Source organism: Escherichia sp. E2586 (genome assembly GCF_005781105.1).
Taxonomy (GTDB): domain Bacteria; phylum Pseudomonadota; class Gammaproteobacteria; order Enterobacterales; family Enterobacteriaceae; genus Escherichia.
The window spans coordinates 115,152-165,265 of record NZ_VATN01000001.1 but is presented as its reverse complement, the minus strand read 5'-3'; the positions used below and the strand labels follow the sequence as shown (position 1 = coordinate 165,265).

At 48.1% G+C, this 50,114-nt stretch carries 55 protein-coding genes and 1 pseudogene (1 of these 56 only partly in view); 31 read left to right on the top strand and 25 right to left on the bottom strand.

Annotated features, from left to right (window positions below; translation table 11 throughout):
* The 5 genes from FEK50_RS00825 to trmL all read left to right on the top strand — a co-directional run.
* Window positions 1-2,692 (top strand): YadA family autotransporter adhesin (locus FEK50_RS00825; RefSeq protein WP_171025400.1); only part of this gene is annotated, 2,692 nt, incomplete at its 5' end.
* A gap of 404 nt (window positions 2,693-3,096) precedes the next feature.
* Window positions 3,097-4,752 (top strand): L-lactate permease, encoded by a 1,656-nt coding sequence (gene lldP / locus FEK50_RS00820; protein WP_130215198.1) that lies wholly within the window; start codon window positions 3,097-3,099, stop codon window positions 4,750-4,752.
* Window positions 4,752-5,528, top strand: a complete 777-nt coding sequence (gene lldR, locus FEK50_RS00815) for a transcriptional regulator LldR (protein WP_131161552.1) — start codon at window positions 4,752-4,754, stop codon at window positions 5,526-5,528. Before lldP ends, lldR begins: the two co-directional genes overlap by 1 nt.
* Window positions 5,525-6,715 (top strand): quinone-dependent L-lactate dehydrogenase, encoded by a 1,191-nt coding sequence (gene lldD, locus FEK50_RS00810; RefSeq protein ID WP_130206682.1) that lies wholly within the window; start codon window positions 5,525-5,527, stop codon window positions 6,713-6,715. Before lldR ends, lldD begins: the two co-directional genes overlap by 4 nt.
* Window positions 6,716-6,882: 167 nt before the next feature.
* The gene (gene trmL / locus FEK50_RS00805; protein WP_000932351.1) at window positions 6,883-7,356 is read left to right on the top strand and encodes a tRNA (uridine(34)/cytosine(34)/5-carboxymethylaminomethyluridine(34)-2'-O)-methyltransferase TrmL; all 474 of its coding nucleotides are present in this window, start codon (window positions 6,883-6,885) and stop codon (window positions 7,354-7,356) included.
* A 52-nt stretch (window positions 7,357-7,408) separates the two neighbouring features.
* Here the strand turns inward: trmL and cysE are convergent, their stop codons facing one another.
* From cysE to FEK50_RS00780, 5 genes are all read right to left on the bottom strand, one after another.
* Complete coding sequence (gene cysE, locus FEK50_RS00800) at window positions 7,409-8,230, bottom strand: serine O-acetyltransferase (RefSeq protein WP_001277565.1); 822 nt, start codon at window positions 8,228-8,230, stop codon at window positions 7,409-7,411.
* Window positions 8,231-8,309: 79 nt separating this feature from the next.
* Window positions 8,310-9,329 (bottom strand): NAD(P)H-dependent glycerol-3-phosphate dehydrogenase, encoded by a 1,020-nt coding sequence (gene gpsA, locus FEK50_RS00795; RefSeq protein WP_131161551.1) that lies wholly within the window; start codon window positions 9,327-9,329, stop codon window positions 8,310-8,312.
* Entirely contained in the window at window positions 9,329-9,796 is a 468-nt protein-coding gene (gene secB / locus FEK50_RS00790; RefSeq protein WP_130206686.1) for a protein-export chaperone SecB, read from the bottom strand. The genes gpsA and secB overlap by 1 nt, the downstream gene beginning before the upstream one ends.
* Window positions 9,797-9,858: 62 nt before the next feature.
* A complete protein-coding gene (grxC, locus tag FEK50_RS00785; RefSeq protein WP_000024392.1) occupies window positions 9,859-10,110 on the bottom strand; it encodes a glutaredoxin 3 in 252 nt (83 codons plus the stop codon).
* A 141-nt stretch (window positions 10,111-10,251) separates the two neighbouring features.
* A complete protein-coding gene (locus FEK50_RS00780; RefSeq protein WP_001156181.1) occupies window positions 10,252-10,683 on the bottom strand; it encodes a rhodanese-like domain-containing protein in 432 nt (143 codons plus the stop codon).
* A 244-nt stretch (window positions 10,684-10,927) separates the two neighbouring features.
* On the opposite strand from FEK50_RS00780, the gene gpmM reads away from it, so the two are divergent.
* From gpmM to FEK50_RS00765, 3 genes are read left to right on the top strand one after another with little or no spacing between them, the layout of a single operon-like run.
* Window positions 10,928-12,472, top strand: coding sequence for a 2,3-bisphosphoglycerate-independent phosphoglycerate mutase (gene gpmM, locus FEK50_RS00775; RefSeq protein ID WP_064526112.1), 1,545 nt, complete (start codon window positions 10,928-10,930; stop codon window positions 12,470-12,472).
* Window positions 12,473-12,505: 33 nt separating this feature from the next.
* The gene (envC, locus tag FEK50_RS00770) at window positions 12,506-13,765 is read left to right on the top strand and encodes a murein hydrolase activator EnvC (protein WP_001626259.1); all 1,260 of its coding nucleotides are present in this window, start codon (window positions 12,506-12,508) and stop codon (window positions 13,763-13,765) included.
* A gap of 3 nt (window positions 13,766-13,768) precedes the next feature.
* Window positions 13,769-14,728: a divergent polysaccharide deacetylase family protein gene (locus FEK50_RS00765; RefSeq protein ID WP_131161550.1), complete on the top strand. Its 960-nt coding sequence runs from the start codon at window positions 13,769-13,771 to the stop codon at window positions 14,726-14,728.
* On the opposite strand, the gene waaH is transcribed toward FEK50_RS00765, so the two are convergent.
* From waaH to kbl, 3 genes are all read right to left on the bottom strand, one after another.
* Window positions 14,715-15,749: a UDP-glucuronate:LPS(HepIII) glycosyltransferase gene (gene waaH / locus FEK50_RS00760; RefSeq protein ID WP_130206691.1), complete on the bottom strand. Its 1,035-nt coding sequence runs from the start codon at window positions 15,747-15,749 to the stop codon at window positions 14,715-14,717. The genes FEK50_RS00765 and waaH overlap by 14 nt on opposite strands.
* Window positions 15,750-16,162: 413 nt before the next feature.
* Window positions 16,163-17,188 (bottom strand): L-threonine 3-dehydrogenase, encoded by a 1,026-nt coding sequence (gene tdh / locus FEK50_RS00755; protein ID WP_130206693.1) that lies wholly within the window; start codon window positions 17,186-17,188, stop codon window positions 16,163-16,165.
* Between the two features lie 13 nt (window positions 17,189-17,201).
* Window positions 17,202-18,398: a glycine C-acetyltransferase gene (gene kbl, locus FEK50_RS00750; RefSeq protein ID WP_064526086.1), complete on the bottom strand. Its 1,197-nt coding sequence runs from the start codon at window positions 18,396-18,398 to the stop codon at window positions 17,202-17,204.
* Between the two features lie 213 nt (window positions 18,399-18,611).
* Here kbl and rfaD point away from each other — a divergent pair, with 213 nt between their 5' ends.
* The 4 genes from rfaD to FEK50_RS00730 all read left to right on the top strand — a co-directional run bounded on the left by rfaD (window position 18,612) and on the right by FEK50_RS00730 (window position 22,956).
* Window positions 18,612-19,592, top strand: a complete 981-nt coding sequence (rfaD, locus tag FEK50_RS00745; protein ID WP_000587766.1) for an ADP-glyceromanno-heptose 6-epimerase — start codon at window positions 18,612-18,614, stop codon at window positions 19,590-19,592.
* 79 nt (window positions 19,593-19,671) lie between these two features.
* A complete protein-coding gene (gene rfaF, locus FEK50_RS00740) occupies window positions 19,672-20,718 on the top strand; it encodes an ADP-heptose--LPS heptosyltransferase RfaF (RefSeq protein ID WP_130206695.1) in 1,047 nt (348 codons plus the stop codon).
* A 3-nt stretch (window positions 20,719-20,721) separates the two neighbouring features.
* Complete coding sequence (gene rfaC, locus FEK50_RS00735) at window positions 20,722-21,681, top strand: lipopolysaccharide heptosyltransferase RfaC (RefSeq protein WP_131161549.1); 960 nt, start codon at window positions 20,722-20,724, stop codon at window positions 21,679-21,681.
* A gap of 9 nt (window positions 21,682-21,690) precedes the next feature.
* The gene (locus tag FEK50_RS00730) at window positions 21,691-22,956 is read left to right on the top strand and encodes an O-antigen ligase (RefSeq protein WP_130206699.1); all 1,266 of its coding nucleotides are present in this window, start codon (window positions 21,691-21,693) and stop codon (window positions 22,954-22,956) included.
* Window positions 22,957-22,981: 25 nt separating this feature from the next.
* On the opposite strand, the gene FEK50_RS00725 is transcribed toward FEK50_RS00730, so the two are convergent.
* The 10 genes from FEK50_RS00725 to rfaQ all read right to left on the bottom strand — a co-directional run bounded on the left by FEK50_RS00725 (window position 22,982) and on the right by rfaQ (window position 32,880).
* Window positions 22,982-24,055: a glycosyltransferase family 9 protein gene (locus FEK50_RS00725; protein ID WP_131161548.1), complete on the bottom strand. Its 1,074-nt coding sequence runs from the start codon at window positions 24,053-24,055 to the stop codon at window positions 22,982-22,984.
* 32 nt (window positions 24,056-24,087) lie between these two features.
* The gene (gene waaZ, locus FEK50_RS00720) at window positions 24,088-24,939 is read right to left on the bottom strand and encodes a 3-deoxy-D-manno-oct-2-ulosonate III transferase WaaZ (RefSeq protein ID WP_131161547.1); all 852 of its coding nucleotides are present in this window, start codon (window positions 24,937-24,939) and stop codon (window positions 24,088-24,090) included.
* A 73-nt stretch (window positions 24,940-25,012) separates the two neighbouring features.
* Window positions 25,013-25,711, bottom strand: a complete 699-nt coding sequence (rfaY, locus tag FEK50_RS00715) for a lipopolysaccharide core heptose(II) kinase RfaY (protein WP_131161546.1) — start codon at window positions 25,709-25,711, stop codon at window positions 25,013-25,015.
* A 17-nt stretch (window positions 25,712-25,728) separates the two neighbouring features.
* Window positions 25,729-26,745 (bottom strand): lipopolysaccharide 1,2-glucosyltransferase RfaJ, encoded by a 1,017-nt coding sequence (rfaJ, locus tag FEK50_RS00710; protein WP_131161545.1) that lies wholly within the window; start codon window positions 26,743-26,745, stop codon window positions 25,729-25,731.
* Between the two features lie 39 nt (window positions 26,746-26,784).
* Window positions 26,785-27,804, bottom strand: coding sequence for a lipopolysaccharide 3-alpha-galactosyltransferase (gene waaO / locus FEK50_RS00705; protein ID WP_130261169.1), 1,020 nt, complete (start codon window positions 27,802-27,804; stop codon window positions 26,785-26,787).
* Entirely contained in the window at window positions 27,804-28,883 is a 1,080-nt protein-coding gene (gene waaB, locus FEK50_RS00700; protein WP_131161544.1) for a lipopolysaccharide 1,6-galactosyltransferase, read from the bottom strand. Before waaB ends, waaO begins: the two co-directional genes overlap by 1 nt.
* Window positions 28,884-28,926: 43 nt before the next feature.
* Complete coding sequence (gene rfaS / locus FEK50_RS00695) at window positions 28,927-29,862, bottom strand: LPS core biosynthesis protein RfaS (protein WP_130206715.1); 936 nt, start codon at window positions 29,860-29,862, stop codon at window positions 28,927-28,929.
* A gap of 36 nt (window positions 29,863-29,898) precedes the next feature.
* Entirely contained in the window at window positions 29,899-30,696 is a 798-nt protein-coding gene (gene rfaP, locus FEK50_RS00690) for a lipopolysaccharide core heptose(I) kinase RfaP (RefSeq protein ID WP_130206717.1), read from the bottom strand.
* A complete protein-coding gene (gene rfaG / locus FEK50_RS00685) occupies window positions 30,689-31,813 on the bottom strand; it encodes a lipopolysaccharide glucosyltransferase I (protein WP_131161543.1) in 1,125 nt (374 codons plus the stop codon). The genes rfaP and rfaG overlap by 8 nt, the downstream gene beginning before the upstream one ends.
* Window positions 31,810-32,880, bottom strand: a complete 1,071-nt coding sequence (gene rfaQ, locus FEK50_RS00680) for a lipopolysaccharide core heptosyltransferase RfaQ (RefSeq protein ID WP_130206721.1) — start codon at window positions 32,878-32,880, stop codon at window positions 31,810-31,812. The genes rfaG and rfaQ overlap by 4 nt, the downstream gene beginning before the upstream one ends.
* Before the next feature lie 405 nt (window positions 32,881-33,285).
* On the opposite strand from rfaQ, the gene waaA reads away from it, so the two are divergent.
* A complete protein-coding gene (gene waaA / locus FEK50_RS00675) occupies window positions 33,286-34,563 on the top strand; it encodes a lipid IV(A) 3-deoxy-D-manno-octulosonic acid transferase (protein ID WP_131161542.1) in 1,278 nt (425 codons plus the stop codon).
* Window positions 34,564-34,570: 7 nt separating this feature from the next.
* Entirely contained in the window at window positions 34,571-35,050 is a 480-nt protein-coding gene (gene coaD, locus FEK50_RS00670) for a pantetheine-phosphate adenylyltransferase (protein ID WP_001171866.1), read from the top strand.
* Window positions 35,051-35,088: 38 nt separating this feature from the next.
* On the opposite strand, the gene mutM is transcribed toward coaD, so the two are convergent.
* The 4 genes from mutM to radC form a co-directional block, all read right to left on the bottom strand.
* On the bottom strand, window positions 35,089-35,898 hold the full coding sequence (gene mutM, locus FEK50_RS00665) for a bifunctional DNA-formamidopyrimidine glycosylase/DNA-(apurinic or apyrimidinic site) lyase (RefSeq protein WP_130261165.1): 810 nt from the start codon (window positions 35,896-35,898) through the stop codon (window positions 35,089-35,091).
* A 97-nt stretch (window positions 35,899-35,995) separates the two neighbouring features.
* The gene (gene rpmG, locus FEK50_RS00660; protein ID WP_001051798.1) at window positions 35,996-36,163 is read right to left on the bottom strand and encodes a 50S ribosomal protein L33; all 168 of its coding nucleotides are present in this window, start codon (window positions 36,161-36,163) and stop codon (window positions 35,996-35,998) included.
* Between the two features lie 20 nt (window positions 36,164-36,183).
* Complete coding sequence (gene rpmB, locus FEK50_RS00655; protein ID WP_000091955.1) at window positions 36,184-36,420, bottom strand: 50S ribosomal protein L28; 237 nt, start codon at window positions 36,418-36,420, stop codon at window positions 36,184-36,186.
* A 216-nt stretch (window positions 36,421-36,636) separates the two neighbouring features.
* On the bottom strand, window positions 36,637-37,305 hold the full coding sequence (gene radC, locus FEK50_RS00650; protein ID WP_131161541.1) for a DNA repair protein RadC: 669 nt from the start codon (window positions 37,303-37,305) through the stop codon (window positions 36,637-36,639).
* Between the two features lie 171 nt (window positions 37,306-37,476).
* Between radC and coaBC the strand changes: the two genes are divergently transcribed.
* From coaBC to slmA, 3 genes are all read left to right on the top strand, one after another.
* Window positions 37,477-38,697, top strand: a complete 1,221-nt coding sequence (gene coaBC / locus FEK50_RS00645) for a bifunctional phosphopantothenoylcysteine decarboxylase/phosphopantothenate--cysteine ligase CoaBC (protein ID WP_130215156.1) — start codon at window positions 37,477-37,479, stop codon at window positions 38,695-38,697.
* Window positions 38,675-39,133 (top strand): dUTP diphosphatase, encoded by a 459-nt coding sequence (gene dut / locus FEK50_RS00640; RefSeq protein WP_000976070.1) that lies wholly within the window; start codon window positions 38,675-38,677, stop codon window positions 39,131-39,133. Before coaBC ends, dut begins: the two co-directional genes overlap by 23 nt.
* 106 nt (window positions 39,134-39,239) lie before the next feature.
* Entirely contained in the window at window positions 39,240-39,836 is a 597-nt protein-coding gene (slmA, locus tag FEK50_RS00635) for a nucleoid occlusion factor SlmA (RefSeq protein ID WP_130206731.1), read from the top strand.
* A gap of 45 nt (window positions 39,837-39,881) precedes the next feature.
* On the opposite strand, the gene FEK50_RS00630 is transcribed toward slmA, so the two are convergent.
* The 3 genes from FEK50_RS00630 to rph form a co-directional block, all read right to left on the bottom strand.
* On the bottom strand, window positions 39,882-40,844 hold the full coding sequence (locus FEK50_RS00630; RefSeq protein ID WP_131161540.1) for a reverse transcriptase family protein: 963 nt from the start codon (window positions 40,842-40,844) through the stop codon (window positions 39,882-39,884).
* Between the two features lie 295 nt (window positions 40,845-41,139).
* Window positions 41,140-41,781, bottom strand: coding sequence for an orotate phosphoribosyltransferase (gene pyrE, locus FEK50_RS00625; protein ID WP_131161539.1), 642 nt, complete (start codon window positions 41,779-41,781; stop codon window positions 41,140-41,142).
* A 65-nt stretch (window positions 41,782-41,846) separates the two neighbouring features.
* The gene (rph, locus tag FEK50_RS00620) at window positions 41,847-42,563 is read right to left on the bottom strand and encodes a ribonuclease PH (protein ID WP_130206735.1); all 717 of its coding nucleotides are present in this window, start codon (window positions 42,561-42,563) and stop codon (window positions 41,847-41,849) included.
* Window positions 42,564-42,689: 126 nt separating this feature from the next.
* On the opposite strand from rph, the gene FEK50_RS00615 reads away from it, so the two are divergent.
* The 14 genes and pseudogenes from FEK50_RS00615 to FEK50_RS00555 form a co-directional block, all read left to right on the top strand.
* Entirely contained in the window at window positions 42,690-43,553 is an 864-nt protein-coding gene (locus FEK50_RS00615) for a YicC/YloC family endoribonuclease (RefSeq protein WP_131161538.1), read from the top strand.
* Between the two features lie 188 nt (window positions 43,554-43,741).
* Window positions 43,742-44,995 (top strand): site-specific integrase, encoded by a 1,254-nt coding sequence (locus FEK50_RS00610; protein WP_028120363.1) that lies wholly within the window; start codon window positions 43,742-43,744, stop codon window positions 44,993-44,995.
* Window positions 44,996-45,013: 18 nt separating this feature from the next.
* The gene (locus FEK50_RS00605; RefSeq protein WP_021563527.1) at window positions 45,014-45,964 is read left to right on the top strand and encodes a hypothetical protein; all 951 of its coding nucleotides are present in this window, start codon (window positions 45,014-45,016) and stop codon (window positions 45,962-45,964) included.
* A gap of 106 nt (window positions 45,965-46,070) precedes the next feature.
* Complete coding sequence (locus FEK50_RS00600; protein WP_001090781.1) at window positions 46,071-46,274, top strand: AlpA family phage regulatory protein; 204 nt, start codon at window positions 46,071-46,073, stop codon at window positions 46,272-46,274.
* Window positions 46,274-46,705, top strand: coding sequence for a hypothetical protein (locus FEK50_RS00595; protein WP_053900211.1), 432 nt, complete (start codon window positions 46,274-46,276; stop codon window positions 46,703-46,705). The genes FEK50_RS00600 and FEK50_RS00595 overlap by 1 nt, the downstream gene beginning before the upstream one ends.
* 12 nt (window positions 46,706-46,717) lie before the next feature.
* Window positions 46,718-47,551, top strand: a complete 834-nt coding sequence (locus FEK50_RS00590; RefSeq protein ID WP_131161537.1) for an antA/AntB antirepressor family protein — start codon at window positions 46,718-46,720, stop codon at window positions 47,549-47,551.
* Window positions 47,544-47,723 (top strand): DUF4222 domain-containing protein, encoded by a 180-nt coding sequence (locus FEK50_RS00585; RefSeq protein WP_000042978.1) that lies wholly within the window; start codon window positions 47,544-47,546, stop codon window positions 47,721-47,723. Before FEK50_RS00590 ends, FEK50_RS00585 begins: the two co-directional genes overlap by 8 nt.
* Window positions 47,720-48,355: pseudogene (locus FEK50_RS24775) on the top strand (ash family protein); the annotation flags it as partial. The gene FEK50_RS00585 and the pseudogene FEK50_RS24775, both read left to right, overlap by 4 nt.
* A gap of 2 nt (window positions 48,356-48,357) precedes the next feature.
* A complete protein-coding gene (locus FEK50_RS24365) occupies window positions 48,358-48,576 on the top strand; it encodes a host cell division inhibitor Icd-like protein (RefSeq protein WP_306464756.1) in 219 nt (72 codons plus the stop codon).
* 203 nt (window positions 48,577-48,779) lie between these two features.
* A complete protein-coding gene (locus FEK50_RS00575) occupies window positions 48,780-48,974 on the top strand; it encodes a hypothetical protein (RefSeq protein ID WP_001065738.1) in 195 nt (64 codons plus the stop codon).
* Window positions 48,971-49,234: a hypothetical protein gene (locus FEK50_RS00570; RefSeq protein ID WP_001024675.1), complete on the top strand. Its 264-nt coding sequence runs from the start codon at window positions 48,971-48,973 to the stop codon at window positions 49,232-49,234. The genes FEK50_RS00575 and FEK50_RS00570 overlap by 4 nt, the downstream gene beginning before the upstream one ends.
* Window positions 49,231-49,452 carry a hypothetical protein gene (locus tag FEK50_RS00565; RefSeq protein ID WP_000181940.1) on the top strand — a complete coding sequence of 74 codons (222 nt, stop codon included), beginning with the start codon at window positions 49,231-49,233 and terminating at the stop codon, window positions 49,450-49,452. The genes FEK50_RS00570 and FEK50_RS00565 overlap by 4 nt, the downstream gene beginning before the upstream one ends.
* Window positions 49,445-50,047, top strand: coding sequence for a hypothetical protein (locus FEK50_RS00560; RefSeq protein ID WP_131161535.1), 603 nt, complete (start codon window positions 49,445-49,447; stop codon window positions 50,045-50,047). The genes FEK50_RS00565 and FEK50_RS00560 overlap by 8 nt, the downstream gene beginning before the upstream one ends.
* 12 nt (window positions 50,048-50,059) lie before the next feature.
* On the top strand, window positions 50,060-50,114 hold the 5' portion of the coding sequence (locus FEK50_RS00555; protein ID WP_131161534.1) for a TOPRIM and DUF927 domain-containing protein. Its footprint extends 2,702 nt past the window's final position; only the first 55 of its 2,757 coding nucleotides appear in the window; it begins with the start codon at window positions 50,060-50,062; the stop codon falls past the right edge of the window.

Below are 50,114 nucleotides of genomic sequence, written 5' to 3'. Positions count from 1 at the left end.
TAATTCAAATACTGGTGCATTTAGCGCCGCACACGGTACCGATGCCACCAGCAAAATCACCAACGTACTGGCTGGCACAGTTTCTTCCAACAGCTTCGATGCCATTAATGGTAGCCAGCTTTATGGTTTAGCTGATTCCTTCACGACTTATCTTGGCGGTGGTGCTGATATCAGCGATACGGGCGTATTAACCGGACCAACCTACACTATTGGTAATAATGCCTACACTAACGTCGGTGATGCTCTGGCAGCCATTAACTCGTCATTTACCGATTCGCTCGGTGATGCTCTGCTCTGGGATACTGCCGCCAAAAAATTCAGCGCCAAACACGGTGGTACCGACAGCGTCATTACTGACGTCGCAGACGGTGCAATTTCTGATACCAGCAGCGATGCCATTAACGGCTCACAACTCTATACCACCAATGAGTACGTCGTAGATGCGTTGGGTGGTGGTGCCGAAGTCAATGCTGACGGCACCATCACTGCGCCGACTTACACCATTGCAAATACCGATTACAACAACGTCGGTGAAGCTCTGAACGCAATCGACACCACTCTCGATGATGCTCTGCTGTGGGATGCAACAGCAAATAACGGTCAAGGTGCATTTAGCGCCGGTCGCGGGATAGATAAAACGGCCAGCATTATTACTAATGTCGCAGACGGTGCAATTTCTGATACCAGCAGCGATGCCATTAACGGTTCGCAACTCTACGACACCAATAAGTACATTGCTGATGCCCTAGGTGGAGATGCAGAAGTCAACTCTGATGGTTCTATCACTGCGCCGACTTACACCATTGCAAATACCGATTACAACAACGTCGGTGAAGCTCTGGATGCGCTCGATGATAATGCCCTGTTGTGGGATGACGCTGCGGGTGCCTACAGCGCCAACCATGAAGGCAAAGCCAGTGTAATCACCAATGTGGCTGATGGTCTGATTGAAGCGGGCAGCACTGACGCCGTCAACGGTTCCCAACTGAATGCCGCTAACCTGCTGATCGAGCAGAATAGCCAAATCATCAATCAGCTTGCCGGAAACACCGACACGACGTACATCGCAGAGAATGGTGCAGGTATTAACTATGTGCGTACCAACGACGACGGCTTAGCGTTCAACGACGCCAGCGCCTCTGGTATTGGTGCTACCGCAGTAGGCTATAACGCTGTTGCCTCTGGTGCCAGCAGTGTAGCTATTGGTCAGGACAGCATCAGCGAAGTTGACACGGGTATCGCTCTGGGTAGCAGCTCTGTTTCCGACCGTCTAATTGTTAAAGGTTCTCGTAACACCAGCGTAACGGAAAATGGCGTAGAGATTGGCTACGACACCACTGACGGTGAATTACTCGGCGCATTGTCGATTGGTGATGATGGCAAGTACCGTCAAATCATCAACGTAGCCGATGGTTCCGAAGCCCATGACGCCGTTACGGTTCGCCAGTTGCAGAATGCCATTGGTGCAGTCGCTACCACGCCGACCAAATACTTCCACGCTAACTCAACGGCTGAAGATTCACTGGCAGTCGGTGAAGACTCGCTGGCAATGGGTGCGAAAACTATCGTTAACGGTAATGCTGGCATTGGTATCGGCCTGAACACTCTGGTGCTGGCAGATGCGATCAACGGTATTGCTATCGGTAGCAACGCAAGTGCAAATCATGCCAACAGTATTGCGATGGGTAACGGTTCTCAGACTACCCGTGGCGCACAGACTGGCTACACCGGTTACAACATGGATGCACCGCAGAACTCTGTCGGTGAGTTCTCTGTCGGCAGTGAAGACGGTCAACGCCAGATCACCAACGTCGCAGCAGGTTCGGCTGATACTGATGCGGTTAACGTGGGTCAGTTGAAAGTAACGGACGCGCAGGTTTCCCAGAATACCCAGAGCATTACTAACCTGAACAATCAGGTCACTAATCTGGATACTCGCGTTACTAATATCGAAAACAGTATTGGCGACATCGTGACCACCGGTAGCACCAAGTACTTCAAGACCAATACCGATGGCGTCGATGCTAACGCGCAGGGTAAAGATAGCGTCGCAATTGGCTCTGGTTCCATTGCTGCCGCTGACAACAGCGTCGCTCTGGGTACAGGCTCCGTGGCCAACGAAGAAAACACGATCTCTGTGGGTTCTTCTACCAATCAGCGTCGTATCACCAACGTAGCCGCCGGTAAAAATGCTACCGACGCCGTTAACGTTGCGCAGTTGAAGTCTTCTGAAGCAGGCGGTGTGCGTTACGACACCAAAGCTGATGGTTCTATCGACTACAGCAACATCACCCTCGGTGGTGGCAACGGCGGTACGACTCGCATCAGCAACGTTTCCGCTGGCGTGAACAACAACGACGCGGTGAACTACGCGCAGTTGAAGCAAAGCGTGCAGGAAACGAAGCAATACACCGATCAGCGCATGGTTGAGATGGATAACAAACTGTCCAAAACTGAAAGCAAGCTGAGTGGTGGTATCGCTTCTGCAATGGCGATGACCGGCCTGCCGCAGGCTTACACTCCGGGTGCCAGCATGGCCTCTATTGGTGGCGGTACTTACAACGGTGAATCAGCTGTTGCTTTAGGTGTGTCGATGGTGAGCGCCAATGGTCGTTGGGTCTACAAATTACAAGGTAGTACCAATAGCCAGGGTGAATACTCCGCCGCACTCGGTGCCGGTATTCAGTGGTAATCATCCATTAACGAATGGGTAAACGCCAAATTGCCTGATGCGTTACGCGCATCAGGCCTACAGGGTGATTCTGCACATTCCTGTAGGCCGGATATTCCGGCAAGATAAGGCGCACCGGGTCAACAATCTAAGGGCAATTCTCTGATGAGGATTGCCCTTTTCTTTACCAGACATCTCCCTTCGCCAAAAAATTGGCCCTACCAATTCTTCGCTTATCTGACCTCTGGTTCACATTTTCCCAATTAAAACTCACATTAACGTTGCCAATAAATAACATTTAGTTAACCATTCATTGTCATTATCCCTACACAACAAAATTGGCAGTACCACTTTTACACAACGTGTGACACGGAGATGAGCAACAGACTCATTACACGATGTGCGTGGACTCCAGGAGACCTGCAATGAATCTCTGGCAACAAAACTATGATCCCGCCGGGAATATCTGGCTTTCCAGCCTGATAGCATCGCTTCCCATCCTGTTTTTCTTCTTTGCGCTGATTAAGCTCAAACTGAAAGGATACGTTGCCGCCACCTGGACGGTTGCCATCGCCCTGGCCGTGGCTTTGCTGTTCTATAAAATGCCGGTCGCCAACGCGCTGGCCTCGGTGGTTTATGGCTTCTTCTACGGTTTGTGGCCCATCGCGTGGATCATTATTGCGGCGGTGTTCGTCTATAAGATCTCGGTGAAAACCGGACAGTTTGACATTATCCGCTCGTCTATTCTCTCAATAACCCCAGACCAGCGTCTGCAAATGCTGATCGTCGGTTTCTGTTTCGGCGCATTTCTCGAAGGGGCTGCGGGCTTCGGCGCACCGGTGGCGATCACCGCCGCATTGCTGGTCGGCCTGGGCTTTAAACCTCTGTACGCCGCCGGACTGTGCCTGATTGTTAACACCGCGCCAGTGGCATTTGGTGCGATGGGTATTCCAATTCTGGTTGCCGGACAGGTAACAGGCATCGACAGCTTTGAGATCGGCCAGATGGTGGGTCGTCAGCTACCGTTTATGACCATTATCGTCCTGTTCTGGATCATGGCGATTATGGACGGCTGGCGCGGTATTAAAGAGACGTGGCCTGCGGTCGTGGTTGCAGGTGGTTCGTTTGCCATCGCACAGTATCTCAGCTCCAACTTCATTGGGCCGGAACTGCCGGACATTATCTCTTCGCTGGTATCGCTGCTCTGCCTGACACTGTTCCTCAAACGCTGGCAGCCAGTACGCGTTTTCCGCTTCGGCGATCTGGGTGCATCGCAGGTTGATATGACGCTGGCTCACACAGGTTACACGGCGGGTCAGGTGCTACGTGCCTGGACACCGTTCCTGTTCCTGACCGCCACCGTAACACTTTGGAGTATCCCGCCATTTAAAGCTCTGTTCGCTTCGGGCGGCGCGCTGTATGAATGGGTGATCAACATTCCGGTACCGTATCTCGACAAACTGGTTGCACGTATGCCGCCGGTGGTCAGCGAGGCTACAGCCTACGCCGCCGTGTTTAAGTTTGACTGGTTCTCCGCCACTGGCACCGCCATTCTGTTTGCTGCGCTGCTCTCGGTTGTCTGGCTGAAGATGAAACCGTCTGACGCTCTCAGCACCTTCGGCAGCACGCTGAAAGAACTGGCGCTGCCCATCTACTCCATCGGTATGGTGCTGGCGTTCGCCTTTATCTCGAACTATTCCGGGCTGTCGTCAACACTGGCGCTGGCACTGGCGCACACCGGTCATGCATTCACCTTCTTCTCGCCGTTCCTCGGCTGGCTGGGGGTATTCCTGACCGGGTCGGATACGTCATCTAACGCTCTGTTTGCCGCTCTGCAAGCCACGGCCGCACAACAAATTGGCGTCTCTGACCTGTTGCTGGTTGCCGCCAATACCACCGGCGGTGTTACCGGGAAGATGATCTCCCCGCAATCCATCGCTATCGCCTGTGCGGCGGTAGGCCTGGTTGGCAAAGAGTCAGACCTGTTCCGCTTTACCGTCAAACACAGCCTGATATTCACCTGTATGGTGGGCGTGATCACCACGCTTCAGGCTTACGTCTTAACGTGGATGATTCCTTAATGATTGCTACACCCAGACGCCTGTCAGACGAGGTTGCCTCCCGTGTGCGGGCGCTGATTGATGAAAAACAGCTGGAGGCGGGCATGAAGTTGCCCGCTGAACGCCAACTGGCGATGCAACTCGGCGTGTCGCGTAATTCACTGCGCGAAGCGCTGGCAAAACTGGTGAGCGAAGGCGTACTTCTTAGTCGTCGCGGTGGTGGCACATTTGTGCGCTGGCGTCATGACGCGTGGTCGGAGCAAAACATCGTCCAGCCGCTGAAAACGCTGATGGCCGATGATCCGGATTACAGTTTCGATATTCTGGAAGCCCGCTACGCCATTGAAGCCAGCACCGCATGGCATGCAGCAATGCGCGCCACGTCTGGCGACAAAGAAAAGATTCAGCTTTGTTTTGAAGCAACGCTCAGCGAAGACCCGGACCTCGCCTCACAAGCGGACGTTCGTTTTCATCTGGCGATTGCCGAAGCCTCGCATAACATCGTGCTGCTACAAACCATGCGTGGTTTCTTTGATGTTCTGCAATCCTCGGTGATGCAAAGCCGTCAACGGATGTATCTCGTGCCGCCCGTTTTTTCACAACTGACCGAGCAGCATCAGGCAGTCATTGACGCCATTTTTGCCGGGGATGCCGACGGGGCGCGTAAAGCGATGATGGCGCATCTCAGTTTTGTCCACAGCACCATGAAAAGATTCGATGAAGATCAGGCGCGCCGTGCACGTATTACCCGCCTGCCCGGTGAGCATAATGAGCATTCGAGGGAGAAAAACGCATGATTATTTCTGCAGCCAGCGATTATCGCGCCGCAGCACAACGCATTCTGCCGCCGTTCCTGTTCCACTATATGGATGGCGGCGCATATTCTGAATATACCCTGCGTCGTAACATGGAAGATTTGTCAGAAGTGGCGCTGCGCCAGCGTATTCTGAAAAACATGTCCGACTTAAGCCTGGAAACGACGCTGTTTAATGAGAAATTGTCGATGCCGGTGGCGCTGGCTCCAGTGGGCTTGTGCGGCATGTATGCGCGACGCGGCGAAGTTCAGGCCGCAAAAGCGGCGGATGCGCATGGCATTCCGTTTACTCTCTCAACGGTTTCCGTTTGCCCGATTGAGGAAGTCGCACCCGCCATCAAGCGCCCAATGTGGTTCCAGCTTTACGTACTGCGCGATCGCGGTTTTATGCGTAACGCACTGGAACGAGCAAAAGCCGCGGGTTGTTCTACGCTGGTTTTCACCGTGGATATGCCAACGCCGGGCGCACGCTACCGTGATGCGCATTCGGGTATGAGCGGCCCAAATGCGGCAATGCGCCGCTACTTGCAGGCGGTGACTCATCCACAATGGGCGTGGGATGTGGGCCTGAATGGTCGTCCACATGATTTAGGGAATATCTCGGCTTACCTTGGCAAACCGACCGGGCTGGAAGATTACATCGGCTGGCTGGGGAATAACTTCGATCCGTCCATCTCCTGGAAAGACCTTGAGTGGATCCGCGATTTCTGGGATGGCCCGATGGTGATCAAAGGGATCCTCGACCCAGAAGATGCGCGTGATGCGGTACGTTTTGGCGCTGACGGGATTGTGGTTTCTAACCACGGCGGTCGTCAGTTAGATGGCGTGCTCTCTTCTGCCCGCGCACTGCCTGCCATTGCAGATGCAGTGAAAGGTGATATCGCCATTCTGGCAGATAGCGGCATTCGTAACGGGCTTGATGTCGTGCGTATGATTGCGCTCGGTGCCGATACCGTACTGCTGGGTCGTGCTTTCCTGTATGCGCTGGCAACAGCGGGCCAGGCGGGCGTGGCTAACCTACTGAATCTGATTGAGAAAGAGATGAAAGTGGCAATGACGCTGACGGGCGCGAAATCGATCAGCGAAATTACGCAAGATTCGTTGGTGCAGGGGCTGGGTAAAGAGTTGCCTGCGGCGCTGGCTCCGATGGCGAAAGGGAATGCGGCATAGTCGTTTGAGCCCCCTAACCCTCTCCCTCAGGGAGAGGGGACCGATCGGTGTTGTTTGTGCTCCCTCAGACTGAATCACCTCTCTCGGATGCACAGTCCGGGGTGAGGGGAAAAGGCCGCACGGCTCACCAATTTTCTGCTATCCTGCCCCCGCACTAAGGGGGCAGTATGCTAAACATCGTACTTTACGAACCAGAAATTCCGCCAAATACTGGCAACATCATCCGTCTTTGCGCTAACACCGGCTTTCGTCTGCATATCATCGAACCAATGGGATTTGCCTGGGACGATAAGCGCCTACGCCGCGCAGGGCTGGACTACCACGAATTTACCGCCGTTACGCGTCATCATGACTACAGCGCGTTCCTCGAAGCAGAAAATCCCCAGCGCCTGTTTGCTCTCACTACAAAAGGTACGCCCGCACATAGCGCCGTAAGCTATCAGGATGGCGACTATCTGATGTTCGGCCCGGAAACGCGCGGCCTGCCAGCGAGCATTCTTGATGCCCTGCCCGCTGAACAAAAAATTCGTATTCCAATGGTGCCGGACAGCCGCAGCATGAACCTGTCCAATGCCGTGTCGGTAGTGGTGTATGAAGCCTGGCGGCAGCTGGGGTATCCGGGAGCGGTGTTGAGAGATTAGTTACTGTATGCCGGATAGATGATTACATCGCATCCGGCACAATCACAGGACGTCAGATCCCATCCCCATACTCAAACGTATGGTTAATACCGTTGAAATGCTGGTCCATATCCATTGATGGCTTATCGCTGTCTGGTTTACCGACAATGCGTGCCGGAACGCCAGCGGCAGTAGTATGCGGCGGCACCGGTTGCAGCACCACGGAACCTGCGCCAATCTTCGCGCCGCGCCCAACTTCAATATTGCCGAGAATTTTCGCGCCCGCGCCAATCATCACGCCTTCACGAATTTTCGGGTGACGGTCACCGCTGGTTTTCCCAGTACCGCCAAGGGTGACGGATTGCAGAATCGACACGTCGTTTTCAATCACCGCCGTTTCACCAACGACGATGCCCGTCGCGTGGTCGAGCATAATGCCACGGCCAATTTTTGCTGCCGGGTGAATATCAACCTGGAACGTCACAGAAACCTGGTTTTGCAGAAAAATAGCCAGTGCACGACGGCCCTGATTCCACAGCCAGTGACCGATGCGATAGGCCTGCAAGGCATGAAAACCTTTCAGGTATAACAATGGGGTTGAGTATTTATCGACTGCCGGGTCGCGGGTACGCACCGCCTGAATATCGCAGGCCGCAGAAGCAATCATTTCCGGGTCGGCGGCGTAGGCTTCTTCAACCACTTCGCGGATAGCAATGGCAGGCATGATTGGCGATGACAGCTTGTTCGCCAGCATGTAGCTCAGGGCACTGCCAAGGTTTTCGTGCTTGAGTAGCGTCGCGTGGTAAAAACTGGCCAGCATTGGCTCACAGTCCGCCAGCGTTCTGGCTTCAGCTTTAATATTGTTCCAGACAATTTCCAGTTCTTCACACGACATTGCTTACTCCACACGATGAGATAATGACCGGCCCGTTCTGCGCGGGCCGGGTCATAGCGGTAACAAAGGTTCCCTGGGTTTAGTGGCTGCTGCGCTCGTCCTTGCGTGCACGACCTAGTAAAGTCAATGCTGCCTCGCGCGCGTTTTTTCCGCAATATAATACTTGATAAATTTCCTCGGTTATTGGCATTTCAACGCCGAAGCGATGCGCCAACTCGCGGACTTCTTTCGTATTGCGGTAGCCTTCCACCACCTGACCAATCTTCTCCTGCGCGCTTTGTACATCCATGCCCTGACCGAGCATCATGCCAAAACGGCGGTTACGCGACTGGTTGTCGGTACAGGTAAGCACCAGATCGCCCAGCCCCGCCATGCCCATAAAGGTGGCAGGATCGGCACCCAGCGCCGCACCAAGACGCGACATTTCAGCCAGTCCACGGGTAATTAGCGCCGTTCGTGCATTCGCGCCAAAACCGATACCGTCGGACATCCCAGCACCAATGGCAATGACGTTTTTCACCGCGCCGCCAAGCTGCACGCCAATGAAATCCGGGTTGCTGTAAACGCGGAAACTTTTGCCACAGTGCAGCAACTGCTGGAGATCATCGGCGAAGGTCTGGTCGGTAGAGGCCAGCGAAATAGCCGTCGGTAAACCTGCCGCCAGTTCTTTCGCAAATGTTGGACCAGAGATAACCGCTAGCGGAATTTGATCGCCTAACGCCTCACGCGCCACGTCCTGTAACAGACGCCCGGTTTCCGCTTCCAGACCTTTAGTCGCCCACACCAGCCGCGCATCAGGACGCATCAGCGGTTTAATCTGGCGTAGCACTTCACCAAAGACATGGCTGGGTACGACGACGAGAATATTGCGGCTGGTTGCCAGCGCGGTGGCGAGATCGCTTTCAAGATGGAGCGTATCGGGAAAAGGCACATCGGGGAGAAACGCAGCGTTACAGCGGTCGCGTTCTAGCGTTGCGATATGTTCAGGGTCATGGCCCCAGAGGACAACCTCGTGGCCATTTCTTGCCAGGGTGATGGCAAGAGCGGTGCCGTACGAGCCGGCACCGATCACAGTCATTGAAGCATTACGTTGGTTCATCAGGCATCCTGATGTTCTTCAGTACCTTCGCCAGCCTGCTGCTGCAAATAGTTCATGAACAGCGCATCGAAGTTAACCGGCGCAAGGTTCAGTTGCGGGAATGTACCGCGGGATACCATGCTGGTGATGCATTCACGAGCATACGGGAACAGAATGTTCGGGCAGTATGCGCCCAGGCAATGTGCCAGCTGGGTGCCTTCAATACCCGCGATGGAGAAAATACCACCCTGCTGAACTTCACACAGGAACGCAGTTTCTTCGCCCAGGGATGCCGTTACGGTAACACGCAGTACCACTTCGTAAACGTCATCTGCCAGTTGAGAAGATGCCGTATCCAGATCAAGTTTAACTTCTGGCTGCCAATCTTTCTGGAAAACGTGCGGCGCGTTCGGCGCTTCGAAAGAAATATCCTTGGTATAAATACGTTGGATCTGGAAAGTCATTTCGGTGTTGTTTTGTTCTGACATGTGTAGAAAACCCTTAAGTGTTGTCCTTAAATACTGCGCAATGTAATGCCAACGTTCACACGTTATTTCAGCAGGGGATCCAGTCCACCACGTGCATCCAATGCATACAAGTCATCACAGCCGCCAATGTGCTGTGCGTCAATAAAAATCTGGGGAACCGTGGTGCGACCGCTGCGTTTGATCATCTCTTCACGCTTGGCGGCGTTGCCATCGATCGGCAGCTCCTGAAAACTCACGCCCTTGCTGCTCAGCAGTGCTTTTGCACGATGGCAATACGGGCAGGTTTCTTTGGTATAGATTTCAACATTGGCCATAACTTAGCTCCTGTTTTTTTACCCTGAAATTTCATGTTGCAGGGCGGCAGCAAAATGGAGTGTCCCCAGAAGCTTATAACAATAAGTCGCTGGGGGCATAATTGCAGCTAACGGCCTGCATCATGAAAGACGACAGGTAAATTATTTGCCGCGCACCAGAGGCAAGTTTTCGCCAGCCCAGCCAGCGACGCCTTCTTTCAGCACGAATACTTGCGCAAAACCAGCTTTCGTCAGCGCGTTTGCAGGCTCCTGGCACTGCATGCCAGAACCGTCTACCACGATAACCGGTTTGTCTTTGTGCTTCTCAAGCTCACCAACATTGTTGGCTTTGATTTCGCTCGGCAACAGATTGATAGAACCTGCGATATGGCCTTTACGGAAGTCATCACGCTGACGTAAATCCACAACCACAGCGTCTTCTTTGTTGATCAGACGCGTAGCTTCACCACGAGTAATCACCTTCACTTTCGAGGTCAGGCTCTTAAACGTAGTGACAAGAACCGCCACCAGTAACGCGATCCAGGCGATACTCAGTATGGGATGACGGCCAACAAATTGCATAATTTCTTGCATGGGGGGTAACAACTCCCGACGTAGTGATTAAAAAAACCAGGAAAGGAGTATACCTGCGCAGTGCGGCAAATACAGCCAGCGCGTTAACTGGAATGCAATTTTGCGGGGCGCTACGAAAAAAAATCGCAAATCTGGCATCGGCTTGCCGCGAGCGGTCGTATATTTTGATCTTCAGAGGCTATTTTATCGATTCAGCTGTAGTAAAATTACGCAAATTTTGACTCTTGAGTATGAGGTTGTCGCAATGTCGGTTTCTAAAAAACCTATGGTACTGGTGATTCTGGATGGCTATGGCTATCGCGAAGAACAGCAGGATAACGCCATTTTTAGTGCTAAAACCCCGGTAATGGATGCACTGTGGGCCAATCGTCCGCATACCCTGATCGACGCTTCCGGTCTGGAAGTCGGTCTGCCTGACCGTCAGATGGGTAACTCCGAAGTAGGCCACGTTAACCTGGGTGCCGGCCGCATCGTGTATCAGGACCTGACTCGTCTGGACGTTGAAATCAAAGATCGCGCTTTCTTCGCTAACCCGGTACTGACTGGTGCGGTAGATAAAGCGAAAAACGCAGGTAAAGCAGTACACATTATGGGTCTGCTCTCCGCAGGCGGCGTACACAGCCACGAAGATCACATCATGGCGATGGTAGAACTGGCAGCTGAACGCGGTGCAGAAAAAATCTACCTGCACGCATTCCTTGACGGTCGCGACACTCCGCCGCGCAGTGCTGAATCTTCGCTGAAAAAATTCGAAGAGAAATTTGCCGCGCTGGGTAAAGGCCGCGTAGCGTCCATCATTGGTCGTTACTACGCGATGGACCGCGACAACCGTTGGGATCGCGTTGAAAAAGCTTATGACCTGCTGACTCTGGCGCAGGGTGAATTCCAGGCCGATACCGCCGTTGCTGGTTTGCAGGCTGCTTATGCTCGCGACGAAAACGACGAGTTCGTGAAAGCGACCGTTATTCGTGCAGAAGGCCAGCCAGATGCAGCAATGGAAGACGGCGACGCGCTGATTTTCATGAACTTCCGTGCTGACCGTGCGCGTGAAATTACTCGTGCGTTCGTGAACGCTGATTTCGACGGCTTCGCGCGTAAGAAAGTGGTTAACGTCGATTTCGTGATGCTGACCGAATACGCTGCCGACATCAAAACCGCAGTGGCTTACCCACCGGCTTCCCTGGTTAACACCTTCGGCGAGTGGATGGCGAAAAACGACAAAACTCAGCTGCGTATTTCCGAAACTGAAAAATATGCTCACGTCACTTTCTTCTTTAACGGTGGTGTAGAAGAGTCGTTCAAAGGCGAAGACCGCATTCTGATCAACTCGCCGAAAGTCGCTACCTACGACCTGCAGCCGGAAATGAGCTCCGCAGAGCTGACCGAAAAACTGGTTGCGGCAATCAAGAGCGGCAAATACGACACCATTATCTGTAACTATCCGAACGGCGACATGGTAGGTCACACCGGAGTGATGGAAGCGGCGGTTAAAGCGGTAGAAGCGCTGGATCACTGTGTTGAAGAAGTGACAAAAGCCGTTGAGTCCGTGGGTGGACAACTGCTGATCACCGCTGACCACGGTAACGCTGAACAGATGCGCGATCCGGCAACGGGTCAGGCACACACAGCACACACCAACCTGCCAGTTCCGCTGATTTACGTTGGTGATAAGAACGTGAAAGCGGTTGAAGGCGGTAAGCTTTCTGACATCGCACCGACCATGTTGTCGCTGATGGGGATGGAAATCCCGCAAGAGATGACTGGTAAGCCGCTGTTCATCGTGGAATAATCCCTCCCCATGAGGGGAAAGGCGATTAATACCATGACACGGGCCACGAAACCGCGCAGGTTTGCAGTCAGGCCCATCATTTACGCCAGCGTTCTTAGCGCTGGCGTATTGTTGTGCACGTTTTCCGCCCACGCGGATGACCGCGACCAACTCAAGTCTATTCAGGCCGATATCGCCGCGAAAGAGCGCGCGGTACGCCAACAGCAGCAACAACGCTCAAGCCTGCTTGCTCAGCTGAAAAAGCAGGAAGAGGCGATCTCCGAAGCCACCCGCAAGCTGCGCGAAACGCAAAACACGCTCAATCAACTGAATAAACAGATTGATGAGATGAACGCGTCGATTGCCAAACTGGAGCAGCAAAAAGCCGCCCAGGAACGCAGCCTCGCCGCGCAACTGGATGCTGCGTTTCGTCAGGGTGAACATACCGGTATTCAGCTGATTCTCAGCGGTGAAGAAAGCCAGCGCGGTCAACGATTGCAGGCTTACTTCGGCTATCTCAACCAGGCGCGACAAGAAACCATCGCCCAGTTGAAGCAAACGCGAGAAGAAGTCGCCATGCAGCGTGCTGAACTGGAAGAGAAACAAAGCGAGCAACAAACGCTGTTATATGAGCAGCGCGCCCAACAGGCGAAACTGACTCAGGCGCTGAACGAGCGTAAAAAGACGCTGGCGGGGCTGGAATCTTCCATCCAGCAAGGTCAGCAGCAGCTAAGTGAACTGCGTGCCAACGAATCCCGTCTGCGTAACAGCATTGCCCGTGCAGAAGCGGCAGCGAAAGCGCGTGCTGAACGTGAAGCGCGCGAAGCCCAGGCGGTTCGCGACCGTCAGAAAGAAGCGACACGTAAAGGCACCACCTACAAACCGACCGAAAGCGAAAAATCGCTGATGTCCCGAACTGGTGGTCTGGGCGCACCGCGCGGTCAGGCATTTTGGCCGGTTCGCGGGCCAACGCTGCATCGCTATGGCGAACAGCTACAAGGCGAACTGCGCTGGAAAGGGATGGTTATCGGTGCCTCTGAAGGTACTGAAGTTAAAGCGATTGCCGACGGTCGGGTGATTCTGGCTGACTGGCTGCAAGGCTACGGTCTGGTGGTGGTGGTTGAGCACGGTAAAGGCGACATGAGTCTTTACGGCTATAATCAGAGCGCACTGGTGAGCGTTGGTTCGCAGGTTCGCGCGGGCCAGCCAATTGCACTGGTGGGCAGCAGTGGTGGTCAGGGTCGGCCTTCACTCTATTTCGAAATTCGCCGCCAGGGTCAGGCGGTCAATCCACAGCCGTGGTTGGGAAGATAAGTTTTGTTTCCATTTCGTCGTAACGTTTTTGCATTTGCCGCTCTGTTAGCGCTTTCCTCCCCCGTACTTGCTGGCAAACTAGCCATTGTCATTGATGATTTTGGTTATCGCCCGCACAACGAAAACCAGGTGCTGGCGATGCCCTCCGCTATCTCCGTCGCCGTGTTACCCGACTCACCGCACGCCAGAGAGATGGCGACCAAAGCGCATAACAGCGGTCACGAGGTGTTGATCCATCTGCCAATGGCACCATTGAGTAAACAGCCGCTGGAGAAAAACACGCTGCGCCCGGAGATGAGCAGCGACGAAATTGAGCGCATTATTCGTAGTGCGGTCAATAACGTGCCCTATGCCGTGGGGATCAACAACCACATGGGCAGCAAAATGACCTCTAACCTGTTTGGTATGCAGAAAGTGATGCAGGCGCTGGCGCGTTACAATCTTTACTTCCTCGACAGCGTAACCATCGGTAATACCCAGGCGATGCGCGCCGCACAAGGCACTGGCGTGAAGGTTATTAAACGGAAGGTGTTCCTCGACGATTCGCAAAATGAAGCGGATATTCGTGTACAGTTTAATCGTGCAATTGACCTGGCGCGTCGCAACGGTTCGACCATCGCCATTGGTCATCCACATCCCTCAACAGTACGCGTATTGCAACAAATGGTTTATAACCTGCCGCCAGACATTACGCTGGTGAAAGCCAGCAGCTTGCTGAATGAACCGCAGGTCGATACGTCTACGCCACCGAAAAATACGGTGCCCAACACTCCGCGTAATCCGTTCCGTGGCGTGAAGCTGTGTAAACCGAAAAAACCGCTGGAACCCGTTTATGCGAATCGCTTCTTTGAAGTATTAAGCGAAAGCATCAGCCAGAGCACGCTGATCGTTTACTTCCAGCATCAGTGGCAAGGCTGGGGCAAACAGCCCGAAGCGGCGAAGTTTAACGCTAGCGCAAATTAAAGGCGCTACGCGTAATGCGATGGTGCGATCGTGTTTTGTCGCGCCATTGCCATAAGCGGAAAGACCACAGTAATGCCTGATAACCCACCTTTACGCTGCGGACATTAGTAATCAGGCGCTTATACATGCCGGAAGTAAATATCTCAGCAATCATCCGTTGGCGGATAAGAATATCTGGCTCTTTGCGCACCGCATGGCAAACACGCAATGCTTCGTAAGTTATTTGCTGATGAAATTCCGGATAAATTGTAATTTTGTCGGCATAATTTCGATTTAATTTCTCCAGCAGTCGGGTAATCTTAATATAGTGCCGTTGATAATTAAGGTTTTTATTCCCTTGTCTATTCAACCGACTCACTGACGTATTATGCAGATAATATTTATATAACGATTGCTCGGTATATCGCGCACGCAGCGCGTTAAACATAAATTCTGTTGTCCAGACAATATCCTGATGATGTAATCCGGCAATAAATTTAATGTTATTTTTTACAATAACATCGCGGCGATAAACGCCCATCCAGACAACGTGAGTCCAGCGGCGAGAAGAAAGTCCCATCCGCAGCCAGTCTGGGCCGGTTAATACGCCGGTTGAGCGTATGCGATCGGTGGGAATGGATTGCCAGGTTTCCCCCGTTTCACGAAAACACCAGTCAGCGTTGCACTGCGCCACGTCGAGATCGTCCTCTAACGCCATGGTCATCAGCGTTTCGTACATAGTGGGATAGACTTCATCATCAGCATCAACAAAAGCAACATATTTGCCCGTCGCTGCCTCGATCCCGCGATTACGCGCCACCGATGCGCCAGCATTCGCCTGATGCAGCAAGCGAACATGCGGATGTTTTTCTGCGTAATGCTTTGCTATTTCAACAGAATTATCCGTTGATCCATCGTTAATAATAATAATTTCCAGAGCAGTCCAGGTTTGCGCGATTAAAGATTCCATACAAGTGCGGAAATCATCGCCCGCATTATATAACGGGATAATAACACTAAGTTTATTGGTGCTGTTCATCATAAATTACCGACGACCTCTGAAGTTACCCTGACGTTGTACAGGCTTTGTATTAAGAAACTATTAAGCCTGTAAAATATTATTTTTACGGGTGAGAAAGTAACTTCAGGCTAGAGAGATAATGAGAGCAGCAATATAAGATAACAGCGCAATTACGATATCTTTATTACACTGACAGGATTTTACATATTTAACGGATTATCCTCAGGGAAAATGGCTGGAATTTTGGATTTTCAGATTGTAGACAAAGTGCGCTTTGTTTATGCCGGATGTAGCGTAAACGCTTTATCCGGCATACCAAATTGTGCAAATTTAATATGTTGCAGGAACCGCGTAGGCCTGATAAGCCGTAGCGCATCAGGCAATTTTGTGTTTTCCATCAGCTTCAAGGGCTGGAATACCAGCCCTTGTTCGTGTTAATCCCAGCTCAGAATAACTTTCCCAGACTGGCCCGAACGCATGGCATCAAAGCCTTTCTGGAAATCGTCGATGGAGAAACGATGGGTAATGATTGGCGAGAGATCCAGACCAGACTGAATCAGCGCCGCCATCTTGTACCAGGTTTCAAACATCTCACGACCGTAAATACCTTTAATGAACAGTCCTTTAAAGATCACTTTTGTCCAGTCGATAGACATATCAGACGGCGGGATACCCAGCATCGCAATACGGCCACCGTGATTCATGGTGTCCAGCATCGTGCGGAACGCTGACGGCGCACCAGACATCTCCAGACCAACATCAAAGCCTTCAGTCATGCCCAGTTCTGCCATTACGTCGTTGAGATTCTCTTTCGCGACGTTAACCGCACGAGTGATGCCCATTTTGCGCGCCAGCCCCAGACGGTATTCGTTAACATCAGTGATCACCACGTTGCGTGCACCAACGTGTTTCGCTACCGCCGCGGCCATAATACCAATTGGGCCTGCACCAGAAACCAGAACATCTTCGCCGACCAGATCAAATGATAGCGCCGTATGCACCGCATTTCCGAACGGGTCAAAAATTGCGGCTAAGTCATCGGAGATATTGTCGGGGATTTTGAAGGCGTTGAATGCCGGGATCACCAGATATTCGGCGAAGCAGCCCGGGCGATTAACACCAACGCCTATCGTGTTGCGGCACAAATGGGTACGACCACCACGACAGTTGCGGCAATGACCACAGGTGATATGGCCTTCGCCAGAAACGCGATCGCCGATCTTGAAGCCTTTCACTTCCTGACCGATGCCAACCACCTCACCGACATATTCATGGCCTACAACCATCGGTACTGGGATGGTTTTTTGCGACCACTCATCCCAGTTATAGATGTGAACGTCAGTCCCGCAGATGGCTGTTTTACGGATTTTAATCAGCAGATCGTTATGTCCGAGTTCCGGTTCAGGAACGTCGGTCATCCAGATGCCCTCTTCCGCTTTCAGTTTGGATAACGCTTTCATCTCACATCCTCACTCAGGCGATTACGCCCAGTTGTTTACCAATACGCGTGAACGCTTCTACCGCACGCGTAATTTGCTCAGGGGTATGCGCCGCAGACATCTGGGTACGAATACGCGCCTGACCTTTCGGAACGACCGGATAGAAGAAACCGGTGACGTAAATGCCCTCTTTTTGCAGTTCACGGGCAAATTTTTGCGCCACTACAGCATCGCCAAGCATGACCGGAATAATGGCGTGATCGGCACCCGCCAGGGTAAAGCCCGCCGCCGACATCTGCTCACGGAACTGACGCGCGTTCGCCCACAGACGGTCACGAAGCTCACTGCCCGCTTCGACCATCTCCAGCACTTTAATGGAAGCAGCCACAATGGCAGGTGCCAGTGAGTTGGAGAACAGGTAAGGACGAGAACGCTGACGCAGCCACTCAACCACTTCTTTACGCGCTGCGGTGTAACCACCAGAAGCCCCGCCCAGTGCTTTACCCAGCGTGCCGGTGATGATATCGACACGGCCCATCACATCGCAGTATTCATGGGAGCCACGTCCGTTTTCACCGACAAAACCGACCGCATGAGAGTCATCAACCATCACCAAAGCGTCGTATTTATCCGCGAGATCGCAAACCCCTTTCAGGTTGGCAATTACGCCATCCATAGAGAACACACCATCGGTGGCGATTAACACATGGCGCGCCCCGGATTCACGCGCTTCTTTCAGGCACGCTTCCAGCTCTTGCATATTGTTGTTGGCATAGCGATAGCGTTTCGCTTTGCACAGCCGCACGCCGTCGATGATCGAGGCATGGTTCAGAGCATCGGAGATAATGGCGTCTTCCGCGCCCAGCAGCGTTTCAAACAGACCGCCGTTGGCATCAAAACAGGAAGAGTAGAGAATCGCATCTTCCATGCCGAGAAATGCTGCCAGTTTCTGCTCAAGCTCTTTATGGCTATCCTGGGTGCCGCAGATAAATCGCACCGAAGCCATGCCGAAACCGTGAGAATCCATTCCCGCTTTTGCCGCCGCAATCAGCTCCGGATGATTCGCCAGTCCGAGATAGTTATTGGCGCAAAAGTTTATGACGTGACTTCCATCAGCCACAGTGATGTCTGCTTGCTGCGCAGACGTAATAATGCGTTCTTCTTTAAACAACCCTTCCGCCCTTGCGGTTTCCAGATCGTTAGTTAACTGCTGATAAAATTCTCCACGCATTGCGGTTCTCCAGACAGGGCAATTTCCAGCACATATTACCCAAACTTATAGTTCGCGACGAGATGACGCGTTAACACTTCTGTAAAATTTAGAATAAATAACGTCCATCCCCCTCACTTTCGGCGAATGGCTGAAGCCAACGCCGTGTAGTGATATGATAGAAGCATTCGTGTCTGAGATTGTCTCTGACTCCATAATTCGAAGGTTACAGTTATGATCATCGTTACCGGCGGCGCGGGCTTTATCGGCAGCAACATCGTTAAGGCCCTGAATGATAAAGGCATCACCGATATTCTGGTGGTGGACAACCTGAAAGACGGCACCAAGTTTGTGAACCTGGTGGACCTGAACATCGCGGACTATATGGATAAGGAAGACTTCCTGATCCAGATTATGGCGGGTGAAGAGTTCGGCGATGTCGAAGCGATTTTCCACGAAGGCGCGTGCTCTTCCACTACCGAGTGGGACGGCAAGTATATGATGGATAACAACTATCAATACTCCAAAGAGCTGCTGCACTACTGTCTGGAGCGCGAAATCCCGTTCCTGTACGCCTCTTCCGCAGCCACTTACGGCGGTCGCACCTCCGACTTTATTGAATCCCGCGAATACGAAAAACCACTGAATGTCTACGGTTATTCGAAGTTCCTGTTTGATGAATATGTTCGTCAAATCCTGCCAGAAGCGAACTCGCAGATTGTTGGTTTCCGCTATTTCAACGTTTATGGACCGCGTGAAGGCCATAAAGGCAGCATGGCGAGCGTCGCTTTCCATCTCAACACCCAGCTTAACAACGGTGAGTCTCCGAAACTGTTCGAAGGTAGCGAGAACTTTAAACGCGACTTCGTCTACGTGGGCGACGTGGCTGATGTGAATCTGTGGTTCCTGGAAAATGGCGTTTCCGGCATCTTCAACCTCGGTACTGGCCGTGCGGAATCCTTCCAGGCAGTAGCAGATGCAACGCTTGCTTATCACAAGAAAGGTCAGATCGAATACATTCCGTTCCCGGATAAACTGAAAGGCCGCTATCAGGCGTTTACTCAGGCGGATCTGACTAATCTGCGCGCTGCGGGTTACGACAAACCGTTCAAAACCGTTGCTGAAGGTGTAACGGAATACATGGCCTGGCTGAATCGCGACATCAACGTAAATTCACAAAATCATTCGAGCGGTATCAAGGCGGCAACGAAGTGAATCTCCGGGAGCTTACAAAAGTAAGTGACCGGAGTGAACGCAGGCAGCCGCCGCAGAGACAGCTTGAAGGATGAAGTGAATGAAAATATTGGTGATCGGCCCGTCGTGGGTTGGCGACATGATGATGTCGCAAAGTCTCTATCGCACGCTCCAGGCGCGCTATCCCCAGGCGATAATCGACGTGATGGCACCGGCATGGTGCCGTCCATTATTATCGCGGATGCCGGAAGTTAACGAAGCTATCCCGATGCCTCTCGGTCACGGGGCGCTGGAAATCGGTGAACGCCGCAAACTGGGTCATAGTCTGCGTGAAAAGCGCTACGACCGCGCCTATGTCTTACCCAACTCCTTCAAATCTGCATTAGTGCCTTTCTTCGCGGGTATTCCTCATCGCACCGGCTGGCGCGGCGAGATGCGCTACGGTTTACTCAACGATGTACGTGTGCTCGATAAAGAAGCCTGGCCGCTAATGGTGGAACGCTATGTGGCGCTGGCCTATGACAAAGGCGTAATGCGTACCGCACAAGATCTACCAAAACCGTTGTTATGGCCGCAATTGCAGGTGAGCGAAGGTGAAAAATCGTATGCCTGTAACCAATTTTCGCTCTCATCAGAACGTCCGATGATTGGCTTTTGCCCGGGTGCGGAGTTTGGCCCGGCGAAACGCTGGCCACACTACCACTATGCAGAGCTGGCAAAGCAGCTGATTGATGAAGGTTATCAGGTGGTTCTGTTTGGCTCTGCGAAAGATCATGAGGCGGGCAATGAGATTCTTGCCGCTTTGAATACCGAGCAGCAGGCATGGTGTCGGAACCTGGCGGGGGAAACACAGCTTGAGCAGGCAGTCATTTTGATTGCCGCCTGTAAAGCCATTGTCACTAACGATTCTGGCCTGATGCACGTTGCTGCGGCGCTCAATCGTCCACTGGTTGCTCTGTATGGGCCGAGCAGTCCGGACTTTACGCCGCCGCTTTCCCATAAAGCGCGCGTGATCCGCCTGATTACCGGCTATCACAAAGTGCGTAAAGGTGACGCTGCAGAGGGTTACCACCAGAGCTTGATCGACATTACTCCCCAGCACGTGTTGGAAGAACTCAACGCGCTATTGTTACAAGAGGAAGCCTGACGGATGCGGGTTCTGATCGTTAAAACATCGTCGATGGGCGATGTTCTCCATACGCTGCCCGCACTCACCGATGCCCAGCAGGCAATCCCGGGGATTAAGTTTGATTGGGTGGTAGAAGAGGGATTCGCGCAAATTCCGTCCTGGCACGCCGCCGTTGAGCGGGTTATCCCGGTGGCGATACGACGCTGGCGCAAAGCCTGGTTCTCGGCCCCCATAAAAGCGGAACGGAAAGCGTTTCGTGAAGCCCTTCAGGCAGAAAACTATGACGCAATTATCGACGCCCAGGGGCTGGTAAAAAGCGCAGCGCTGGTGACACGTTTAGCACATGGCGTTAAGCATGGAATGGACTGGCAAACCGCTCGCGAGCCTTTAGCCAGCCTGTTTTACAATCGCAAACATCATATTGCGAAACAGCAGCATGCTGTAGAACGTACCCGTGCACTGTTTGCAAAAAGCCTTGGGTATAGCAAACCGCAGGCCCAGGGCGATTATGCTATTGCGCAGCATTTCCTGACAAATCCACTACCGGATGCTGGGGAGTATGCTGTATTCCTTCATGCGACCACCCGCGATGATAAACACTGGCCGGAAGAGCACTGGCGAGAATTAATTGGTTTACTGGCAGGTTCAGGGATTCGAATTAAACTACCGTGGGGAGCGCCGCATGAAGAAGAGCGGGCAAAAAGGCTAGCGGAAGGCTTTGATTATGTCGACGTACTGCCGAAGATGACTCTGGAAGGCGTTGCCCGTGTGCTGGCTGGAGCTAAATTTGTTGTGTCAGTCGATACAGGATTAAGCCATTTAACTGCGGCACTCGATAAACCCAATATCACAGTTTATGGGCCGACAGACCCGGGATTAATTGGCGGTTATGGGAAGAATCAGGTAGTTTGCATGGCACCGGGGAAAAGTTTAATTAATCTCAACGGTCAAGCAGTTTTGGAAAAATTATCATCATTATAAAGGTAAAACATGCCAACCTTCATTAAATTTCACTCATGGAAACCTTACACTCTGAAATCATCTGTGATTCTAGAGATAATGACTTATATATTATGTTTTTTTTCATTGATAATTGCATTCATCGATAACACTTTCAGCATAAAGATATATAATATCACTGCTATAGTTTGCTTGTTATCACTAATTTTACGTGGCAGACAAGGAAATTATAATATAAAAAACCTTATCCTTCCACTTTCTATATTTTTTATAGGATTGCTTGATTTAATTTGGTATTCTGTGTTTAAAGTAGACAACTCTCCATTTCGTGCTACTTACCACAGTTATTTAAATACTGCCAAAATATTTATATTTGGATCTTTTATTGTTTTTTTAGCACTAACTAGCCAGCTAAAAACAAAAAAAGAAAGTGTGTTATACATTTTATATTCCCTGTCATTTATAATTGCTGCATATGCAATTTATACTAATAGCATTCATGAATATGACCGCATTTCTTTTGGTATAGGAGCGGCAACAGGAGCAGCATATTCAACAATGCTAATAGGGATAGTTAGTGGTGTTGCAATTCTTTATACTAAAAAAAACCATCCTTTTTTATTTTTATTAAATAGTTGCGCGGTACTTTATGTTCTGGCACTGACACAAACCAGAGCAACTCTACTCCTTTTCCCTGTAATTTGTGCTGTTGCACTAATTACATATTACAACAAATCCCCAAAAAAATTCACTTCCGCTATTGTTCTTCTAATTGCTATATTGGCCAGTGTTGTAATTATATTTAATAAACCAATTCAATATCGCTATAACGAAGCATTAAATGATTTAAACAGTTATACCAATGCTAATAGCGTGACTTCCTTAGGTGCAAGACTGGCAATGTACGAAATTGGTTTTGATTTATTCAAAGAATCGCCTTTTTCATTTAGATCTGCAGAGTCGCGCGCTGAAAGTATGAATTTGTTAGTCGCAGAAAACAATAGACTAAGAGGGGCATTGGATTTTGCTAACGTACACCTACATAATGAGATAATTGAAGCAGGGTCACTGAAAGGTCTGATGGGGATTTTTTCCACCCTTTTCCTCTATTTTTCACTATTTTATACAGTATATAAAAAACGCGCATTGGGTTTGTTGATATTAACGCTCGGCATTGTGGGGATTGGACTCAGTGATGTGATCATATGGGCACGCAGCATTCCAATTATCGTTATATCCGCGATAGTCCTCTTACTCGTTATTAATAATCGCAACAATACTATTAATCAAGAATAGACAAGTTTAAGAAGTGAGTTTTAACTCACTTCTTATCTATACAACTTAATCTCTTTACTGAATCAGTTAAAGTTTCAGTATCGATATCTTTTATCGTAAATGTTGGAGATACTATTTGTATAGATTGATGATTATTCGGGGCCCAAATTAAATGTGAGGGATATTCCGGAGTACGTGAATTAGGATAAAATGCAAGCGTTGGTTTATGATAAGCCGCAGCGATATGAACAAGAGCTGTATCAACAGAAATGACAAAATCGCTATACCGGGTCAACGCAACAGTATAAATAAACTCGTCAAATGGTAGTGTTTCAATTTCAGGTATTGGTATTGTCAATAAATCTTGTGGTAACCCGGTAAATATCACTCGATAATTTTCAAACTGTGCTTTCACTTCTTGATATATAATTTTTATTTGCTCAAAGGTAAGTCGGCATATTTTTTTTGCACCTAATGGGTTAATGATGATTATTCTTGTATTTCCAATAAAATCTTTTATTTTATTTTCAACATCTACAGGTAAATGCAAGTCGTAGTCGGTGGAAAATTCACCCTCACCATAAATATGCTTCAGTATTTCTGTTGCTCGTGTACTCATATGTTCTTTTAAACATTCATCGTGGGGATGGTAAAATGAATAGTAACGCTTATACCATTGATCAAAACCCAGAATGTAAGAATCTTTTAAACTTGATAATATTAAACTATGATTAAATGAGGGCATTGTTTCAAAGGGGTCTAATACAATATCGAACTGTAAATCCCGCAGATGCTTACATAGAGTAAGCATTTTAAGGGAACCCGTCGATTCTTTGATACAGAACTCAAATATATTTTTATTATTAGAGAGAAACTCCCCACCCTTTCTATTTGTTAGAATGGTTATTTTAACTCCTTTACTATAAAGCTCACGATAAATCGAACTTAATACAATTAGATCACCGAGTTTATTATTATCATGAATGATTAGGCATGATTTAATTTGTGCTGGCTCTGTAACTTGGTTATTGATTTTCTTACGAAATAAAAAAGAAAGGAAATTAATTTTGATTTTGTTTATATAAAATCTTTTCTTTTTGTGAAAAGTTCCTAAACGCATTTTTATACCATATTATTTTAGTTTCAGGATGACTAATTAGCATAAGAATCAGTTGAAGCTTTATATTGCATTTTTTTTCTTGTCTTATCCTTTGACTCTTCCGTACTGATATCTTGAAGTTTAATAAATGGAATTACATCGTAAGAAATAGCCGTATCATCTGATAAATTATAAATATTAATATCTTTTACATTATCATGCATAAAACGGAAAAATGGCAAGATTTTGAATAAATCCCTACTTAATTCCGAGGGCATGGGATTCTTATTCTCGTCATAGAAACGCGAACAACTACCCGTTAAATCAAGACCGGAACAAATAATCCGTGCATACTTAAGTGAATATGCTATTTGAATTGCAGCAAAGGCAATAGTATGGCATGAGCAATAACCAAGACTAATGTCCTTGCAAAATCCGACCAGACGACCTTTTTTAGACAACGGTACAGAGATCAGCAGTTCTTTGTGAATCTGTCTCAAAATATTAAATTTAATCTTCTTTATAAAACCACCTTTTTCCCGGCGGTAAAAAGACCGTAATACAAGACAGTTCTGGAGGATATAAAGTTTATCTTCTTTGGAAGCGTGTTCATAAACGTCAACATTTACTATGGTATAACGACTTCTCTGGCTAAATTTATAAAAATCATCACGACGCTGATGTAAAAAGCGGACATCTGTAAGTACATATATAAAAGGAACGATATTATTACTTAACAGATATTGCGCAGAACCATTGACAGCAATAATATCCTTTGTTTGTAATACTGACAAAGGTGTTTTTTGCGATGTAGGCCCAGAAAGAAAAATAATAACATCATCAGATGTTTTATTTTCAATCAGGTTTTCAACATCTTTTTTGTCAATGTATCTAATATTCTTCATGATAAACCTGTGAAATAAATAACTCCGCTTAAAACTGTCCTGGTGAAGACACGTAATTGTGGGTGTTTCTATTTTAGCGCGCTGGTTTCCCTTTCAAACGCCGCATAAAATTGCGCATTTTTTTACGATATACTAAAAGATAATAGCCAAGATCTTTAATCTCATTTTTAATACCGTAATGACGCTCTAAGTCAATACGATCTTTCGCTTTCCGCTGCGCTGAAGCACGTTTTCCGGAGAGATCAATAATTCGAACCTCACCATTTTTTATAATGAAGTTACCACGATGGGGGTCGCCAGAAACCATACCATGTTGATGCAAGGCATTAATTGATTGCTGAATTTTATTTTTTAGCACATCATCAATATCGGGCATATCACACAACTCTATGCCATCAATATACTCGATGATCATGATATAAGTGTGGACAAATCGTAAGGTTTTGCGTTCAGCCAATAAATAAAAGTCATTGAGTGTATTTAACCCTTCATTTCGTACTTTTTGGGTTTGCTCAAAAAGGCGTTCGTAATAATCACCTTTTAACAGAGACTTAAAGAAACGTTCGTTACGCTTAACTTTCGGAGAAAAAACCTTAAGAATCAATTTACCGTAATCGGTATCAATAAGCATAACTTTTGTATCATCAATAGAACGAAAAACCTTGATGATATTTATATTATAAGACAAGAAGTCATTTAATACATTGAGATACTTTGAATTGTTTTCATCGGTAAAAACAACCAAGTCTTTGATCTTGCTCTTCTGAATCATAATAAACCAGTTAAATGTTATTTACGGTAATATTTTCGGCAAAGATAACAGACTCCTGCTATAATTCCTGAGATATAATTATGCTGCACTAAAAGATGTTTATATCTTTTTTTAAATTCAATAATTGATTTTGCGTCTCGTGGAGAGTCACCTTTCCATGGTGAATTTTCTAAAGCTATTTTATAGTATTTTACCGATGGATAAATTGCCCATTTGTGCCACGGTTTAGTTGCACCTGTATAATGAATAAGCAGAGTACTTTCTGTAATCAGCTTTTTATAGTTTTGATGTGTTTTGTCTTTTAATTCACTTTTAATTGTATAAATTGTATTGTACTCACGAGGCAAAAATATTGTCATCCCTTTCAGTAAGATATTCATAACATCCTGATCAGGGTATTTATAAATATTATTTTTACTCATAAGAATAGACAATGCTTTTTCTGTTAGTTTTGCGTCAGCCCATTTTTTTAAGTCTAAATAAACGACACCGGAATTAAAGTACTGACCAAGTAATTCAGGATCAGACAACCTGGATACCGCCTTTTCCTGCATTGGCTCAACATCTTTAACAACAGCAGCCACCGCTCCGTTTAAATCCAGATGCAATAGTTGGCTAATATCGCCTTTACAAACAACATCTGCATCAAGATAAAGCAAACGATCAAGCGTTAAACCCAATAATTGAAATGCAAATAAACGGAAGTACATTGCTCTTGACCAGACCTGTGTACAAGGCAAGCACTGGAGCTTATCAGTGTTAATTCTATATAGCGTGATTCTTAATTGGTATTGCTCTGCAAGCTTTGCGACTTTTTGAAAAAAACCATCATTATAAACGTCAGCAATAATATAAAAATCAAGATTAATATGTCGATTGTTTAGGACAATTGATGTGATGGAAACACCTACACCATCAAGATAATTAGCATCGACACCATAGGCAACATTTAAACATTCAGAAGTATTTATATTAACTAGCCGATAATCCCAGGCTTTAACTTTATCTATCTCTATGGCAGGAAATGAGTCCACAATGCTACCCTTATATCATTACTTTATAGTTTCCCAGTTTTAATGCTTTATCTTTTCAATAAAATAAAAAAGATAATTGCTAAATCCTTTTAGATATCTATGCTTTTTAAGCATATGTTTTGCGCTATATCTTAATTGATTGCTATTGTTCGGTTTCAGCAACGCCGTGCTCTTCCATGGCGAAGCATTTTTTGCCTCCATAAAGGCTTGTGATACAGGATAATCCCAGGCCCAATCATGCCAGGGCTTGGTTGGACCGATATAATGGATAAAAATAGTATCGTTGGTTACTGGGTTTGTAAAACTTTCTTTGAGTTGATAGTTTAAGCTAAACTGGGTGTTATATTTAATATCAGCAAAAATAAGTCTGTCTGCCAGCAACATATTTAATACATCCTGATCAGGATGTGTTATTTTTTTGACTATTTCTGGATCATTTAGCATTGCAATGGCTCGTGCAGAAACCTGCTGAGCCGCCCATTGGTCAGTATTAATCAATAAAAAACCGGAGTTAAAGTAACCTTTAGCAATTCCCGCAACACCTAACGAATGGGCGCGTTTTTCCCACCAGTCAGCTTGCCCTTCTGTAACAACCATTGCGACTTTATTGTCAGGAAATGAGAAATTAATTAGTGGCTCAATAGTCCCCTGACAAATGATATCTGCATCCAGATAAAGGACTTTAGACGTCTTATTAATAAAGTAATCTGCAATAACAAAGCGAAAATATATTGCATGAGTCCAGTTCTTAGTGCTAGGCAATGAGCGGAGTCGATCAGCATTAATCAGATATATTTTAATTCTGGTTTTATACTGCAGCGCCAGGGCATCAAAATACTTACGATCATCATCACCAAAATAGTCAGTAAAAATATGGAAACACAATCGACTTCCTTCATTATACTTTAATATTGAAGCGATCGAAATTCCGCAACCAAATAGAAAATTTTTGTCAGTTCCATAAGCGATGTCCAGACAAAGATTTTCTGTTTCTACTTTATGATTATAATCAATAACTGAATTAAGAAACTCAGTTTCCTGGAAAAACACCTGCTGCATTATTTCCTCCTGGAAATAGCAGAAATAATTATCTTATGTAATCTATCGTAATACTTCGATTGGTAAAATTTATCGATCGACGCAGGAATTTTTTCATGTTCGATATAAATTTCACCTGCTATATATTTATTGAGAAGAGATACAAAACCAGCAATATCTCCCGGTTGATACAGATGACCATTAACATCAGGTTGAATAATGTCAGCAGGCCCGGAGACACAATCGGCACTGATACAAGGAATTCCCCATGACAAGGCTTCAAGTAGGGTCATTGGGAAACCTTCAAAAGATGACGTGAGCAATAACGCACTCACCTTTTTAATATCTTGCTGGACCAATTCCCAGGGATGTTGTTGCCAACCATACCAGACAATTCGATCATCAATATTTAATTCTCTACCATAAGCCTGGCATTTTTCGAAATCGGAACCATCACCCAATACATGGAGTTTCCAGTTACCTTGCGCTTGTGATAAGCCATCAAGGAGGTCTTTAACCCGCTTCTGGCCCTCGAATTTCATACGCCCAACATAAATGAACGTTGCCGTTTCGCCTTCCTCAGGCGCAGGAATGACTGTGTCTTTAGCTTCGACTGGATTAAAAATAACATTTATCGTCGATTCTGCTACACCCCGATTAATCATTTGCTGTTTAATGCCAGAGCTGATTGCTAAATGATAGTCGGCACAGGTGATATATTCAGCATGTTTTTTGTGATCTAAAGAAAAATGTGGCCATGAAAATACTGGCACATCAACTCCCGATTTTTTACGAGCTTTGGCCGCATACAAACACGAGATCACGTCAATACAAATAACAACATCTGGCTGATAATCCTGAAGCCATTTGCTTAACGCATGAATATGTTTCGCGCGACGCAAAAAGCCTAAGCGAATATTGGAAAATGAACACGAGTACTTAATACCGTCCAGCCATCCCTTATCCATTTTGTCATTACGACAAAAGAAAAACATTTCACTTTGGATATGTTGTTGCCTGAAGGTAGTAATAACATCACGAATGACTGTTTCCATGCCGCCAAATCCAGAAACAGCTTCGCCGATAAATGCTATTTTCATTGAAACTCTCATTAATTGAGTAAAGCTCACTGTTTTAATGATTTTATTTTTCTATAAAATCAGAAACAATTGTTGACATCATTTTATCAGGGCTGAATTTATATAAGCTATCATAATCCATTGGTTTAACAGATGAGTTAATAAAATACTCTAACTTATCCCAATCATCATGACCTATTATAAAAAAGCGAGACTCACTATAGATTTCTGAACCAAGTATATTTATATTATTAGTAATTAATTTTTTATTGAAAAATAGTGCCTCAAGTATACGAAGAGTCCAGCCAGATTGGTTTTCTTTAGTTATATCAACAATTATATTAGCATTTAATGTTCTTCTAATATTCTCTTCATACGGTATTTGTTCTTCAATCAAATACTTTGAAGTCGGAGATGATGTTTTATCTTTGACAACATTAAAATCTAACTTACATCCTAGTGTTGTTAATCTATCGGCTAATTCATTAATTATTTGAAGACGTCCTTTATCACGACCAAGAAAAAAACATATTGGCTGACTGTTATTTTTGTCAGATAAACTATAATTTCTAATTTCATCCATTCCTATAGGAAAAAATTGTTCTATTGCCTTGGTTTTTTCATTCCCTATAAATCTATGCTCAAAATCATAGATAATATCAAAATAATTAGTGTTATCAAAAATAAAATCTTCGCTGACAGTATTTCTTAGAAGCAAAACTTTATGACAGTTAATGTTTTTTAATATTTGTTTATTGATACCTTTATTAATAACACTGTCATTAAAGATAATTATGTCATCTTTTCTGATATCATTGAGGTAATGCTTGATGAATAATCGCCCCAGCCATGCATTATCCATCCCTAATTTCGAAATTTTCTTATTAACCCAGTTGTATTTTTTTGGTGTTGTTATATTTTTTATCTTGTACTTTTTTTTCAGGTACTGGATCATTCTTAATTCATAATCTGCAATCCAGTTTATAAAATAAATAGTCATAATGAAGTTAGTTCCAGTACATACTGATAAATATTTTTATAATCCTTTGCGTTGTGTTCGCTCTTTAATATGCTCGGCCTTAACACTTGCCATGTTCAATAAATTCCGTTCAAGAGATAATATCTTTCGTAAAGGCATCCCAAAATAAACCTTCATAAATCGCCAGATATCTCTCTGCGTCAGCCCAATATTCATTGATGAGAAATACAAACCAATCAGGTCTTTATCGCGCCAACGACGCGGTACTTTTGCACGTATCTGTGCCCGATGCAGATCGATAACCGAAATTTTTAATTCATCTTCCCGGCCAGTAAATGGCAAATGAAGTAAAAAGTGGCAAATGTAGCAGTCACGGTGATTTATCCCTGCGGCGTGCATTTTACGCACCATGGTTGCCACTCGTGTAATCAGCATACGCTTTACACGTATATCAGGCGGGTTGACTGCCCAATCAGCACAATAATCTTCAAGGCTAATCGTGGGAGTGAGATCTTCGGTAATAATAAATGATGTACGGGTTAATGGGTTTAAACCTTTCTCACCAAACCCAATGCCCTTCATTGTATCAACGCCAACATCACTCAGGCGATGAATAGCGTGCCACTCTCTGTCTGCGCCCAAAACGGGCATCCGTAATGAGAGTAGATTTTTTACAATCTCTTTTAATGTCGTCCCCTTGTGCCATTTAAGAAAATAGCTTTTCCCGGACAGCTCAAAGCGTAATGTGCGACGCGTCTCGAGTTCACGAAAGACCTCGCCGTTCAGTTCTTTGACTTCTGCAAAAACATCTTTACCACGCCAAAGTGTGGCAAGCGGCTCTTTTAATTCAACCATCTAAACCACCTGTAATGATATCTGCGGCTTTCTCTGGCAGGCTATACAAATCCTGAGTATCGGCATAATGGCGAGCATTCTCCGCCCAGGCCATTCGTAATGGAGACTGAGTTAACGCTTTACGTAAAACCTCATTTAATTGTTCCTGAGAGAAAGGTTCAGCAATGACCGTTCCACAATTGGCATCTGCAATATAATGCGCATACCCACATACTGCAGTTGTTAAAACAGGTAATCCAGCAGTGATCGCTTCAAGAAGAACGATACCCGCGGCTTCCTGATAAGCGGGATGCAGTAATAAATCAGCGGCTGCCATTAATTCTGACACATCATTGCGGCCAGAGAAGAAATGCACATTGCTCCGCACGCCGAGTTTTTCTGCCAACGCTTCAAATTTCCGCGGTTTATCCTGACCAACAACAAATAAAAGCGTATTGTGACGTAATGATTCCGGTAACGATGCCAAAGCCTCAATTGAGCGATCCACACCTTTACGGCCAAAATCTGATCCAACCTGCAGTAATAAGTTTTGTTGCTCTTTTATGCCATTTTTCTGGCGATAAATTTCACGACTGTTTGGGATTTGCTCGCTGTATTTTCTGTCCGGATAAATACCGGGAGGAAGAATTTGAAAACGTTCAGATTCAGTTTGATAATGCTTCTGGAAATCGGCGATTTGCTTATCGGTCAGCATCATAAGTTTCGTCGATTTACCCTGCTCGAAAGTCGCTCGCTCAAATGCGGCATAATGGCGATATCGTGATGTTAAACGATATAAAAAACCTTTTTCATGCGCAACTTTCTCGGCGTAACAAACATCAGCGGCAAAATAAACATCCAGACCTGGCATCTTATTAAACCCAACAACGCGATCAGCGGGATGCTCTTTGAGATGATTTTGTACCCAGGCATAATATTCTGCATTGCGTCCATGGTTGGTATGGGACTTAACTGGCACCTGAATAAGCTCAAATGCTTTTGGGCAATCACCTTCCCATGACTGCGTATAGACTCGAACATGGTGGCCCCGTGCGGCAACTGTTGATGCAATGCGCATAAAGTCACGTTGAAGCCCACCAAATGGAAAATATTTATATAAACAAAACGCCACGATCATAATTGTGTATTCCTGTCAGCTGATGGGGCATCTTCTGGCAACAGCTTTTCCGTAGCGGCGATCACATCTTCCGCTGGAATAACAGAAAGATATTTTTTGTTGCGGTCAAGTTCATGCCGGGTCGGCATTTTCTGATAATTCCCCGCCCAGAATTGAATAATATTCTCGGTCCATGGGCGCCAGAATACATGATCAGTGGCCCCAAAGAGGCTAATAACTGGCGTCTTCACCGCCGCCGCAATATGCCCCGGCGCAGAATCCACACCAATAAAAAGCACTGCATGATCAATTAACGCGCCTAGTTCAGGAAAACGTGTTTTACCTGCAAGGCCAGTAATGGGTTTTGTTTCGCAACCTCGTGCAATCTCATCTACACAAGCGAGATCATCTGCCGAAGGCCCACAGGTCAGGACAACCTGATACCCTCGCTGTTGCAGCGCATCGATAACCTTAGAAAATTTATCGTTATCCCAGCACTTAAATATCTGACGCGCTGTCGGTTGGATGACAACATAATGATCTTTTACGCCCAGGGCATCTAACTCCTGGCGCATCTTCTTCCAGCAATCTTCGGCGTAACTCATTGTTGTGTCAGTGTAGAAATCGGTAATACCTAATGGCTCAAGGACCGATAAATTACGCTCAACAATATGTGTGCCGTGTATTGGCGCTAAGTGTGTGAAGCTTTTTTTCCAAATGCCATGCTGCCGATGACCATAAAGTTGCGATATTTTCATCCGTGCGGGTAAAAAACGTACCAGCAGCGCCACCATCCACTGATCCGTAAGATTAATGACCAGGTCATAATTATTCGCACGCAGAGTTTTTATCAACGAAAGCACATTTTTAATTTTATCGAATGTTCCCGCACCTTTATTGCTTATCCCGTAGAGCGCATTAATTTCCGGGTTTTCAGACAAAATAGGGATGGTATCCTGATAAAGCAGCATATCGATTTTTGCATCAGGATAATTCTGCTTGAGCGTACTGATGACAGGAGTAGTTAATAACATATCTCCATGATATCGCATCTTTATGACCAGAATTTTTCGAAATGGCTTTTCCACTAGCGACTCTTTTGTGTGATTGTCTGATTAAGTTAAGCAGAAAAAAAGCACGCTACCGCCCCAGGCTCAACAGCTACCTGAATACTGATAACGCACTTACTTGACGTGCTAGTGTATCATTTCTTTCGCAGCAATCCGACCCGAATGATTTTTATACACGAAATATGTTTTAATCATAGAAATCAAACAGATAAAAAATAGCATGTCGATAATGTCGGTACGGCCAATGTAGAGTTGAAAATGGGGCCGAGTTTCAATGATTCGCATAAAAATACAAAAAAAATGAAGATGTAGCGGCAGATCAGACCAAACTGAAGCTATTTAAGTCAAAAACGGGAAAAGTAATGGTAAAGCCACCGTTAAATACATAGAATCCCCAGCACATCCATAAGTCAGCTATTTATTATGCTCGAATTGCTTTACACCGCCCTTCTCTACCTTATTCAGCCGCTAATCTGGATACGGCTCTGGGTGCGCGGACGTAAGGCTCCGGCCTATCGAAAACGCTGGGGTGAACGTTACGGTTTTTACCGCCATCCGCTAACACCAGGCGGCATTATGCTGCACTCCGTCTCCGTCGGTGAAACCCTGGCGGCAATCCCGTTGGTGCGCGCGCTGCGTCATCGCTATCCTGATTTACCAATCACAGTCACGACTATGACGCCGACTGGTTCGGAGCGCGTACAATCGGCTTTTGGAAAAGATGTTCAGCACGTCTATCTGCCTTACGATCTGCCCGATGCGCTCAACCGTTTCCTGAATAAAGTCGACCCAAAACTGGTGTTGATTATGGAAACCGAACTATGGCCTAACCTGATTGCGGCGCTACATAAACGTAAAATTCCACTGGTTATCGCTAATGCGCGACTCTCTGCACGCTCTGCCGCAGGTTACGCCAAACTGGGTAAATTTGTTCGTCGCTTGCTCCGCCGTATTACGCTGATTGCTGCGCAAAATGAAGAAGATGCTGCGCGCTTTGTGACACTGGGTGCAAAAAATAATCAGGTGACCGTTACCGGTAGCCTGAAATTCGATATTTCAGTGACGCCACAGTTGGCCGCTAAAGCAGTAACACTGCGCCGCCAGTGGGCGCCGCATCGTCCAGTATGGATTGCCACCAGTACTCATGATGGCGAAGAGAGCGTAGTGATTGCCGCCCATCAGGCGCTGTTACAACAGTTCCCGAATTTATTGCTCATCCTGGTACCCCGTCATCCGGAACGCTTCCCGGATGCGATTAACCTTGTCCGCCAGGCTGGACTAAGCTATATCACACGCTCCTCAGGGGAAGTCCCCTCCACCAGCACGCAGGTTGTGGTTGGCGATACGATGGGCGAACTGATGTTGCTGTACGGTATTGCCGATCTCGCGTTTGTTGGCGGTTCACTGGTTGAACGCGGTGGGCATAATCCGCTGGAGGCCGCCGCACACGCTATCCCGGTGTTGATGGGGCCGCATACCTTTAACTTTAAAGACATTTGCGCGCGGCTGGAGCAGGCAAGCGGGCTGATTACCGTCACCGATGCCACTACGCTTGCAAAAGAGGTTTCCTCTTTACTCACCGACGCCGATTACCGTAGTTTCTATGGCCGTCATGCCGTTGAAGTGCTGTATCAAAACCAGGGCGCGCTACAGCGTCTGCTTCAACTGCTGGAACCTTACCTGCCACCGAAAACGCATTGAGGTTGTTATGCAAAAACGGGCGATTTATCCGGGTACTTTCGATCCCATTACCAATGGTCATATCGATATCGTGACGCGCGCCACGCAGATGTTCGATCACGTTATTCTGGCGATTGCCGCCAGCCCCAGTAAAAAACCGATGTTTACTCTGGAAGAGCGTGTGGCGCTGGCACAACAGGCAACTGCGCATCTGGGAAATGTTGAAGTGGTCGGATTTAGCGATTTGATGGCAAACTTCGCCCGTAATCAACACGCTACGGTGCTGATTCGTGGCCTGCGTGCGGTGGCAGATTTTGAATATGAAATGCAGCTGGCGCATATGAATCGCCACTTAATGCCAGAACTGGAAAGTGTGTTTCTGATGCCGTCGAAAGAGTGGTCCTTTATCTCTTCATCGTTGGTGAAAGAGGTGGCGCGCCATCAGGGCGATGTCACCCATTTCCTGCCGGAGAATGTCCATCAGGCGCTGATGGCGAAGTTAGCGTAGCGTTTATGCCGGATGGTATGCCATCCGGCAAGCATCAATTATTTCTGGCAGTGCTTGCAATAAAACGTTGCCCGCTGCGCATGTTTAGACGCCACAATCGGCGTACCGCACACCCGACACGGCTCACCTTTTCGCCCGTAAACCTGCAATTCCTGCGCGAAATAGCCCGGTTTACCATCACTTTGCAGAAAATCTTTCAGCGTTGTACCACCCTGCTCAATCGAGCGCAGCAACACCGCTTTAATCACCCGAGCTAACAATTCACACTCTGCCAGCGACAGTGATGACGCCAGCCGATCCGGATGGATCCCCGCCGCAAACAGAGATTCGCTGGCATAGATATTCCCTACGCCTACCACCAGTTTGTTATCCATCAGCCAGGGCTTAATCGCCGTCTTTTTCTTCGCGCACTTCTGATGCAGGTACTCACCGTTGAAATCGTCGCTAAGCGGCTCCGGTCCAAGATGGACCAGCACGTTGTGCCCTTCCAGCTCTTTGGTCCACAGCCAGGCACCAAAGCGGCGCGGATCGGTGTAGCGCAGCACTTTACCGTTGCTCATCACCAAATCAACATGATCATGCTTTTCAGGGGGAAGGTCTTCCGTAAGTATGCGCAAACTGCCAGACATGCCCAGGTGAATGATAATCCAGCCCTCAGGCAGCTCCAGCAGCAGATATTTAGCACGCCGCTGAACACTTAGCACTGGTTGGTCGCTTAAACGGTAGATTTCTTCCGAAACCGGCCAGCGCAAGCGTCCGTTGCGCACCACCGCATGAAGAATGGTTGCACCAACGAGATGCGGTTCTATGCCGCGACGGCTGGTTTCAACTTCGGGTAATTCAGGCATAGCATCTCCAGGAATGAACAGATGCAGTCAATATGGGGGCAGGCAGATAACAAAAAACCCCGCCGTAGCGAGGTTTTTCGTTACATCAAAGCGAAAATTATTTGATTTTCGCTTCTTTGTAGATCACGTGCTGGCGAACAACTGGATCGAATTTTTTCAGTTCCAGTTTTTCCGGCTTAGTACGTTTGTTCTTCGTAGTGGTATAGAAGTGACCAGTACCAGCAGAAGAAACCAGCTTGATTTTCTCACGAATACCTTTAGCCATGATTTATTTCCTCTAAGTACTTAGTACTTTTCGCCACGGGCACGCAGTTCAGCCAGAACTGTATCGATGCCTTTTTTATCGATTACACGCATACCTTTAGCAGATACGCGCAGGGTGACAAAACGCTTCTCGCTCTCAACCCAGAAACGGTGAGAGTGCAGGTTCGGCAGGAAACGGCGTTTAGTCGCGTTCAGTGCGTGGGAACGGTTGTTACCGGTCACCGGACGCTTGCCAGTAACTTGGCAGACTCGGGACATGTCTATTCTCCAAAAATCAAATTAGCTCGAGCTTCGTATGGGGTATTGGCGCCTCGTCAGGCTTTACAGCCCGGTCATCGCAGTTCTATGTGAACTCTCGATTGCCAGGCCCAAATGCCAAACCCGAGATTCTCAAAGGTGGCGTAGTATACGCTGACTCGGCGATGTGCTCAAGTCCCGAACAGACAAAGATCCCGAAGGATCGCGCATAGCGGATTAAATCCAGCCGCGTTCGGCAAAAGAAACATATTCTCCACGCCCAATCACGATATGGTCGAGCACGCGTAAATCCATGAACTGACAACTTTTTATTATCCGTTCGGTAATGAGTTTATCCGCTTTACTGGGTTCAGCACAACCAGAAGGGTGATTATGGGCAAGGATCAGCGCCGAGGCGTTTATTTTTATCGCTTCACGAATAATTTCTCGTGGATGGACTTCCACATGATTTAACGTGCCGGAAAAGAGTCGGCTGTGAGTAAGGACCCGGTGTTGGGAATCGAGAAAGATCACCATAAAGATCTCTCGTTCCTCTCCCGTAAGTTGGCTTTGTAAAAACTCCCTCGTCATCTCCGGGCTGAGCAACGGGCTTCCTTCGCGCATCCGCACGTTGTAGTAACGCCGCGCCAGTTCCGCAACTCCCTTTAACTGGGCGAATTTCGCCACACCAATTCCATGAACGCTACTAAATTGTTCATATTCAGAGGATAACAAGCCGTAAAGCGACCCAAAATTCTCCAGCATCTCTTTCGCCAGGGTTAACACATCCTTACCGCGCGTACCCGTACGCAGAAATAACGCCAGCAGTTCAACATCCGTTAACGCGCCAATGCCCAACTTCAGCATTTTTTCGCGTGGCATCAACAATTCTACATTGCTTTTCACCTTCACCTCCTTTGTGGAGGGCGCATCCTGTCATAGTCGTTTGGTTAAATCGACGGCCAGTTTTCAATCCTGGAAAGCGCCTCGCAAAGTGATTCTCAGGTGAAAGCACGACAACAAAAGTATTGTGATAAAATCGCCAACTTCTGGTGTCCCCCTACAGGAAAAATCATCATGAGCCTGGCCGGTAAAAAAATCGTTCTCGGCGTCAGCGGCGGTATTGCTGCCTATAAAACCCCTGAGCTGGTGCGTCGTTTGCGCGATCGCGGAGCAGACGTCCGCGTAGCCATGACCGAAGCGGCAAAAGCCTTTATCACCCCACTTAGCTTGCAGGCGGTTTCTGGGTATCCCGTTTCCGATAGTCTGCTGGATCCAGCAGCCGAGGCGGCTATGGGTCATATTGAGCTGGGTAAATGGGCTGATTTAGTGATTCTCGCCCCAGCCACCGCTGATTTGATTGCCCGCGTAGCTGCCGGGATGGCGAATGATCTGGTGTCAACGATTTGCCTGGCCACGCCTGCGCCTGTTGCCGTACTGCCAGCCATGAACCAGCAGATGTATCGTGCTGCGGCTACCCAACATAATTTAGAGGTACTTGCCTCACGTGGTTTACTGATCTGGGGGCCAGATAGCGGCAGTCAGGCCTGTGGTGATATCGGCCCTGGGCGAATGCTCGATCCATTAACCATTGTGGATATGGCTGTCGCACATTTTTCGCCCGTCAACGACCTGAAACATCTGAATATTATGATTACCGCCGGCCCGACGCGTGAACCGCTCGATCCCGTGCGTTATATCTCTAATCACAGCTCCGGCAAGATGGGCTTTGCTATCGCCGCAGCCGCTGCCCGTCGCGGAGCGAACGTTACACTGGTTTCCGGACCGGTTTCGCTACCGACACCGCCGTTTGTTAAACGTGTGGATGTGATGACCGCACTGGAGATGGAAGCCGCTGTGAAGGCCTCTGTACAGCAGCAAAATATTTTTATCGGTTGTGCCGCCGTGGCTGATTATCGCGCAGCCGCTGTCGCCAGTGAAAAAATCAAAAAGCAGGCGACTCAGGGGGATGAATTAACAATAAAAATGGTCAAAAACCCTGATATCGTCGCTGGAGTTGCCGCACTAAAAGACCAAAGGCCTTATGTTGTTGGATTTGCGGCCGAAACAAATAATGTGGAAGAATACGCCCGGCAAAAACGTATTCGTAAAAACCTTGATCTGATCTGCGCGAACGATGTTTCCCGGCCAACTCAAGGATTTAACAGCGACAGCAATGCATTACACCTTTTCTGGCAAGACGGAGATAAAGTCTTACCGCTTGAGCGCAAAGAGCTCCTTGGCCAATTATTACTCGACGAGATCGTGACCCGTTATGATGAAAAAAATCGACGTTAAGATTCTGGACCCGCGCGTTGGGAAGGAATTTCCGCTCCCGACTTATGCCACTTCTGGTTCTGCCGGACTTGACCTGCGCGCCTGTCTCGACGACGCCGTAGAACTGGCGCCGGGCGACACCACCCTGGTACCTACCGGGTTGGCGATTCATATTGCCGACCCGTCACTGGCGGCGATGATGCTGCCGCGCTCCGGATTGGGACATAAGCACGGTATCGTGCTCGGCAACCTGGTAGGATTGATCGATTCTGACTATCAGGGCCAGTTGATGATTTCCGTGTGGAACCGTGGCCAGGACAGCTTCACCATTCAACCAGGCGAACGTATCGCGCAGATGATTTTTGTTCCGGTGGTACAGGCCGAATTTAATCTGGTGGAAGATTTTGACGCCACCGACCGCGGTGAAGGCGGCTTTGGTCACTCTGGTCGTCAGTAACACATACGCATCCGAATAACGTCATAACATTGCCGCAAACATTTCGTTTGCGGTCATAGCGTGGGTGCCGCCTGGCAAGTGCTTATTTTCAGGGGTATTTTGTAACATGGCAGAAAAACAAACTGCGAAAAGGAACCGTCGCGAAGAAATACTTCAGTCTCTGGCGCTGATGCTGGAATCCAGCGATGGAAGCCAACGTATCACGACAGCGAAACTGGCCGCCTCCGTCGGCGTTTCCGAAGCGGCTCTGTATCGCCACTTCCCCAGTAAAACCCGCATGTTCGATAGCCTGATTGAGTTTATCGAAGATAGCCTGATTACTCGCATCAATCTGATTCTGAAAGATGAGAAGGACACCACAACGCGCCTACGTCTGATTGTGTTGTTGCTCCTCGGTTTTGGTGAGCGTAATCCTGGCCTGACCCGCATCCTTACCGGGCATGCGCTGATGTTTGAACAAGACCGCCTGCAAGGGCGCATCAACCAACTGTTCGAGCGTATTGAAGCGCAGTTGCGTCAGGTATTGCGTGAAAAGAGAATGCGTGAGGGTGAAGGTTACACCACCGATGAAACGCTGCTGGCAAGCCAGTTGCTGGCATTTTGTGAAGGTATGCTGTCACGATTTGTCCGCAGCGAGTTTAAATACCGCCCGACGGATGATTTTGACGCCCGCTGGCCACTAATTGCTGCGCAGTTGCAGTAATTCTCCCCAAAACGTTCAGGCAGAAACGTCTGCCTGACGCTTTTCTTACCATGCCACCAGCATTCGCTTTACACTTTCCCTCGCCTGTTTAAAGGCCTCATCCTCAGGGTTGATTTGCAATAACCAGTTTATTCTTCCCTGCAAAGCATACAGATACGCCGTTGCCTGTGCGTGGAGATCGCCAGAAGGATCAAGTTCACCACGATGACTAAGATGCGAAATAACGCCATATTTTTGGCACAAATGCACCTCCTGACGCAGCGCCCGGCGCGCTTCACGGGCAAGCTGTGGTTTGTGATTAACAACAATCCCGGTTACCTGCTGGCGTTTACAGGCCGCGACCAGGCAGCTTTTGCGTTGATTGAGGCTCAGGCCCAGCAGCTCCGCTAACAATCCGCACACTTTATTTTTAACCTGGCGGGCATTGAAGTGACCTGAAAAGGTCATGTCATCGCAGTAGCGGGTATAGATAATTCCTCGTGTCTGGCACCATGCCCCAATGCACTCATCAAAACGGCGCATCACAAGATTGGAAATGGCAGGCGAAGTTGGCGCCCCCTGCGGTAACGCGTCGTTATAGCAACAAAGCCAGGTCAGTATGGTTACCACATTGCGTGGCAACTGAGCCTGGCTAAACACACGCCAGACCTGTAACCAGCTAATGCTATCGAAAAAGTTTTCGATATCGAGTTTCAGGATCTGCGACTGTTGGCAGTGAGGCTGCGCGTTGCTGACGATTGGGCAACCTGGCCGGTAGGCGGTAGCAAAAGGGGAAAGCGGAAATCGTGAAAGTACGTTCTTAAGAATGTTGCGCTGTACGGTTTTGAGCAAGTAATCAGGGGCTAGCAGCATCCGCTGACCACCGTGGCGCTTAGAAAGAATAATGCGTCGGTAATGGCGTCCGACATGATTACTGAGCGCATACAGCCGCTGTATTTCTTTATCGGCACTCCAGCCCGGCGAGCCGAACAAATTGAGCGCCAGAAGGGTTATCCGGGTAGCATCCATTCCACTCTCCACATCACGGCGGCCAAAAGAGGCGCCAACAGCGGCAATACCATCAAACCATCCGAAGGCGCGTAACTGTACTGAGCGCGTCAGCGCGACGTACGCGAAGCGTACTTAAGTACAATGAAGCGGCTTTGGGTATATGGACAAACTACTGGCGTTAAGTCGGCGACTCGCCGACCCTCCCGGCACAAAAGGCCGGAAACGCTATTGCCACTGCTGGCGAAAGCAGATTAACACGATATCTTAAAGCGCATCACGCTGCGCACAGCAAAAACCTGCGCAGCGCATATTTTTAAACGCCAAACTCTTCGCGATAGGCCTTAACCGCCGCCAGATGTTCCGCCATTTCTGGCTTCTCTTCCAGGTAGGCAATCAAGTCTTTCAGGGTGATGATAGAGATCACCTTGCAGTTGTAATCACGCTCAACTTCCTGAATCGCCGAAATTTCGCCGCGACCACGTTCCTGACGATCGAGCGAAATCAACACGCCAGCAAGCGTCGCGCCATTGGCCTGAATAATTTCCATCGACTCGCGAATCGCCGTCCCGGCGGTGATCACATCATCCACCAGCATCACACGCCCTTGTAACGCGCTACCAACCAGATTGCCGCCTTCACCGTGATCTTTTGCTTCTTTGCGGTTAAAGCAGTACGGCAGGTCCAGGTCATGATGCTCCGCCAGCGCCACGGCGGTTGTGGTGACAATCGGGATCCCTTTGTAAGCAGGGCCAAACAGCAGATCGAACTCAATGCCGGAATCCACCAATGCTTCAGCGTAAAAACGGCCTAACAGTGCCAGGTCGCGCCCGGTATTAAACAGCCCGGCGTTGAAGAAATAGGGGCTTTTGCGCCCGGATTTCAACGTAAACTCGCCAAACTTTAACACCTGCTTGCTAAGCGCAAATTCAATAAACTGGCGCTGATATGGTTTCATGCCTTCGCTCCTCATCTTACTTTTCTACAGACAAAAAAAAGGCGACTCATCTGTCGCCTTAAAAATCAGTTTTCCAGCGCCGCCTTCTGCGTCGCTACAATGGATTCGATTCCCCCTCGAGCCAAGGCCAACAAGGTGAGTAGCTCTTCGTGGGTGAACGGTTCACCTTCTGCCGTTCCCTGCACTTCAATGATGCGCCCGTCTTCGGTCATCACCACGTTCATGTCCGTTTCAGCCGCTGAGTCTTCAACGTATTCCAGATCGCAAATCGCTTCGCCGTTAACAATACCGACAGAAACCGCGGCTACCATCCCTTTCATTGGATTGGTTTTCAGCTTGCCATTTTCAACCAGTTTATTCAGGGCATCGGCTAGTGCAACACAAGCACCGGTGATAGAAGCAGTGCGGGTGCCGCCATCGGCCTGAAGTACGTCGCAATCCAGCGTAATAGTAAACTCACCGAGGGCTTTCAAATCTACTGCGGCGCGCAATGCACGAGCGATCAGACGCTGGATTTCCATCGTGCGGCCGCCCTGCTTACCTTTCGCCGCTTCACGGGCATTACGGGTATGAGTAGAACGCGGCAGCATACCGTATTCTGCGGTGATCCAGCCCTGGCCCTGACCTTTCAGGAAGCGCGGCACGCCTTCTTCAATAGAGGCGGTACACAACACTTTGGTATCGCCAAATTCGACCAGCACCGAGCCTTCTGCATGTTTTGTATAGTTACGAGTCAGGGTAACGGGACGCACCTGATTATTGCTACGGCCTGCTGGACGCATATTGAAATCTCCGGCTTGAAACAAATGTGGCTGCGCATTATACGGACTTCCGGCGGTTATTCCTATCCTGACAAGGCATCGATGGCTATAATCCTTCCACCTCTCCTTTTATAAACAGGAACGTCTATGATCCGCAGTATGACCGCCTACGCCCGGCGTGAAATCAAGGGTGAATGGGGGAGCGCAACCTGGGAAATGCGCTCGGTAAACCAGCGTTATCTGGAAACTTACTTTCGTCTGCCGGAGCAGTTCCGTAGCCTTGAACCTGTCGTTCGCGAGCGTATTCGTTCTCGCCTGACGCGCGGTAAAGTGGAATGTACCCTGCGCTATGAGCCAGATGTCAGCGCGCAAGGTGAGCTGATCCTCAACGAAAAACTGGCTAAACAGCTGGTAAATGCTGCGAACTGGGTAAAAATGCAGAGCGACGAAGGGGAAATCAACCCGGTTGATATTCTGCGCTGGCCGGGCGTGATGGCAGCTCAGGAGCAGGATCTCGACGCCATTGCAGCTGAAATTCTTGCGGCGTTGGATGGCACCCTGGACGACTTTATCATCGCGCGTGAAACCGAAGGTCAGGCGCTGAAAGCATTGATCGAGCAGCGTCTGGAAGGCGTCACCGCCGAAGTGGTCAAAGTCCGCGCCCATATGCCGGAAATCCTGCAATGGCAGCGTGAGCGTCTGGTAGCGAAGCTGGAAGACGCCCAGGTGCAACTGGAAAACAACCGTCTGGAGCAGGAGTTGGTTCTGCTGGCACAACGAATTGACGTTGCCGAAGAGCTGGACCGCCTCGAAGCGCATGTTAAAGAGACGTACAACATTCTGAAGAAAAAAGAAGCGGTTGGCCGTCGTCTGGACTTTATGATGCAGGAGTTCAACCGCGAGTCGAACACTCTTGCGTCGAAATCTATCAATGCCGAAGTGACAAACTCCGCCATCGAGCTGAAAGTGTTGATCGAGCAAATGCGCGAGCAGATTCAGAATATCGAATAAGCTATCAGTAAAAATCACCAAGCAGCAAAAAACCACAAAGCCCGTGAAATGTCGGGCTTTTTTGTTATCATGAGCTATCATAACGACGCAACAAAGCGCACAATGTGCGTGTACATAGAGGTGTACATAATGACTTTCATGTACATTGCTTTATGTACACACCCATATTCGATATTCAGGTATTCGCAATGCCAAAACTCACAGATATGCAGATCCGCGCATGGATAAAGGCGGGAGACAGATTTGATGGCAAGGCAGACGGCAACGGCCTTTATATTTGCTACCCTAAAAACTACACAGTCCCGTTCTGGCGATTCCGCTATAAGCTCGCAGGAAAGCAGCGGGCTATGGTTATAGGCTCTTACTCCGAACTGTCACTATCAAAAGCCAGAGAAACAGCAAAAGAGCTGTCAGCCAGAGTTGCTCTTGGCTATGACGTAGCAGCAGAGAAACAGGAACGAAAAGCTGAAGCATTGGCAAAAATGGAGGCTGAGAAAAACGCCATGCGCGTTTCTGATCTGGCCTCCGAATACTTTGAGCGCCAGATACTTCCGAGATGGAAACATCCCGATATCCTTCGCCGGAGAATTGATAAGGATATTAACCCCTGCATTGGGCATATGAAGGTAGAGGACGTTAAGCCACGCCATATTGACGACATGCTGAAAGGTATCGTTGACCGAGGAGCACCAACGATAGCAACAGATGTATTACGCTGGACACGCCGTATCTTTGACTATGGGATAAAACGCCATGCTCTGGAGATAAACCCTTGTTCAGCGTTTGAAGTATCTGATGCTGGTGGTAAAGAGGTTTCCCGTGACCGTTGGCTAACTCGCGATGAGCTTATCAGGCTATTCGAGGCTATGCGCACCGCAAAAGGATTCAGCCGCCAGAACGAACTGACATTTAAGCTATTGCTGGCACTGTGCGTTCGTAAGATGGAGTTATGCGCCGCACGATGGGAAGAGTTTGATTTAGATGGTGCGGTATGGCATTTGCCGGAAGAACGCAGCAAAAACGGAGACCCTATTGATATACCTCTACCTTCTCCAGCTGTTGAATGGTTGAGAGAGCTACACACCTTTTCATGCAATAGCGCATGGGTGCTTCCAGCCAGGAAAATGCAAAACAGAATGATCCCACATATTCAGGAAAGCACTTTACCCGTAGCACTGGCTAAGGTTCGCGCCGAAATGCCGGATGTGCCTAATTTCACGATTCACGACTTCCGACGCACCGCACGTACTCATTTAGCAGCGTTGGGTGTTGATCCTGTCGTGGCGGAACGATGCCTCAATCATCGCATTAAGGGCGTAGAGGGGATTTATAACCGCCATCAGTATTTTGATGAGCGTAAAGCAGCACTGGCACAGTGGGCTGATCTGCTGGTGGCACTGGAAAGCGGAAAAGACTACAACGTGACACCAATTAGAGCATGATGGGAGGAGAGATTCATAATGAAATTACCTGCGCATAAATATTATTCTTTGGATAAAGCAGCCAAACTGGCCGGATGTGAAGTATCCGATTTAATACACTATGCAGCAATTGGGGTTTTAGAAATATGCACAAAGATTCCACCTATTGAATTGTTTTACCATTACCCAAAAGATGAAAATGCCGAGCCAGAATTACTTAAAGTTGAAACAGATAGCTTTTTCGATATAGATGAGAAAGTGGCAAATGAGAACTACCTTCTTGGACTGAGCGATAATATAGATGATCCTGAATCATATGGATTATCATCCCTTGATGACAAAAATGACGATAACCACCTGTATTTTATTAGATTTTCATACAAATCAGAGCATTTTTCAGTTATAGAGCGATACAATGTCGGAAAGGATAAAAGAGAGATAGAAAGATGGTGCGGTCTATTAGCAATTCCTCCTGCATTCATAGATAACGATGAGCGAGAGCTATCAGAATGGGATGATTGGGAGATTTCAGTATGCGAATTGACGCCGCCAAGATGTGACGATTTTTATAAATCGCCGGATTATGAAATCGGAACTTTTTATATTGACGGATGGTATGAAGTAAGCCGGAACAAAATGTATATAACTGATTATGAATTCAATCTCCTTATCAATGGAGGAAGATATATTTATGATAAACCCATGCACAAGCCTTCTGCAAACAAGTTATCCAATGATATAAACACGTTGAAAGTCAATAAACGTGCCGAACGACACGCTGTCAATAGGGAGAAACTATTAAAATCTGCAATTTATATACTTAGTAAGTATCCAGATGAATGCAGAGGAGAAAGGAAAGAAATAAGCCCGGAAAAGTGGCGTGACTGCCTTGTTCGGCATTTAGGCGAAGTTCCACCACTTATGATAACTAATGAAGATGTAATTCTTAAACATCTACGAGCTGCGGCAAATGGCAAAGTAGATAGTTAACTTACTATAGAGGTACTGCAAAAATACAGTACCTTTTCATTGTATATCTATACAGTTAGTTTTCTCGTAACGAAGCAACAACTATCGTTAAGAGGTTACGGGAAGCATGAACACTGACACTATTCCTACAAAAGGTTATATCAGACGCTTCCGCCTGGCTGAATTGCTGGGCGTTAGTGTATCCACCATCGACCGTAAAGTAAGAAACGGTTCACTACCACGTCCTGTAAAGCTGGGAGAAAAAATAACTGCGTTTGATGCGGTTGAGATTCACAACTGGCTGGCAGAACGCCGCGGGAAGGTGGCCTGATGGAAAAGAAAAACCGCCCATTACAGGCGGCTAATTCAGATATTCGCGTATCTGATGTTACGCCCCTGACAAAATCCCTTCAAGCACCAAAGCGCACACCGAAAAAGCATCGCGCCCGAGTCTATATGCTGCGTACTGGTATAGAGGGATGGACAGAAAACGACATTCTTCGCTACTGCCGTCTGTCTTCTGGTCGTAACTATGCAACAGAGTTAGAACGCCAGCTTGGGATCACTCTGGAGCGTATCGACGAAAAGAATCCTGATGGTATCGGAGCACACCTTCGCTACCGTTTCTCCTGCCGTGGTGATGTTCTGAAAGTGATCACTCATGTTAACCATCTTGCGAACATAAATGATCACAACGGACTTTCTCAGCAGGAAATTGCCGACATTCTGAAACTCTACCCGGACGCGTTTAACGCCGCCTAACGGAGACTGAAAATGAACATCGAAAAAAGCAGATTAATTTCTGAGGCCGCCCCTCATCCGAACGCCTCTCTGGGCACAATTAACGGTAATGAATTTGCCGCAATTGTCCCGGTTATTCCTGGTCATATCGGTGGGCGTGAAACCAATATTGTTAGCGCAAAAGCGTTACACAAAGCGTTGGGCGTGGGAAAAGACTTCTCTACATGGATCACTGATCGCATCTCTGAATATGACTTCACCATTGGGCACGATTACTCAGTCCATAAAACTATTTCCCCAAATTTGGGGAAAATCCCGAATGGCGCGGCTTACAGCAAGATTAAGCAGTCTGGCAGACCCGGCAAAGACTATCTGTTAAGTGTCGGAATGGCGAAAGAACTGGCAATGATCGAACGCAATGATCAGGGGCGCGCTATCCGCCGTTATTTCATCCAGTGCGAGGAAGAATTACAGCGTAGCGTGCCTGAAATCGCCGCCCGCTATCGTCGCCAGCTAAAAGCCCGTCTCAGTGCCGCAAACAACTTTAAGCCAATGTGCGATGCGCTGAATATGGCCCGTGCCGAGATGGGTAAAACGACGCAGCAACACCACTACACAAACGAGAGCAATATGATTTCTCGTATCGTTCTTGGTGGGCTAACTGCTAAGCAGTGGGCGCGGATAAATGGCTATTCTGGCGAACCTCGCGACCATATGAACGCAGAACAGCTTGAGCACCTCTCATATCTCGAAAGCACCAATATCACGTTAATTGATATGGGCATGGAATATGAGCAGCGCAAAGGAGAACTCACCCGCCTGTCGCAACGCTGGCTCGCCAAGCGTCTGGAGGCGCTCAATGTCTAAGCCAACAGGAACACCACAACCACAAAAACGCTACAAAGATGCCCACGGAGCACTCGTTACTGTCGAAAGCGTGTCTCACAACCGAGTGACGTTTTATCGCGACGGGTATCAATCGCCATGCGTACAACCGCTGGCGCGTTTCATGAAGGAGTTCGCGGAGGTTAACCAATGATACCCGTCCAGAAGAAGACATTTTCACTGGCTGGCATGTCGCCAAAATCCAGAAATATGACGGCAAAGTCAGGCATTAATACAGCAGATACAAGCAAAGTTTATCATTTGCTGGTGGTCGGAACGGATGCCTTAACCATACCAGAAATCTCGGGCGATGATATTAGCATTGAGAAGGTCAGCGGCTGCGCCAGAAAATTTCTGGTCGTAGATGATGTCTTCCGCTCGTGTAGTGACTCCACAAAAACATTCGTCCACGCGCGTGACGTTAACGAAATGAGCGCGATGTACTGTGCTTCTGGTTCTTCCAATAGTGAGTTTTCGGAGTCCATAAAAAAGAGCTTGCCGTTATGCGGCAACACGGTTTATGGTTATAAGGCACCTCATAAAACGGGTGCCGGGATTGGCGTCCTGGTAAATCGAATGGCGACATATGACGCGCCGAGCGTCTTTTTTTATGTCGTAGGTCTGACTCACCCATTTTTTGGGCGTTGGTGTATAATCCAGCGCCTTTGTCAATCAATGGTGGCTCAGGCAGGGGCTTCTTCGGAAGCGCCGGTATCCATTCGAGCCGGTTACGCCAACCCTGTCTGGGCTACCACCAGCGAAATTGGCGTTTCCGGTGGTAGCGTTACATGCTATCGAATGGAGGCTGCCACATGCTGGCTACTACCCCTACCCAAAAACCGCAATTTATCTGGATTATCGCCGCAGTTCGCCGCGATTGCCCGACAATTACCGCCAAAATTCATCATATTGCTGCCGAGTCTGAACGCGATGCTCGCCGTTCTCTGGTGCGCGATCACATCTGCTTTTTTGCTGGTCGTATCCGCATGGAGGTGGCACATGATTAAAACCTACGATGTGCATATGGATCCCCTCGAACGCACAAGCCAGATCATCACACTGACAGAAGTGATTAACGACATTCTGGTGAGCAACTCTCCCTCACGAGACGAAAGACTGAAGGCGTTACTCGCGATATTGGACCTCGCCGTTCGCGACGTTCATTTCCTGCTGGAAGGTGGCGAAATGCCAGGAAAAACGGGGGCAACCAATGAATAACTCAATTAATACCCCTCGCCTTACGTCCGCACTTCAATTAATCGAGCAAGCAGCGGCTGTCCTGGTTGCTGTCAGTCTTTCGGCTGAAGAAATGGACGCTGCTGATGTCGTGGATGCGATTAAAGCGTGCTCATCTTTGGTTAACGATGCCCGTGCAGAGCTGGTAATTCTTGGGGGTGAAAAATGAATATCAACTTAATTTATCGTCATCCGTGTGAGCTGGAAATTGAATCATTGCTGGGGCGTGAAGAGCCATATCCAGACACATTCACTCCCGCAGATTGCGCGACTGAACGGCTTACCAGAGCGCGCACAGGTCTGGTTCATGTGATGAATGAGATTGTTCCCTCGGTGGGAGGGGAACAGGCGACAGTAATCAATAGCTGGCTACAAAAAGTTACCTCCCTGATAGATATCGGTTTAATCGATGTGGAGAGTGCGAAATGACCAACATCCAGCTCATTGAAGCGCAATGTCGCATCGAACAGGTTCAGACTGTTTTAGGGTTCTGGCTTGAAGGGGCCAGCCCCAGCAACAGAGACAAGTTAATGATTGGCGCGGTTATGTCACTGCTCAATGGCGTACCAGAAGCTATTCAGGAAGCGGACGAATTGTTGGGCAAATATGAGTTACAGAATCATTCAGGCGAGGCGAAACATGAATAATTTCTTAACCTTCCATGCAGAAGCAACGCCTGACGGCGTAAACATCATGCACCGCAGCAACGATGGCATGACAGAACGCGTTGAGACCGTCTCATATATTGATGCCGTAAATCGTCTGGATGCCGGGGATTATGACGATAAACCAGATGAAGGCATGTTTATACATCTCGCTATTGCCAGTGGCGGCAACCAGGGATATTTCGATTACACATCACAGCATCACGTGATTATGTGGCGCTGGCTGATAGCAACAGCATTCATCAATGAAATGAGAAAGGAAAACGGCACCGTCAGCATTATTGATGACAGTGGCAATCATTCCGTGGTTTCTGTTTATTCCAATGGCATCATCGCCATGCCGCTGTATCCAGTAGCAGAGCGCCTCGCTATGGCAAACAACATTGAGGGCGCAATGATCGAGAAATATGGTGTTGATGTCGGAACAAAGAATGCCATCATTTTTTACAGCAACATGTTCGATGTCGAACAGGGAACACTCACTTCGTTTGGGCGAGAAGTGCTTGCCGATCTTCACAACAGCTTTATTGCCGAACTAAACGAAAACGGCATCCCAGAAGCACCAGTGACGCACTAAACGGGGGCCAGAATGCGAAACATTGATCTTATCCGTCAGGTTATCAGTGCGTCTGAAAACAACTGGC

What these genes read in the sequence shown, in the direction of transcription:
- FEK50_RS00590 (WP_131161537.1), top strand. Translation starts at nt 46,718, where the DNA reads ATGAACATCGAAAAAAGCAGATTAATTTCTGAGGCCGCCCCTCATCCG.
- pyrE (WP_131161539.1), bottom strand. Translation starts at nt 41,781, where the DNA reads ATGAAACCATATCAGCGCCAGTTTATTGAATTTGCGCTTAGCAAGCAG.
- kbl (WP_064526086.1), bottom strand. Translation starts at nt 18,398, where the DNA reads ATGCGTGGAGAATTTTATCAGCAGTTAACTAACGATCTGGAAACCGCA.
- rfaG (WP_131161543.1), bottom strand. Translation starts at nt 31,813, where the DNA reads ATGATCGTGGCGTTTTGTTTATATAAATATTTTCCATTTGGTGGGCTT.
- waaA (WP_131161542.1), top strand. Translation starts at nt 33,286, where the DNA reads ATGCTCGAATTGCTTTACACCGCCCTTCTCTACCTTATTCAGCCGCTA.
- envC (WP_001626259.1), top strand. Translation starts at nt 12,506, where the DNA reads ATGACACGGGCCACGAAACCGCGCAGGTTTGCAGTCAGGCCCATCATT.
- FEK50_RS00560 (WP_131161535.1), top strand. Translation starts at nt 49,445, where the DNA reads ATGAATAATTTCTTAACCTTCCATGCAGAAGCAACGCCTGACGGCGTA.
- FEK50_RS00600 (WP_001090781.1), top strand. Translation starts at nt 46,071, where the DNA reads ATGAACACTGACACTATTCCTACAAAAGGTTATATCAGACGCTTCCGC.
- rfaP (WP_130206717.1), bottom strand. Translation starts at nt 30,696, where the DNA reads ATGGTTGAATTAAAAGAGCCGCTTGCCACACTTTGGCGTGGTAAAGAT.
- rfaD (WP_000587766.1), top strand. Translation starts at nt 18,612, where the DNA reads ATGATCATCGTTACCGGCGGCGCGGGCTTTATCGGCAGCAACATCGTT.
- FEK50_RS00595 (WP_053900211.1), top strand. Translation starts at nt 46,274, where the DNA reads ATGGAAAAGAAAAACCGCCCATTACAGGCGGCTAATTCAGATATTCGC.
- waaH (WP_130206691.1), bottom strand. Translation starts at nt 15,749, where the DNA reads ATGATGAACAGCACCAATAAACTTAGTGTTATTATCCCGTTATATAAT.
- rfaY (WP_131161546.1), bottom strand. Translation starts at nt 25,711, where the DNA reads ATGATTCAGAAGAGCAAGATCAAAGACTTGGTTGTTTTTACCGATGAA.
- rfaF (WP_130206695.1), top strand. Translation starts at nt 19,672, where the DNA reads ATGAAAATATTGGTGATCGGCCCGTCGTGGGTTGGCGACATGATGATG.
- FEK50_RS00630 (WP_131161540.1), bottom strand. Translation starts at nt 40,844, where the DNA reads ATGGATGCTACCCGGATAACCCTTCTGGCGCTCAATTTGTTCGGCTCG.
- cysE (WP_001277565.1), bottom strand. Translation starts at nt 8,230, where the DNA reads ATGTCGTGTGAAGAACTGGAAATTGTCTGGAACAATATTAAAGCTGAA.
- rph (WP_130206735.1), bottom strand. Translation starts at nt 42,563, where the DNA reads ATGCGTCCAGCAGGCCGTAGCAATAATCAGGTGCGTCCCGTTACCCTG.
- mutM (WP_130261165.1), bottom strand. Translation starts at nt 35,898, where the DNA reads ATGCCTGAATTACCCGAAGTTGAAACCAGCCGTCGCGGCATAGAACCG.
- rfaC (WP_131161549.1), top strand. Translation starts at nt 20,722, where the DNA reads ATGCGGGTTCTGATCGTTAAAACATCGTCGATGGGCGATGTTCTCCAT.
- secB (WP_130206686.1), bottom strand. Translation starts at nt 9,796, where the DNA reads ATGTCAGAACAAAACAACACCGAAATGACTTTCCAGATCCAACGTATT.
- grxC (WP_000024392.1), bottom strand. Translation starts at nt 10,110, where the DNA reads ATGGCCAATGTTGAAATCTATACCAAAGAAACCTGCCCGTATTGCCAT.
- FEK50_RS00605 (WP_021563527.1), top strand. Translation starts at nt 45,014, where the DNA reads ATGAAATTACCTGCGCATAAATATTATTCTTTGGATAAAGCAGCCAAA.
- FEK50_RS00780 (WP_001156181.1), bottom strand. Translation starts at nt 10,683, where the DNA reads ATGCAAGAAATTATGCAATTTGTTGGCCGTCATCCCATACTGAGTATC.
- FEK50_RS00565 (WP_000181940.1), top strand. Translation starts at nt 49,231, where the DNA reads ATGACCAACATCCAGCTCATTGAAGCGCAATGTCGCATCGAACAGGTT.
- coaBC (WP_130215156.1), top strand. Translation starts at nt 37,477, where the DNA reads ATGAGCCTGGCCGGTAAAAAAATCGTTCTCGGCGTCAGCGGCGGTATT.
- FEK50_RS00610 (WP_028120363.1), top strand. Translation starts at nt 43,742, where the DNA reads ATGCCAAAACTCACAGATATGCAGATCCGCGCATGGATAAAGGCGGGA.
- lldP (WP_130215198.1), top strand. Translation starts at nt 3,097, where the DNA reads ATGAATCTCTGGCAACAAAACTATGATCCCGCCGGGAATATCTGGCTT.
- FEK50_RS24365 (WP_306464756.1), top strand. Translation starts at nt 48,358, where the DNA reads ATGCTATCGAATGGAGGCTGCCACATGCTGGCTACTACCCCTACCCAA.
- gpmM (WP_064526112.1), top strand. Translation starts at nt 10,928, where the DNA reads ATGTCGGTTTCTAAAAAACCTATGGTACTGGTGATTCTGGATGGCTAT.
- rfaS (WP_130206715.1), bottom strand. Translation starts at nt 29,862, where the DNA reads ATGACTATTTATTTTATAAACTGGATTGCAGATTATGAATTAAGAATG.
- FEK50_RS00615 (WP_131161538.1), top strand. Translation starts at nt 42,690, where the DNA reads ATGATCCGCAGTATGACCGCCTACGCCCGGCGTGAAATCAAGGGTGAA.
- waaZ (WP_131161547.1), bottom strand. Translation starts at nt 24,939, where the DNA reads ATGAAGAATATTAGATACATTGACAAAAAAGATGTTGAAAACCTGATT.
- waaO (WP_130261169.1), bottom strand. Translation starts at nt 27,804, where the DNA reads ATGCAGCAGGTGTTTTTCCAGGAAACTGAGTTTCTTAATTCAGTTATT.
- FEK50_RS00585 (WP_000042978.1), top strand. Translation starts at nt 47,544, where the DNA reads ATGTCTAAGCCAACAGGAACACCACAACCACAAAAACGCTACAAAGAT.
- FEK50_RS00575 (WP_001065738.1), top strand. Translation starts at nt 48,780, where the DNA reads ATGAATAACTCAATTAATACCCCTCGCCTTACGTCCGCACTTCAATTA.
- dut (WP_000976070.1), top strand. Translation starts at nt 38,675, where the DNA reads ATGATGAAAAAAATCGACGTTAAGATTCTGGACCCGCGCGTTGGGAAG.
- slmA (WP_130206731.1), top strand. Translation starts at nt 39,240, where the DNA reads ATGGCAGAAAAACAAACTGCGAAAAGGAACCGTCGCGAAGAAATACTT.
- lldR (WP_131161552.1), top strand. Translation starts at nt 4,752, where the DNA reads ATGATTGCTACACCCAGACGCCTGTCAGACGAGGTTGCCTCCCGTGTG.
- FEK50_RS00570 (WP_001024675.1), top strand. Translation starts at nt 48,971, where the DNA reads ATGAATATCAACTTAATTTATCGTCATCCGTGTGAGCTGGAAATTGAA.
- rpmG (WP_001051798.1), bottom strand. Translation starts at nt 36,163, where the DNA reads ATGGCTAAAGGTATTCGTGAGAAAATCAAGCTGGTTTCTTCTGCTGGT.
- trmL (WP_000932351.1), top strand. Translation starts at nt 6,883, where the DNA reads ATGCTAAACATCGTACTTTACGAACCAGAAATTCCGCCAAATACTGGC.
- gpsA (WP_131161551.1), bottom strand. Translation starts at nt 9,329, where the DNA reads ATGAACCAACGTAATGCTTCAATGACTGTGATCGGTGCCGGCTCGTAC.
- lldD (WP_130206682.1), top strand. Translation starts at nt 5,525, where the DNA reads ATGATTATTTCTGCAGCCAGCGATTATCGCGCCGCAGCACAACGCATT.
- FEK50_RS00730 (WP_130206699.1), top strand. Translation starts at nt 21,691, where the DNA reads ATGCCAACCTTCATTAAATTTCACTCATGGAAACCTTACACTCTGAAA.
- waaB (WP_131161544.1), bottom strand. Translation starts at nt 28,883, where the DNA reads ATGAAAATAGCATTTATCGGCGAAGCTGTTTCTGGATTTGGCGGCATG.
- tdh (WP_130206693.1), bottom strand. Translation starts at nt 17,188, where the DNA reads ATGAAAGCGTTATCCAAACTGAAAGCGGAAGAGGGCATCTGGATGACC.
- FEK50_RS00725 (WP_131161548.1), bottom strand. Translation starts at nt 24,055, where the DNA reads ATGCGTTTAGGAACTTTTCACAAAAAGAAAAGATTTTATATAAACAAA.
- rpmB (WP_000091955.1), bottom strand. Translation starts at nt 36,420, where the DNA reads ATGTCCCGAGTCTGCCAAGTTACTGGCAAGCGTCCGGTGACCGGTAAC.
- coaD (WP_001171866.1), top strand. Translation starts at nt 34,571, where the DNA reads ATGCAAAAACGGGCGATTTATCCGGGTACTTTCGATCCCATTACCAAT.